This window comes from Methylomarinovum caldicuralii (genome assembly GCF_033126985.1).
Lineage (GTDB): Bacteria > Pseudomonadota > Gammaproteobacteria > Methylococcales > Methylothermaceae > Methylohalobius > Methylohalobius caldicuralii.
In genome coordinates this window covers 2,621,633-2,677,266 of sequence record NZ_AP024714.1, presented here as the reverse complement: position 1 = coordinate 2,677,266, position 55,634 = coordinate 2,621,633, and the positions used below count along the sequence as shown (strand labels likewise).

The 55,634-nt window shown below is 65.9% G+C and carries 56 protein-coding genes and 1 pseudogene (2 of these 57 running past the window's edge); 40 read left to right on the top strand and 17 right to left on the bottom strand.

Going from position 1 to position 55,634, the window contains the following annotated elements; all coding sequences use genetic code 11:
* The 17 genes from MCIT9_RS13525 to MCIT9_RS13445 form a co-directional block, all read left to right on the top strand.
* On the top strand, positions 1-430 hold the final stretch of the coding sequence (locus tag MCIT9_RS13525) for a ketopantoate reductase family protein (protein WP_317705395.1). 464 nt of this gene lie to the left of the window's left edge; 430 of the gene's 894 nt are visible here — the last part of the coding sequence; the start codon falls outside the window, past its left edge; it ends in the stop codon at positions 428-430.
* Complete coding sequence (yoaA, locus tag MCIT9_RS13520; protein ID WP_317705394.1) at positions 406-2,349, top strand: DNA repair helicase YoaA; 1,944 nt, start codon at positions 406-408, stop codon at positions 2,347-2,349. Before MCIT9_RS13525 ends, yoaA begins: the two co-directional genes overlap by 25 nt.
* On the top strand, positions 2,346-3,029 hold the full coding sequence (gene tsaB, locus MCIT9_RS13515) for a tRNA (adenosine(37)-N6)-threonylcarbamoyltransferase complex dimerization subunit type 1 TsaB (protein WP_317705393.1): 684 nt from the start codon (positions 2,346-2,348) through the stop codon (positions 3,027-3,029). Before yoaA ends, tsaB begins: the two co-directional genes overlap by 4 nt.
* A gap of 109 nt (positions 3,030-3,138) precedes the next feature.
* Positions 3,139-3,768 (top strand): L-threonylcarbamoyladenylate synthase, encoded by a 630-nt coding sequence (locus MCIT9_RS13510; protein WP_317706752.1) that lies wholly within the window; start codon positions 3,139-3,141, stop codon positions 3,766-3,768.
* Positions 3,769-3,786: 18 nt separating this feature from the next.
* Positions 3,787-4,437 (top strand): site-2 protease family protein, encoded by a 651-nt coding sequence (locus tag MCIT9_RS13505; protein ID WP_317705392.1) that lies wholly within the window; start codon positions 3,787-3,789, stop codon positions 4,435-4,437.
* Entirely contained in the window at positions 4,434-5,213 is a 780-nt protein-coding gene (locus MCIT9_RS13500; protein WP_317705391.1) for a segregation and condensation protein A, read from the top strand. Before MCIT9_RS13505 ends, MCIT9_RS13500 begins: the two co-directional genes overlap by 4 nt.
* On the top strand, positions 5,210-5,755 hold the full coding sequence (gene scpB, locus MCIT9_RS13495; RefSeq protein WP_317705390.1) for an SMC-Scp complex subunit ScpB: 546 nt from the start codon (positions 5,210-5,212) through the stop codon (positions 5,753-5,755). Before MCIT9_RS13500 ends, scpB begins: the two co-directional genes overlap by 4 nt.
* Positions 5,718-6,515: a 23S rRNA pseudouridine(2605) synthase RluB gene (gene rluB, locus MCIT9_RS13490; protein ID WP_317705389.1), complete on the top strand. Its 798-nt coding sequence runs from the start codon at positions 5,718-5,720 to the stop codon at positions 6,513-6,515. The genes scpB and rluB overlap by 38 nt, the downstream gene beginning before the upstream one ends.
* Entirely contained in the window at positions 6,512-6,991 is a 480-nt protein-coding gene (locus tag MCIT9_RS13485) for a hypothetical protein (RefSeq protein ID WP_317705388.1), read from the top strand. Before rluB ends, MCIT9_RS13485 begins: the two co-directional genes overlap by 4 nt.
* A 143-nt stretch (positions 6,992-7,134) precedes the next feature.
* Entirely contained in the window at positions 7,135-7,965 is an 831-nt protein-coding gene (truA, locus tag MCIT9_RS13480) for a tRNA pseudouridine(38-40) synthase TruA (RefSeq protein ID WP_317705387.1), read from the top strand.
* On the top strand, positions 7,946-8,575 hold the full coding sequence (locus MCIT9_RS13475) for a phosphoribosylanthranilate isomerase (RefSeq protein ID WP_317705386.1): 630 nt from the start codon (positions 7,946-7,948) through the stop codon (positions 8,573-8,575). The genes truA and MCIT9_RS13475 overlap by 20 nt, the downstream gene beginning before the upstream one ends.
* A complete protein-coding gene (trpB, locus tag MCIT9_RS13470; RefSeq protein WP_317705385.1) occupies positions 8,559-9,779 on the top strand; it encodes a tryptophan synthase subunit beta in 1,221 nt (406 codons plus the stop codon). The genes MCIT9_RS13475 and trpB overlap by 17 nt, the downstream gene beginning before the upstream one ends.
* Entirely contained in the window at positions 9,776-10,597 is an 822-nt protein-coding gene (gene trpA / locus MCIT9_RS13465) for a tryptophan synthase subunit alpha (RefSeq protein WP_317705384.1), read from the top strand. Before trpB ends, trpA begins: the two co-directional genes overlap by 4 nt.
* On the top strand, positions 10,594-11,547 hold the full coding sequence (accD, locus tag MCIT9_RS13460) for an acetyl-CoA carboxylase, carboxyltransferase subunit beta (RefSeq protein ID WP_422880184.1): 954 nt from the start codon (positions 10,594-10,596) through the stop codon (positions 11,545-11,547). The genes trpA and accD overlap by 4 nt, the downstream gene beginning before the upstream one ends.
* The gene (folC, locus tag MCIT9_RS13455) at positions 11,531-12,820 is read left to right on the top strand and encodes a bifunctional tetrahydrofolate synthase/dihydrofolate synthase (RefSeq protein WP_317705383.1); all 1,290 of its coding nucleotides are present in this window, start codon (positions 11,531-11,533) and stop codon (positions 12,818-12,820) included. Before accD ends, folC begins: the two co-directional genes overlap by 17 nt.
* A complete protein-coding gene (locus MCIT9_RS13450) occupies positions 12,804-13,232 on the top strand; it encodes an SPOR domain-containing protein (protein ID WP_317705382.1) in 429 nt (142 codons plus the stop codon). Before folC ends, MCIT9_RS13450 begins: the two co-directional genes overlap by 17 nt.
* A gap of 189 nt (positions 13,233-13,421) precedes the next feature.
* Positions 13,422-13,859, top strand: coding sequence for a YybH family protein (locus tag MCIT9_RS13445; protein ID WP_317705381.1), 438 nt, complete (start codon positions 13,422-13,424; stop codon positions 13,857-13,859).
* A gap of 83 nt (positions 13,860-13,942) precedes the next feature.
* On the opposite strand, the gene ispG is transcribed toward MCIT9_RS13445, so the two are convergent.
* Positions 13,943-15,187, bottom strand: a complete 1,245-nt coding sequence (gene ispG, locus MCIT9_RS13440) for a flavodoxin-dependent (E)-4-hydroxy-3-methylbut-2-enyl-diphosphate synthase (RefSeq protein WP_317705380.1) — start codon at positions 15,185-15,187, stop codon at positions 13,943-13,945.
* A gap of 93 nt (positions 15,188-15,280) precedes the next feature.
* Here ispG and MCIT9_RS13435 point away from each other — a divergent pair, with 93 nt between their 5' ends.
* From MCIT9_RS13435 to MCIT9_RS13405, 7 genes are all read left to right on the top strand, one after another.
* Complete coding sequence (locus MCIT9_RS13435) at positions 15,281-16,006, top strand: metallophosphoesterase (protein WP_317705379.1); 726 nt, start codon at positions 15,281-15,283, stop codon at positions 16,004-16,006.
* A gap of 72 nt (positions 16,007-16,078) precedes the next feature.
* The gene (gene pomA / locus MCIT9_RS13430) at positions 16,079-16,834 is read left to right on the top strand and encodes a flagellar motor protein PomA (protein WP_317705378.1); all 756 of its coding nucleotides are present in this window, start codon (positions 16,079-16,081) and stop codon (positions 16,832-16,834) included.
* Positions 16,835-16,836: 2 nt separating this feature from the next.
* Positions 16,837-17,682: a flagellar motor protein MotB gene (locus MCIT9_RS13425; protein ID WP_317705377.1), complete on the top strand. Its 846-nt coding sequence runs from the start codon at positions 16,837-16,839 to the stop codon at positions 17,680-17,682.
* Complete coding sequence (locus MCIT9_RS13420) at positions 17,682-18,266, top strand: PilZ domain-containing protein (RefSeq protein WP_317705376.1); 585 nt, start codon at positions 17,682-17,684, stop codon at positions 18,264-18,266. The genes MCIT9_RS13425 and MCIT9_RS13420 overlap by 1 nt, the downstream gene beginning before the upstream one ends.
* 37 nt (positions 18,267-18,303) lie before the next feature.
* Positions 18,304-19,284, top strand: a complete 981-nt coding sequence (gene birA, locus MCIT9_RS13415; RefSeq protein ID WP_317705375.1) for a bifunctional biotin--[acetyl-CoA-carboxylase] ligase/biotin operon repressor BirA — start codon at positions 18,304-18,306, stop codon at positions 19,282-19,284.
* On the top strand, positions 19,284-20,021 hold the full coding sequence (locus tag MCIT9_RS13410; protein WP_317705374.1) for a type III pantothenate kinase: 738 nt from the start codon (positions 19,284-19,286) through the stop codon (positions 20,019-20,021). The genes birA and MCIT9_RS13410 overlap by 1 nt, the downstream gene beginning before the upstream one ends.
* Positions 20,018-20,743 (top strand): hypothetical protein, encoded by a 726-nt coding sequence (locus MCIT9_RS13405; protein ID WP_317705373.1) that lies wholly within the window; start codon positions 20,018-20,020, stop codon positions 20,741-20,743. Before MCIT9_RS13410 ends, MCIT9_RS13405 begins: the two co-directional genes overlap by 4 nt.
* Here MCIT9_RS13405 and MCIT9_RS13400 read toward each other — a convergent pair.
* From MCIT9_RS13400 to ygfZ, 3 genes are all read right to left on the bottom strand, one after another.
* On the bottom strand, positions 20,638-21,690 hold the full coding sequence (locus MCIT9_RS13400; protein ID WP_317705372.1) for a COX15/CtaA family protein: 1,053 nt from the start codon (positions 21,688-21,690) through the stop codon (positions 20,638-20,640). The genes MCIT9_RS13405 and MCIT9_RS13400 overlap by 106 nt on opposite strands.
* A gap of 115 nt (positions 21,691-21,805) precedes the next feature.
* Entirely contained in the window at positions 21,806-22,636 is an 831-nt protein-coding gene (locus MCIT9_RS13395; RefSeq protein WP_317705371.1) for an HDOD domain-containing protein, read from the bottom strand.
* A 32-nt stretch (positions 22,637-22,668) separates the two neighbouring features.
* The gene (gene ygfZ / locus MCIT9_RS13390) at positions 22,669-23,541 is read right to left on the bottom strand and encodes a CAF17-like 4Fe-4S cluster assembly/insertion protein YgfZ (RefSeq protein WP_317705370.1); all 873 of its coding nucleotides are present in this window, start codon (positions 23,539-23,541) and stop codon (positions 22,669-22,671) included.
* Between the two features lie 182 nt (positions 23,542-23,723).
* Here ygfZ and MCIT9_RS13385 point away from each other — a divergent pair, with 182 nt between their 5' ends.
* The 3 genes from MCIT9_RS13385 (at position 23,724) to tnpC (ending at position 29,947) form a co-directional block, all read left to right on the top strand.
* Entirely contained in the window at positions 23,724-26,498 is a 2,775-nt protein-coding gene (locus tag MCIT9_RS13385; RefSeq protein ID WP_317705369.1) for a PEP/pyruvate-binding domain-containing protein, read from the top strand.
* A 532-nt stretch (positions 26,499-27,030) separates the two neighbouring features.
* On the top strand, positions 27,031-28,365 hold the full coding sequence (ltrA, locus tag MCIT9_RS13380; RefSeq protein ID WP_317704536.1) for a group II intron reverse transcriptase/maturase: 1,335 nt from the start codon (positions 27,031-27,033) through the stop codon (positions 28,363-28,365).
* Between the two features lie 121 nt (positions 28,366-28,486).
* Positions 28,487-29,947, top strand: a complete 1,461-nt coding sequence (gene tnpC, locus MCIT9_RS13375; RefSeq protein WP_317705368.1) for an IS66 family transposase — start codon at positions 28,487-28,489, stop codon at positions 29,945-29,947.
* A gap of 231 nt (positions 29,948-30,178) precedes the next feature.
* Here the strand turns inward: tnpC and MCIT9_RS13370 are convergent.
* The 3 genes and pseudogenes from MCIT9_RS13370 to MCIT9_RS13360 all read right to left on the bottom strand — a co-directional run.
* Positions 30,179-30,709: pseudogene (locus MCIT9_RS13370) on the bottom strand (ATP-binding cassette domain-containing protein); the annotation flags it as partial.
* Positions 30,706-31,125 (bottom strand): type II toxin-antitoxin system VapC family toxin, encoded by a 420-nt coding sequence (locus MCIT9_RS13365; protein ID WP_317705367.1) that lies wholly within the window; start codon positions 31,123-31,125, stop codon positions 30,706-30,708. The gene MCIT9_RS13365 and the pseudogene MCIT9_RS13370, both read right to left, overlap by 4 nt.
* Complete coding sequence (locus tag MCIT9_RS13360; RefSeq protein ID WP_286293760.1) at positions 31,122-31,355, bottom strand: hypothetical protein; 234 nt, start codon at positions 31,353-31,355, stop codon at positions 31,122-31,124. Before MCIT9_RS13360 ends, MCIT9_RS13365 begins: the two co-directional genes overlap by 4 nt.
* Before the next feature lie 130 nt (positions 31,356-31,485).
* Between MCIT9_RS13360 and MCIT9_RS13355 the strand changes: the two genes are divergently transcribed.
* Together MCIT9_RS13355 and MCIT9_RS13350 are read left to right on the top strand one after the other, a co-directional pair.
* Positions 31,486-32,865, top strand: a complete 1,380-nt coding sequence (locus tag MCIT9_RS13355; RefSeq protein ID WP_317705366.1) for a cation:proton antiporter domain-containing protein — start codon at positions 31,486-31,488, stop codon at positions 32,863-32,865.
* A gap of 29 nt (positions 32,866-32,894) precedes the next feature.
* On the top strand, positions 32,895-33,455 hold the full coding sequence (locus MCIT9_RS13350) for a Uma2 family endonuclease (RefSeq protein ID WP_317705365.1): 561 nt from the start codon (positions 32,895-32,897) through the stop codon (positions 33,453-33,455).
* On the opposite strand, the gene MCIT9_RS13345 is transcribed toward MCIT9_RS13350, so the two are convergent.
* The gene (locus tag MCIT9_RS13345; RefSeq protein ID WP_317705364.1) at positions 33,452-34,504 is read right to left on the bottom strand and encodes a PA0069 family radical SAM protein; all 1,053 of its coding nucleotides are present in this window, start codon (positions 34,502-34,504) and stop codon (positions 33,452-33,454) included. The two genes, MCIT9_RS13350 and MCIT9_RS13345, sit on opposite strands and share 4 nt — an antisense overlap.
* A gap of 38 nt (positions 34,505-34,542) precedes the next feature.
* Between MCIT9_RS13345 and MCIT9_RS13340 the strand changes: the two genes are divergently transcribed.
* The 5 genes from MCIT9_RS13340 to MCIT9_RS13320 all read left to right on the top strand — a co-directional run bounded on the left by MCIT9_RS13340 (position 34,543) and on the right by MCIT9_RS13320 (position 38,201).
* Positions 34,543-35,316, top strand: a complete 774-nt coding sequence (locus MCIT9_RS13340; RefSeq protein ID WP_317705363.1) for an alkaline phytoceramidase — start codon at positions 34,543-34,545, stop codon at positions 35,314-35,316.
* Positions 35,317-35,471: 155 nt separating this feature from the next.
* Entirely contained in the window at positions 35,472-36,485 is a 1,014-nt protein-coding gene (gene nagZ / locus MCIT9_RS13335; RefSeq protein ID WP_317705362.1) for a beta-N-acetylhexosaminidase, read from the top strand.
* Positions 36,486-36,511: 26 nt separating this feature from the next.
* A complete protein-coding gene (locus tag MCIT9_RS13330; RefSeq protein ID WP_317705361.1) occupies positions 36,512-36,919 on the top strand; it encodes a hypothetical protein in 408 nt (135 codons plus the stop codon).
* A complete protein-coding gene (locus tag MCIT9_RS13325; RefSeq protein WP_317705360.1) occupies positions 36,916-37,470 on the top strand; it encodes a hypoxanthine-guanine phosphoribosyltransferase in 555 nt (184 codons plus the stop codon). The genes MCIT9_RS13330 and MCIT9_RS13325 overlap by 4 nt, the downstream gene beginning before the upstream one ends.
* Positions 37,467-38,201: an S-methyl-5'-thioinosine phosphorylase gene (locus MCIT9_RS13320; protein WP_317705359.1), complete on the top strand. Its 735-nt coding sequence runs from the start codon at positions 37,467-37,469 to the stop codon at positions 38,199-38,201. The genes MCIT9_RS13325 and MCIT9_RS13320 overlap by 4 nt, the downstream gene beginning before the upstream one ends.
* A gap of 88 nt (positions 38,202-38,289) precedes the next feature.
* Here MCIT9_RS13320 and MCIT9_RS13315 read toward each other — a convergent pair whose 3' ends face one another.
* The 5 genes from MCIT9_RS13315 to MCIT9_RS13295 form a co-directional block, all read right to left on the bottom strand.
* Entirely contained in the window at positions 38,290-39,585 is a 1,296-nt protein-coding gene (locus tag MCIT9_RS13315; RefSeq protein ID WP_317705358.1) for a hypothetical protein, read from the bottom strand.
* A 361-nt stretch (positions 39,586-39,946) separates the two neighbouring features.
* Entirely contained in the window at positions 39,947-40,459 is a 513-nt protein-coding gene (locus MCIT9_RS13310) for a CsiV family protein (protein ID WP_317705357.1), read from the bottom strand.
* 5 nt (positions 40,460-40,464) lie between these two features.
* Positions 40,465-40,878, bottom strand: a complete 414-nt coding sequence (locus MCIT9_RS13305; RefSeq protein ID WP_317705356.1) for a hypothetical protein — start codon at positions 40,876-40,878, stop codon at positions 40,465-40,467.
* A 61-nt stretch (positions 40,879-40,939) separates the two neighbouring features.
* On the bottom strand, positions 40,940-44,395 hold the full coding sequence (gene mfd, locus MCIT9_RS13300) for a transcription-repair coupling factor (RefSeq protein WP_317705355.1): 3,456 nt from the start codon (positions 44,393-44,395) through the stop codon (positions 40,940-40,942).
* A gap of 64 nt (positions 44,396-44,459) precedes the next feature.
* Positions 44,460-45,047 (bottom strand): rhodanese-like domain-containing protein, encoded by a 588-nt coding sequence (locus MCIT9_RS13295; RefSeq protein WP_317705354.1) that lies wholly within the window; start codon positions 45,045-45,047, stop codon positions 44,460-44,462.
* Between the two features lie 178 nt (positions 45,048-45,225).
* Between MCIT9_RS13295 and MCIT9_RS13290 the strand changes: the two genes are divergently transcribed.
* On the top strand, positions 45,226-45,573 hold the full coding sequence (locus MCIT9_RS13290; RefSeq protein WP_317705353.1) for an H-NS histone family protein: 348 nt from the start codon (positions 45,226-45,228) through the stop codon (positions 45,571-45,573).
* Between the two features lie 6 nt (positions 45,574-45,579).
* Here the strand turns inward: MCIT9_RS13290 and MCIT9_RS13285 are convergent, their stop codons facing one another.
* From MCIT9_RS13285 to MCIT9_RS13270, 4 genes are all read right to left on the bottom strand, one after another.
* Positions 45,580-46,467 (bottom strand): carbon-nitrogen hydrolase, encoded by an 888-nt coding sequence (locus tag MCIT9_RS13285; protein ID WP_317705352.1) that lies wholly within the window; start codon positions 46,465-46,467, stop codon positions 45,580-45,582.
* Positions 46,460-47,503: an agmatine deiminase family protein gene (locus MCIT9_RS13280; protein WP_317705351.1), complete on the bottom strand. Its 1,044-nt coding sequence runs from the start codon at positions 47,501-47,503 to the stop codon at positions 46,460-46,462. Before MCIT9_RS13280 ends, MCIT9_RS13285 begins: the two co-directional genes overlap by 8 nt.
* Positions 47,491-49,158, bottom strand: coding sequence for a DNA repair protein RecN (recN, locus tag MCIT9_RS13275; protein ID WP_317705350.1), 1,668 nt, complete (start codon positions 49,156-49,158; stop codon positions 47,491-47,493). The genes MCIT9_RS13280 and recN overlap by 13 nt, the downstream gene beginning before the upstream one ends.
* A 160-nt stretch (positions 49,159-49,318) precedes the next feature.
* Positions 49,319-50,191, bottom strand: a complete 873-nt coding sequence (locus MCIT9_RS13270; protein ID WP_317705349.1) for an NAD(+) kinase — start codon at positions 50,189-50,191, stop codon at positions 49,319-49,321.
* Between the two features lie 104 nt (positions 50,192-50,295).
* Between MCIT9_RS13270 and hrcA the strand changes: the two genes are divergently transcribed.
* From hrcA to dapB, 5 genes are all read left to right on the top strand, one after another.
* A complete protein-coding gene (hrcA, locus tag MCIT9_RS13265) occupies positions 50,296-51,339 on the top strand; it encodes a heat-inducible transcriptional repressor HrcA (RefSeq protein ID WP_317705348.1) in 1,044 nt (347 codons plus the stop codon).
* A gap of 38 nt (positions 51,340-51,377) precedes the next feature.
* Positions 51,378-51,959: a nucleotide exchange factor GrpE gene (gene grpE / locus MCIT9_RS13260; RefSeq protein WP_317705347.1), complete on the top strand. Its 582-nt coding sequence runs from the start codon at positions 51,378-51,380 to the stop codon at positions 51,957-51,959.
* 72 nt (positions 51,960-52,031) lie between these two features.
* Entirely contained in the window at positions 52,032-53,978 is a 1,947-nt protein-coding gene (dnaK, locus tag MCIT9_RS13255; protein ID WP_317705346.1) for a molecular chaperone DnaK, read from the top strand.
* A gap of 127 nt (positions 53,979-54,105) precedes the next feature.
* Positions 54,106-55,266, top strand: coding sequence for a molecular chaperone DnaJ (gene dnaJ, locus MCIT9_RS13250; protein ID WP_317706751.1), 1,161 nt, complete (start codon positions 54,106-54,108; stop codon positions 55,264-55,266).
* Positions 55,263-55,634, top strand: partial view of a 4-hydroxy-tetrahydrodipicolinate reductase gene (gene dapB / locus MCIT9_RS13245; RefSeq protein WP_317705345.1) — the 5' portion only. The gene runs 435 nt beyond the window's last position; 372 of the gene's 807 nt are visible here — the first part of the coding sequence; its start codon is at positions 55,263-55,265; its stop codon lies beyond the right edge, outside the window. Before dnaJ ends, dapB begins: the two co-directional genes overlap by 4 nt.

The window sequence follows — 55,634 nt, the reverse complement described above, 5'->3', positions numbered from 1 at the left end:
TCTGCTTCGGCGCGAAGATGAGCTGATCTTTGAGCTGGCGCGCAAGAGCCTGTACATCCTGACCCTCAACATCGCCGCTCTGGCAGTGGATACGACCGTCGGGGAATTGTGGCATCGGCACCAGGATCTGGTAGGCCGGGTGGCGGCGGAGGTGCTGACGGTGCTGGAGCGCCGCTTCGGCCGGCCGCTGCCGCGCGAGGCGCTGATCGAGGCGATGGCCGAGGGAATCGCCGACTGCCCGGACCGCCGCGCCCGCGGCCGTCGGGCCGGGGAGCGCCTGGCGCGGGTGCTGGCGGAGGCGCGGCAGGCGGGGATCGAGGTTCCGGTTCTGGCATCCGTTGCGGAGACGGCGCAGTCCCCTGAGCGGAGCGGTTGTGGTACAGTGATGCCCTTTGCCCCGCAGCCATGTCCCGATCCAGGCAAGCCTTAGAAACCGCCGCGTCCGCCCTGGGCGCATGGTTCGCCCAGGGCGGGCTGCTGTCGCGGATCATCGACGGCTACACCCCCCGCGCCGCCCAGGTGGAAATGGCCGAGGCGGTGGCCGAAACCCTCGACAAGGGGGGTGTTCTGGTGGCCGAGGCCGGCACCGGCACCGGTAAGACCTTCGCCTATCTGCTGCCGGCGCTGCTGTCGGGCAGGCAGGTCGTCGTGGCCACCGGCAGCCGCAATCTCCAGGACCAGTTGTTCGGCCGCGACCTGCCGGTGCTGCAGCGTTCCCTCGGGCGGCCGCTGCGGGTGGTCCAGCTCAAGGGGCGGGGCAACTATCTGTGCCATTACCGCCTGCAACAGGCCCTGGAAGGCCGGCTCCTGCACGACGAGGCCGAGCGCGAGGCGCTGCTGAGCGTGCGCCGCTGGCTGGACACCACGGCGGTGGGTGACATCGCCGAGCTGGCCGAGCTGCCGGAGGACTGGTGGGGCTGGCAGCGCCTGACCTCCACCGAAGACAGCTGCCTGGGGCAGGACTGTCCTTTCATCGCCGACTGTTTCCTGCTCAAAGCCCGGCGCCGGGCGCTGGAGGCCGATCTGGTGGTGGTCAACCATCATCTCCTGTGCGCCGACTGGGCCCTGCGCCAGGAAGGCTACGGCGCGCTGCTGCCGGAGGCCGATGCGGTGATCGTGGACGAGGCCCATCAGTTCGCCGCCACCGCGGCCCACTTCCTGGGCGAAACCCTGAGCGCCCGCCAGCTGCAGGAACTGCTGCGCGACACGGTCACCGAGCTGCGACAGGCCAAAACGGCCGCCCCGGCCCTGCGCCAGGCCCAGACGGAACTGCAGCAGGCGTTACAGCGGACGCTGGCGCTCCTGGGGACCGCGCCGTCCAGGGGCGCTGCCGAAGACTTGCCCGGGCAGTCGCACACGGCGCTGGCCGGCCTGGCCGGGACATTGGCCGGTCTGGTCGAGACCCTGGCGCCCCTGGCCGGCGCCAGCCAGGGGCTGGGGCATTGCTATCAGCGCGCCGAGCGTCAGCTGGCGCGGCTGCAAAGCTGGCTCGAAGGCGAACGCGAGGGCTGGGTGCGCTGGTTCGAGACCGGTTCCCGGCGCTTCGCCCTCCATGCCACGCCGCTGGCGGTGGGGGCGTCCTTCGCCGCCTACCGGGCGCGGTTCGAGGCGGCCTGGATTTTCACGTCCGCCACCCTGAGCGTGGCCGGCGGGTTCGACCATTTTCTCGGCCAGCTGGGACTGAGTTCAGGCGAGGTACGCTGCCGTATCTGGCCCAGTCCCTTCGACTACCCCCGCCAGGCGCTGCTTTATCTGCCGCCGGGCCTGCCGCCGCCGGCGGCGCCGGACTACACCCGGCGCATGATCGCCGCCGTCCGTCCCGTCCTGGAGGCCAGCGGCGGGCGGGCTTTCCTGCTGTTCACCAGCCACCGGGCCCTGAATGAGGCCGCCAAGCTGCTCGAGGACCTGCCGTTTCCCTTGCTGGTGCAGGGGCGCGCTCCCAAGGCGGTGCTGCTGGCGCGGTTCCGCGAGCTGGGCAACGCGGTGCTGCTGGGGACCGCCAGTTTCTGGGAAGGGGTGGACGTGCGCGGTTCGGCGCTCTCGTGCGTCATCATCGACAAGCTGCCCTTCACGTCGCCGGGCGACCCGGTCTGCCAGGCCCGGCTTGCCAGTCTGCGCGCCCGCGGGTACGATCCCTTCCCCGCCTGGCAGCTGCCGGCGGCGGTGATCGCCCTCAAGCAGGGCGCCGGGCGCCTGATTCGCGGCGCCGAGGACCGGGGGGTGCTGGTGCTGTGCGATCCCCGTCTGACCATGCGGGGTTATGGCAAGGTCTTCCTCGACAGCCTGCCGCCGATGCCGCGAACCCGGGAGTTGCAGGCCGTGCGACGTTTCTTTGGTGAACCGACGTGAAGATTCTGGCCCTTGAGACCGCCACCGAAGCCTGTTCCGCCGCCCTGTATCGCGACGGCCGGGTCTGTGAACGCTTCGAGGTGGCCCCGCGCCGCCACGCCGACCGGATTCTGCCGATGATGAGCGAGCTGCTGGAGGAAGCCGGTCTGACGCTGCGGGACCTCGATGCCCTGGCGTTCGGGCGCGGGCCGGGCGCATTCACGGGGCTGCGGATCGCCGCCGGGGTGGCCCAGGGGACGGCCCTGGGTGCCGGGTTGGCGGTGGTGCCGGTCTCGACCGTGGCGGCGCTGGCGGCCGAAGCGCTGGCGCAGACGCCGGTGGAATACGCCGTGGCGGCTCTGGACGCCCGCATGGGGGAAGTGTACTGGGGCGTGTACCGACGCGGCGAGGCCGGGCCGGTGCTCGTCGGCCGCGAACAGGTCGTCGATCCCCAGCGAGCGCCGCTGCCGGACGATCTGAGCGAGGCGGTGGCCGTCGGTCCCGGCTGGTCGGCCTACGGTGCGGTGCTGCGCCGCCGGTTCGGCGACCGGCTGCGCACCATCTGGCCCCGGCGCCTGCCGCGGGCGGCCTGGATCGCCCGGCTGGCGGCCATGGCCGACCCCGACACCCAATGGCTGCCACCGGAGCGGGCGCTGCCGGTATATCTGCGCGATCAGGTGGCCAATCGCGCCAAGGCGTAATTCGCGGTGTCCAGCCCGGGCCGTAAATGGTAGGCTATAGCGCCGAATCGCACGCCTGTCCCGGCCTTGCGTGCGGCCGGGATGGCGAGACAGGTTTTTTATGACGGATATGGCCCAGTACTTCGAGATCCATCCTGACAACCCCCAGCCCCGCCTGATCCGGCGGGCGGTGGAAATCCTGCAACGGGGCGGCGTCATCGTCTGGCCCACCGATTCCTCTTATGCGCTTGCCTGCCGCATCGACGACAAGAAGGCCCTCGAGCGCATCCGCCGGATCCGCCAGCTGGGCGAGAAACACCAGTTTTCCCTGGTCTGCCGCGATCTGGCCCAGGTCGGCCAGTTCGTCCGTCTCAGCAACGAGGCCCACCGCCTCATCAAGGCGCTCACCCCCGGCCCGTACACCTTCATCCTCAAAGCCACCCACGAGGTGCCGCGCCGCCTGCAGCATCCCAGCCGCAAGACCATCGGCATCCGTATTCCCGATCACCCGGTGGCCCAGGCGCTGCTGGCGGCGCTGGACGAGCCCTTGTTCAGCACCACCCTGATCCTCCCCGGTGAGGAGACGGCGTTGGCGGACCCTTACGAAATCCGCCAGCGCCTGGAAAAGCAGGTGGACCTGATTCTCGACGCCGGCATCGTGCCCTACGAGCCGACCACGGTGATCGACCTGACCGGAGGGGTTCCCGAGATCCGCCGCGAAGGCAAAGGTTATGAGCGGCTCGAAGCCCTGCTGCGTTAACGGATGATGACCTGATCTATGGAAGAACTGACCCTGGCCCAGAAGCTCGCCGTCTGGGTGCTGCCCATTCTGTTCGCCATCACCCTGCACGAAGTGGCCCACGGCTGGGTGGCCTGGCTGCTGGGGGACGACACCGCCAAACGCCTGGGGCGGCTGTCCCTCAACCCGCTCCATCACGTGGACATCGTCGGCACCGTGGTGGTGCCGCTGGCGATGCTGCTGCTGGGTGGCTTCATCTTCGGCTGGGCCAAACCGGTGCCGGTGGACTTCGGCCGCCTGCGCCATCCCAAGCGCGACATGGCCCTGGTGGCCCTGGCCGGTCCCGGCGCCAACCTGCTCATGGCGCTTGGATGGACACTGCTGGCGCGGTTTGGGGTGTTTTTGGAAATGGCCTACGTGTCGGTGCCGCTCATCTACATGGGCGCGGCGGGGATTTTCTTCAACCTGGTGTTGATGGTCCTGAACCTGCTTCCAGTCCCGCCGCTGGACGGCGGCCGGGTGCTGGTCGGCATCCTGCCGCACCGCTGGGCGGCGTGGGTGGCCCAGCTCGAGCCTTACGGCATGCCGATCCTGCTGCTGCTGCTCATCACCGGGGCGCTGGGGAAAATCCTGGGGCCGGTCATCTTCACGCTCCAGGGGTTCTTCTTCTCTCTCGCCGGGCTGTCGTGAGCGAGGCGACGATCCTGGCCCGGGTCCGAGGCGCGCCGGTGGTGGAGCTGCCGGAGAATCTCTACATCCCCCCGGACGCGCTGCGGGTCATCCTCGAGGAAACCTTCGAAGGGCCGCTGGACCTGCTGCTGTATCTGATCCGGCGGCAGAATCTGGATATCATGGCGGTTTCCATCACCCGGGTGACCGAGCAGTATCTGCAATACATCGGCCTGATGGAGCGCCTCAAAATAGAGCTGGCGGCCGAATACCTGCTCATGGCCGCCTGGCTGGCGGAGATCAAATCGCGCCTGCTGCTGCCGAAGCCGGAAACCGAAGGCGAGGACGAGGAAGACCCCCGCGCCGAACTGGTGCGGCGCCTGCAGGAATACGAGCGCATCAAGCAGGCAGCGCAGGAGCTGGACGCTCTGCCGCGTCTGGGCCGGGACCTGTTTCCCGCGGTGCTGGCCGCCGATCTGCCGCCCCGCCCGCCGGCCCTGCCGCAGCTCACCCTGGAGCAACTGGCAGAAGCCTTCCGCCAGGTGCTCGACCGGGCCGAAAAACGGCAAAGCCACACCGTCCCCCCCGAAACCCTGTCGGTGCGCGAACGCATGAGCCAGGTGCTGGCCCGGTTGCGCAAGGATGCGGCGGTGGCGCTGGAAAGCCTGTTCGATCTGCGTGAGGGCCGCGCCGGTCTGGTGGTGACTTTCCTGGCCTTGCTGGAGCTGTGCAAGGAGGGATTGGTGGAAGTGCTCCAGAGCGAACCTCTGGCGCCGATCCGGGTCCAAGCCCGATGACGCTGAAGCAGATCGTCGAGGCGCTGCTGCTGGCCTCGCCTGAGCCCCTGGACGACAAGCAGTTGCAGGCCTTACTGGCCGACGAGGGCGCCACCCGGGTGGACCTTGCCGAGGTGCTGGGTCGGCTGCAGGCCGAATGCCAAGACCGTCCCCTGGAACTGGTGCGGGTGGCCAGCGGCTGGCGCTATCAGGTGCGGCGCGACTACGCCCCCTGGGTGCAGCGCCTGTTTCCCCAGAAGGCGGGCCGCTATTCCCGCGCCATGCTGGAAACCCTGGCCATCATCGCCTACCGCCAGCCGGTGAGCCGCGGCGACATCGAGGCCATCCGCGGGGTGGCGGTCAGCAGCCAGATCATCCGCACTCTGGAGGCGCGGGAGTGGATCCGCATCGTCGGCCACAAGGAGGTCCCGGGACGCCCGGCTCTGTATGCCACCACCCGACGCTTCCTCGACGATTTCAATCTGCAGCGCCTCGAACAACTGCCCCCTTTACCTGTGGAAGACGATGACGAAACCGAGACCGAACCGCCCGCCGGCACCTGACCGCGACGCCGTCGCCCGCCACGACGGCGAGCGGCTGCAGAAAGTGCTGGCCCATGCCGGCCTCGGCAGCCGGCGCCAGATCGAGCAGTGGATCCGCGACGGCGAGGTGCAGATCAACAACCGCCCCGCCCGCCTCGGCGATCGTTGGCGCGTGGGCGACAAGGTCAAGGTGCGCGGCAGGCCGCTCAACCTCGACCGCCGCCTGGGGGCGCGGACCCGGGTGTTGCTCTACCACAAACCGGTGGGGGAGGTGGTCACCCGCCGCGATCCCGAAGGCCGGCCCACGGTGTTCGAACGCCTGCCGAAGCTGCCCAAGGGCCGCTGGGTGACGGTGGGACGCCTCGACATCAACACCGAGGGACTGTTGCTGTTGACCAATGACGGAGAGCTGGCCAACCGCCTGATGCATCCGTCCCGGGAACTGGAGCGGGAATACGCGGTGCGGGTTTACGGCCGGGTGAGCGACGAGATGCTGGAAAAGCTCCAACGCGGTGTCGAACTGGAAGACGGCCCGGCCCGTTTCGAAACCCTCGAGGCGGCGGGCGGCGAGGGGGCCAACACTTGGTATAAGGTGACCCTGAAGGAAGGCCGCAACCGCATCGTCCGCCGCCTGTGGGAAGCGGTGGGGGCGACGGTGAGCCGGTTGATCCGGGTGCGTTACGGCCCGGTGGCCCTGCCGCCGGGACTCAAGGCCGGCCGCTTCGTGGAACTGACGCCGAAGGAAGTCGCGCGCCTGGAGGCCGAGCTTGAACAGGCATGAACCACATGGAAAAGCTGGTGCGCCAGTTCTATGCCTGGCGTGGCTACATCGTCCGCGGCAACGTTCGCGTCGGTGCCCTGACCCATGGCGGCTGGGCCGGGGAGCTGGACATCGTCGCCCACCATCCCCACAGCGGTCATCTGATCCATCTGGAGCCGTCCATCGACGCCCACACCTGGGAGGAACGTGAACGCCGCTTCCGCCGCAAGTTCGAGGCCGGCCGCCGCTATGTCCACGCCGAAGTCTTCCCCTGGCTCGATCCGGCCACGCCCCTGGAACAGGTGGCGATCCTGGTTTCCGCCACCCGCCGGGAGCTGGGGGGCGGCCGGGTGATAGCCATCGACGAGTTCATGGAAACGGTGAGGGAGGCGGTGATCCGGCGCGGGCCGATGTGCCGCAGCGCCATTCCGGAGGAATACGACTTGCTCAGGACCCTGCAGTTGGCGTTGTGCGGCTATCGGCGGGTGTTGGTGTGAGTGAGGCGGTGGGTGCGGGTGTCCGTCTTCAGGGCGTACCCGGCCCGGATGGCCGGGTTCCGAGCGTACAGGGAAGTATTCACAGCGTCCCAGAAGACGGACACCCGCACCCGCCTAATGTGGAACGGGGATAAGCAGGCAGAATGCGGATTGCGCTGAAACTGGAATACGACGGCAGCCGTTATGCGGGCTGGCAGTATCAGTCCCACAGCCCTTCGGTGCAGGAGGCGGTGGAACGGGCGCTCGCCTTCGTCGCCGCCGCGCCGGTGCGGGTGGTGGCCGCCGGTCGCACCGACGCCGGGGTGCACGCCTGGGAGCAGATCGTCCATTTCGACACCGAAGCCGTGCGCCCCGAACGGGCCTGGGTGCAGGGAACCAACACCCGCCTGGCGGACGACATCCGCGTTCTGTGGGCCAAACCGGTACCCGGCGACTTCCACGCCCAGCGCCAGGCCCTGGCGCGCTGGTACCGCTACTGCATCTGCAACCGCCCGGTGGCCCCGGCCCTGGGGGGGACCCAGCTCACCTGGTGCCACCGGCCATTGGACGAGGCAAGGATGCAGCAGGCGGCCGAACGGCTGCTGGGGGAGCACGACTTTTCCTCCTTCCGCGGCCCCTACTGCCAGTCCAAAAGCCCGTACCGGCGGGTCTATCTGCTGGAGGTAAGGCGCTGCGGCGACGAGGTGGTCATCGACATCGTCGCCAATGCCTTCCTTCACAACATGGTGCGCAACATCGCCGGGGTGCTGATGGCGGTCGGCAGCGGCAAACGTCCGGTGGACTGGGTGTCCGAGGTGCTGGTGGCCCGCGACCGCCGCGCCGGCGGCGTCACCGCTCCGCCGCACGGTTTGTATTTCGCCGGAATCTGGTACCCTGACAGGTTCGGCCTGCCGCGCCAGCCGATCTTCGCGCGGCTGCCGCAAAATATCCAACGGGTGGAAAAGGAGCGGGAATTTGACCAGGACTCGGGTTAAAATTTGCGGGTTTACGCGCCCCGACGATGCCGTCGCGGCGGCCCGGCTGGGGGTGGACGCCGTCGGCCTGGTGTTCCATCCTCAAAGTCCGCGCCACGTGAGCGTCGAGCGGGCCCGGGAGATCGCCTCGGCGTTGCCGGCCTTCGTCACCGCGGTGGGGCTGTTCGTCGATGCCCAGCCGAAAGTGATCGAACAGGTGTTGGCGCAGGTGCCGCTGGGGCTGTTGCAGTTCCACGGCCACGAGCCGCCCGAGGCGTGCCGCCGTTATGGGCGGCCCTACATCAAGGCCATCCGCATGGCGGCGGACGTGGACCTGGAGCGGGAGGCGGCGCGCTATCACGACAGTTGCGGCCTGCTGGTGGATACCTGGCACCCGGTCGCTGCCGGCGGCACCGGCGAGCGTTTCGACTGGGCGCGGATTCCGGGCGACCTGCCGCTGCCGGTGATTCTGGCCGGGGGGCTCGCGCCGGACAATGTGGCGGCGGCGATCAGGCAGGTCCGACCCTGGGCGGTGGACGTCAGCTCCGGGGTGGAAAGCGCGAAGGGAATTAAAGATCCGGCCAGGATGGCGGCATTCATACGAGAGGTCAGACATGGCGACAGCACCTGAACATTTGCACACCTACCAACTGCCTGACGGGCGCGGCCATTTCGGCCCCTACGGCGGCATCTTCGTGGCCGAAACCCTGATGTATCCGTTGGAGGAACTGAAGGCGGCCTATGAGAAGTATCTGAAAGACCCGGATTTTCTCGCCGAGCTCGACCGTGACCTGAGCGACTATGTGGGCCGGCCTTCGCCGCTCTACCACGCCGAGCGCTGGAGCCGGGAACTGGGCGGGGCGCAGATTTACCTCAAGCGCGAGGATCTCAACCACACCGGCGCCCACAAGGTCAACAACACCATCGGCCAGGCGCTTTTGGCCAAGCGCATGGGCAAACGGCGGGTGATCGCCGAGACCGGCGCGGGCCAGCACGGCGTGGCCACCGCCACCGTCGCCGCCCGCTTGGGTTTGGAATGCGTGGTCTACATGGGTGAGGTGGACGTGGAGCGGCAGAAACTCAACGTCTACCGGATGTCGCTTCTGGGGGCGGAGGTGCGGCCGGTGTCCTCCGGCTCCAAGACCTTGAAGGACGCCCTCAACGAGGCCCTGCGCGACTGGGTCACCAACGTGGACGATACCTTTTACATCATCGGCACCGTCGCCGGCCCCCATCCGTATCCGGCCATGGTGCGCGACTTCCAGGCGGTCATCGGCCGCGAGGCCAGGCGCCAGATCGTCGAGAAGTCCGGCCGTCTGCCCGACGCCCTGGTGGCCTGCGTCGGCGGCGGCTCCAACGCCATCGGCCTGTTCTATCCCTTCATCGAGGACGAACAGGTGGCCCTGTACGGGGTCGAGGCCGCCGGGCTGGGCATCGACACCGGCAAGCATTCCGCGCCCCTGTGCGCCGGCCGTCCCGGGGTGCTGCACGGCAACCGCACCTACCTGATGGAGGACGACGACGGCCAGATCATCGAGACCCACTCCATCTCCGCCGGTCTCGACTATCCCGGCGTCGGCCCGGAACACGCCTGGCTCAAGGACAGCGGGCGGGCCACCTACGTCAGCGTCACCGACGACGAGGCCCTGGAGGCGTTCCACAGCCTCACCCGCATCGAGGGCATCATGCCGGCGCTGGAATCCAGCCACGCCCTGGCCTATGCCATGAAGCTGGCGCCGCAGATGGACCGGGACCAGATCATGATCGTCAACGTCTCCGGCCGCGGGGACAAGGACATCCACACCGTCGCCGCCCGGGAGGGGCTGAAGCTGTGAGCCGCATTCAAGCAAAGTTCGACCAGTTGCGTCAGGAAGGCCGCAAGGCCCTGATTCCCTTCATCACCGCCGGCGATCCCGAGCCGGGCTTCACCGTGCCGCTGCTGCACCGGATGGTCGAAGCCGGCGCCGACATCCTGGAGCTGGGAGTGCCATTCTCCGATCCCATGGCCGACGGCCCGGTGATCCAGCGCGCCTCCGAGCGCGCCCTGAGGCACAAGACCTCGCTGCGCCAAGTGCTCGGCATGGTGGCCGAGTTCCGCCGCAAGGACGCCGAAACCCCCATCGTCCTGATGGGCTATCTCAATCCCATCGAGTGCCTGGGCTACCGCGCCTTTGTGGACAGGGCCAAAGCGGCCGGGGTGGACGGGGTGCTGACCGTGGATCTGCCGGTGGAGGAAGCCCGCGACGAGATGCTGCCACTGCTGTACCAGGCCGGCATCGATCCCATCTTCCTGCTCGCCCCCACCAGTCCGCCCCAGCGCATCGAACAGGCCGACGCGGCCGGGCGCGGCTATCTCTACTACGTCTCCCTCAAGGGGGTGACCGGCGCCGGCCATCTGGACCTGGAAGACGTGGCCCGCAAGGTGGCGGCGATCAAGGCCCTGGCACAATTGCCGGTGGGCGTCGGTTTCGGGGTCAAGGACGCCGGGACCGCCGCGCAGATGGCGCGCCTGGCCGACGCGGTGGTGGTGGGCAGCGCCCTGGTGCGCCGGGTCGAGGAGAACCTTGGCGATCCGGCCCGCATCGAGGCGGAGATCACCGCGCTGCTGGCGGCGATGCGGCAGGCGATGGATCGGGAGGTGGCCGCGGCATGAGCTGGTTTCAGAAACTGGTCCCGGCCCGCATCCGCACCGAGGGCAACCGCAAGAGCGCGGTGCCGGAAGGCTTGTGGAGCAAGTGCCCGGCCTGCAGCGCGATCCTCTACAAGGCCGAGCTGGAGCGCAACCTGGAGGTGTGCCCCAAGTGCAACCACCACATGCGCATCGGCGGCCGCAAGCGGCTGGATGCGTTCCTCGACCCGGAGGGGCGCGAGGAGATCGGCGCCGAACTGAGATCCGCCGACCCGCTCAAATTCAAGGACACCAAGAAGTACAAGGACCGCCTCGCCCAGGCCCAGAAGGCCACCGGCGAGAGCGACGCCCTGATCGTCATGCGCGGCCTGCTCAAGGGCCAGGCGCTGGTGGCGGCGGCCTTCGACTTCCATTTCATGGGGGGGTCCATGGGGTCGGTAGTGGGTGAGCGCTTCGTCCGCGGCGTGAACCGTGCACTGGAGGAGAAGATCCCCCTGGTGGTCTTCAGCGCCAGCGGCGGGGCCCGGATGCAGGAATCTCTGCTGTCCCTGTTCCAGATGGCCAAGACCTCGGCGGCCCTGGCGCGGCTGGGGGCGGCCGGGCTGCCGTTCGTCTCGGTGATGACCGACCCCACCATGGGCGGGGTGTCGGCCAGCCTGGCGATGCTGGGGGATCTGAACCTCGCCGAGCCCGGGGCCCTGATCGGCTTTGCCGGCCCCCGGGTGATCGAGCAGACCGTGCGCGAGAAACTGCCGGAAGGCTTCCAGCGCAGCGAATTTCTGCTGGAACACGGGGCTCTGGACATGATCGTCGATCGCCGCGACCTGCGCGACGTAATCGCCAGCCTGCTGGCGCTGCTGGCCCATGCCGCTCAGCCTGCGGATGTCCGGAATCCTGTCGATGCCAGCGATGAAATCGGTCTGGATTCGGCCGTCGTCCCCCAGGCAGGCACCTCGGGTGACGGGGAAGACTGACACCCGCCGCACCCTGGCGGACTGGCTCGCCTGGCAGCAGTCCCTGCACCCCCGGCCCATTGATCTGGGCCTGGCGCGGGTGCGGCAGGTGTTCGCGCGCCTGCAGCCCGGCTATCGGCCGCCGTTGACCCTCACCGTCGGCGGCACCAACGGCAAGGGTTCGTGCATCGCGCTGCTCGACGCCGTTCTGCGGGCCCAGGGACTGCGGGTCGGCGCCTATACCTCGCCGCACCTGCTGCGTTACAACGAGCGTATCCGCATCGACGGCCGCGAGGCCGGGGACGGGGACATCTGCGAAGCCTTCGCCCGCATCGAGGCGGTGCGAGACGGAGTCAGCCTCAGTTTCTTCGAGTTCGCCACCCTGGCGGCGCTGGATCTGTTCGCCCGCGCCGGGGTGGACGTCCAGCTGCTCGAAGTGGGGCTGGGGGGGCGGCTGGATGCAGTCAATCTGATCGACGCCGATGCGGTGCTCGTCACCAGCATCGACATCGACCACAAGGAATGGCTGGGGGAGGACCGCGACAGCATCGGCCGGGAAAAGGCTGGTATTCTCAGGGCGGGGCGTCCGGCGGTGGTGGGGGACCGCGATCCGCCCCGCAGCCTGGTGCTGCGGGCCCGGGAACTGGGGGCGCGGCTGCATTGTCTGGGACGGGATTTCGATCACCGCAGGCAAACGGATGGCTGGTGTTGGCAGGGCTGGGACGGCGAACTGGACGGTCTGCCGCTGCCGGCTTTGCCGGGGAGGCAGCAGCTGGACAACGCCGCGGCGGTGATCGCGGTGCTCCGCTGCCTGGCCCCCCGCCTGGCCGTCTCCACGGCAGCGCTGCACCAGGGTCTGGCCACGGTCCGGTTGCCGGGGCGGTATCAGCTGCTTCCGGGTACGCCCGAGCGGCTGCTGGACGTGGCCCACAACCCCCAGGCTGCGGCCCTGCTGGCCGAGCACCTGCGCCGGAACTGGCCCGGAAGGCGCGTGTTGGCCCTGTTCACCGCCATGGCGGACAAGGACATCGAAGGCATGCTGACCCGGATGGGCGAGGTGGTGGACGTCTGGGCCCTGGCGCCGCTGGCCGGAAATCCCCGGGCGGCCTCATCCGAGCGCCTGCTGACCGCCTTCGAGCGGGCGGGGCTGCCCCGGCCGTTGCACGGTTTCTCCACGGTCGCAGCCGCCCTGGACGCTCTGGAAAGCATGGCCGGGGCGGAGGATCTGATCGTGGTGTTCGGTTCGTTTTTCCTGGTTGCCGAATTGCTGGCCGGCGATGGATCTGCAGCTTAAACGCCGTCTGGTCGGTGGCGCCGTGCTGGTATTTCTGGCGGTCATCTTTCTGCCGATGCTGTTCGAGGACGGGCTGCGTTCACCCTCACCGTTCGACCGCACCATGCCGGAGCCCCCGGCGCCGGGCGAGGCGCCGGCGCGGATCGTGGTGCCGGACCGCCCCCATCTTCCCCTGTCGTCCGGCTGGGCGGTGCAGGTCGGCAGCTTCAGCAGCGCCGCCAATGCCGATGCCCTGGTCGCCCGTCTGCGCCAGGCGGGGTTTCCTGCCTATGTCGCCCGGCTCGATCGTGCCGGGGAATCCCTGTACCGGGTTCGCGTCGGTCCGGTCTTGCGTAGGGAAGAAGCCGAAACCCTTGCCCGCCGCCTGAGAGAACGCTTCGGCCTCAAAGGCTTCGTCGTTTCCCACCCCTGATTCGTTTTTTCCACGGCTGTGGTCACAGTCCTGTCATGGGATTGGGCTATGGTGAACCGTGACGGTTGGTCATGTCCTTGCCGCAGATAATCTGCGCTAATTGTTTATTTTAGGTAAACAAATCGTATAAAGTTGAAAATATGTTGATAGATACTATAATAATCATGGATTCTAACTTTAGAACTAGGTATGGAGGTAATCACGATGAAGAAATGGTTGCTCGCAGCCGCTTTGACTTTGGGAGCAGGTGCCGCCTGGGCGGACGATGTGCCGCGTTCCGTGGACCAGACCGTCGCCCGCTGGAACCAGGCGCTGAATCAGGGCAGGGTGGATGAGCTGATGCACCTGTACGCCAAGGACGCGATGGTGTTGCTGCCTGATGGCAAGGTGATCAAGGATCCTAGGGAGATCCGCCGCTTCTGGGAGAAGGTGCTGGCGGCCCGGCACGGCCGCTTTGAAGTGGATGTGAACGACGTGCTGTCCGCCAAGGGCGACACCGTGGTGTCCACCCTGCGCTGGACCAATGTGGACGGGGAATTGAAATACGCCTACGACGGCGTTATCTACAACGTCTTCAAGAAGCAGGCCGACGGCACCTGGAAAGCCCAGGCGCAACGCTGGAACTGATGCTGAACTGAAATCCTGAATCCTTTCAGGAACCGCGGAAGAAAGGCCCCGGCAACGCCGGGATACCTTTCCAGGCGGTTTTTTTATGCCCGCTGTTTTTCGGCGGCCGGGCCGTAGTGGGTTTCCACGTAGCGCTCCACCAGGGCCTGGAATTCCTCGGCGATGCGGTCCCCCTTGAGGGTCACGGTCTTCTGGCCGTCCTCGTACACCGGCGCCACCGGGTTTTCGCCGGTGCCGGGCAGGCTGATGCCGATGTTGGCGTTCTTGCTTTCCCCCGGGCCGTTGACCACGCAGCCCATTACCGCCACGTGCATGTCCTCGACCCCGGGATAGCGGTCGCGCCACTCGGGCATCTTGCGCCGCAGGTAATCCTGGATCTGCTGCGCCAGGCGCTGGAAATAGTCGCTGGTGGTGCGGCCGCAGCCGGGGCAGGCTATGACCAGGGGGGTGAAGGCGCGTAGCCCCATGGTCTGGAGGATCTCCTGGGCGACGATGACCTCCTTGGTGCGCGAGGCGCCGGGCTCGGGGGTCAGGGAGATGCGGATGGTGTCGCCGATGCCCTGTTGCAGCAGCACCGCCAGGGCGGCGGTGGAGGCGACGATGCCCTTGGTGCCGATGCCTGCCTCGGTGAGGCCCAGATGCAGGGCGTAGTTGCAGCGTTGGGCCAGATCCTGATAGACGGCGATCAGTTCCTGCACCCCGCTCATCTTGCAGGAGATGACGATCTTCTCCGCCGGCAGACCCAGTTCCTCGGCCTTGGCGGCGCTTTCCAGGGCGGAAGTGACCACCGCATCGCGCATCACCTCGTCCAGATCGCGGGGATTGGCGGCGCGGGCGTTCTCATCCAGCAGACGGGCGAGCACCGCCTGATCCAGGCTGCCCCAGTTGACGCCGATGCGCACCGGCTTGTCGAACCGGAGGGCGAATTCAATCATCTGGGCGAACTGGGGATCGCGCTTGGACCCACGACCCACGTTGCCGGGATTGATGCGGAACTTGGCCAGGGACTCGCCGCAGGCCGGATGCTTGGCCAGCAGCCGGTGGCCGTTGAAATGGAAGTCGCCCACCAGGGGGACGTCGCAGCCGCGCCGGTCCAGTTCCTCGCGGATTTTGGGCACCGCAGCGGCGGCTTCTTCGGTATTGACGGTGAGGCGAACGATTTCGGAACCGGCCTGGGCCAGTTCCAGTACCTGCCTGACGGTGCCGTCCACATCCTCGGTGGCGGTGTTGGTCATGGACTGGACCACCACCGGGGCGCCGCCGCCGATCTGCACCTTGCCGACCTTGACGCCGATGGAGGACCTTCTGGGAATGGGGGGTGTGCTCATGGCTTCGAAGTGCGTTTCTGCTGCTAGTCTTGAATTAAGGGAATGCCGCCGAGCGGCACGGGATCGCAACATTATAAGGGAAAGCGGGGTTCGGTGAGGATTCATTATTTTTCCGACATCCACCTGGAATTCGGACCGCTGCAGTTGCCGGAAGTGGCCGCGGACGTGGTGGTCGCCGCCGGAGACATCGGCGTCGGCTTGCAGGGGATGAGCTGGCTGGCGCAGCTCGACAAACCGGTCATCTATGTGGCCGGCAACCACGAATTCTACAAGCATGACCATGTCGAGCTGCTGCCGCGGCTGGAGCAGGCGGCCCTGGGGACGCCGGTGCAGTTTCTGGAGAACAAGGTGCACGTGCTGGACGGGGTGCGTTTCCTCGGCTGCACCCTGTGGACCGATCTGGGCGCCGGGGACGAGGATGTCAGCCGCCTGGAGGACAGCGTCAACGATTTCCACCGGATCCGTTTCGACGGCCGTCCTTACCGCTTCGAACACTACCTCGCCCTGCACCGCCGCTCGCGGACCTGGCTGGCGCAGGCGCTGCAGCGGCCCTTTTCGGGCAAGACCGTGGTGGTGACGCACCACGCCCCCACCTTCTGGAGCTGGGACAACCGCCCCTCGGCCCTCAACCGTTTCGCCTACTGCAACGACCTGCGCGAGCTGATGTACGAGTACGACATCGCCGCCTGGTTCCACGGCCATACCCATGTGGTCTGGGATTATCGCTGCGGCGACACCCGCATCCTCTGCAATCCGCGCGGGTATCACGGTCGCAGGCCGGTCGAGGAATTCCGTCCGGACCGGGTGGTCGAGATTTGACCGCCTTTCCTTCCCGCATTTGCGTGCTACTTTTCTAGGTAGTGCTGCAAAAAAATGTGAGGAGGTTCACCCTTGGACATCGCAACCCTGGTCGGTCTGCTTGGCGGTCTCGGCATCATCGGGGCATCCATCGCCATGGGCGGCGACTTCATGTTGTTCGTCAACGTGCCGTCCATCCTGATCGTGTTCGGGGGCACCTTCATGGTGACCCTGATGCGCATCACCCTGGGGGATTTCTTCCGCTCCTTCGGGGTGGCGGCCAAGGCCTTCTTCAACAAGCCCGACGATCCGGCCAAGCTGATCGAGGAGGCGGTGCGCCTGGCGGACGTGGCGCGCAAGAACGGTCTGCTGGCGCTGGAGAACGAAACCGTGGAGAATCCCTTTCTACAGAAGGGCATCACCATGTGCGTGGACGGTCACGATCCGGCCCTGATCCGCAAGATGCTGACCGAGGAGATCAACCAGGCCATCACCCGTCACGAGGTGGGACAGGACATGTGGAAGTCCATCGGCGACATGGCCCCGGCCATGGGGATGATCGGCACCCTGATCGGCCTGGTGCAGATGCTCGCCAACATGTCCGACCCGGCCAGCATCGGTCCGGCGATGGCGGTGGCCCTGCTGACGACCCTGTACGGGGCGGTGATCGCCAACGCCTTCGCCATCCCCCTGGCGGACAAGCTGGCGCTGATCAGCGGCTACGAGAAGATCTCCAAGTCGCTGATCATCGAAACCATCAATGGCATTCAGGAGGGGATGAATCCCAAGGTGCTGGAAACCCTCCTCAATGCCTACGTGCCGGAAAAGAAACGAAGCGCAGGTGACTGATCATGGCTGAGGAAGAATGTCCCAAATGCCCCAGTGGGGCCCCGGCGTGGGTGATGACCTTCGCCGACCTGATGTCGCTGCTGATGTGTTTCTTCGTGCTGCTGTTGTCCTTCGCCACCATGGACGTGATCCGCTTCCGGCAGATGGCGGCGTCCCTGAAGAACGCCTTCGGGGTGCAGACGGAGATCGTCGCCTACGAAACCGTCAAGGGCACCAGCGTCATCGCCCAGCATTTCAGCCCGGCCACGGTGGAGCCCACGCCCCTGGACGAAATCCGCCAGTCCACCACCGAGGATCTCCCCAATCTCGACATTCCCGAATCCACGGAGGAGACGAAAGGCGAGGGGGAGATGGACAAGGAAGCCATGGAAAAGCTGCTGGCGGAGGAAAAGCGCAAGGAACTGGAAGCCGAGGCGGCCCGGATCCGCGAATCGCTGCTGGATGAGATCAAAGCCGGCAAGATCAGCGTGGAGATGAAGGAGGACAGGAGCATCATCCGCATCCATGAGAAGGGCTCCTTCCCCTCCGGCAGCGCGGTGCTCAACAGCGGTTTCGGTCCGGCGATGAAGAAGATCATCGACGTGGTCAAGCACAGCCGGGGCAAGGTGGTCGTCGCCGGCCACACCGACAACGTCCCCATCCGCACCGAGTGGTACCGTTCCAACTGGGAACTGTCGGCGGCGCGGGCGGTGACCGTGGCCCACGAACTGCTCAAGGGAGGCGTGGATTCCAAACGCCTGATGGTGGTCGGTTACGCCGACACCCAGCCGCTGGTGCCCAACACCAGTGCCGCCAACCGGGCGCGCAATCGGCGGGTCGAAATCATTCTGGAACAGGAGAAACACTGATGGAGACAAGCGAGCAACTGCCGGAACGCCGGCGTTTCTTCCGGGTCGAGGACGAGATTGTCCTGGTCTACCGCCCCATCGCTCCGGATGACATGCCGCCAGCGGAGGCGTTCCAAAATCAGCTGGTCGATCATTTTTCCCTGAACTCGACGTTGGCGTACCTGACCCAGGAATCCCAGGCGCAGCTGCGCCGCATCGAGCGCGAGAATCCGGCCGTGGCCGACTATCTCAAAACCCTGGATCGCAAGATCGAGGTGCTGGCCCAGGCCGTGATGATCAGCCACAACCATCTCGCCGACCAGCCGACCCACACGGTTAATCTGAGCGCCGCTGGTATCGCCTTCACCGCCGACCAACCGCTGGCGGAAGGCGACCTGCTGGAACTGAAGATGGTGCTGCCGCCCTCGCTGGTGGGAATCGTGACCTTCGGCCGGGTGGTCTACTGCACCCGCCAGCCGGAGGGATGGCGGGTCGGGGTGGACTTTCTCAGCATGCGCGAACAGGACCGGGAGGTACTGATCCGCCACGTGGTCAAGCGTCAGCTCACCCTGATCCGGGCCCGGAAGCATTCCTCGGAAGGCTGAATCTTACCGTCCTTTCGGCAAATATCGGGACAGGTGAATGCTGACGCCGGCGGCGCAAGCGCTGTTACACGAACTGGCCGACGGACGCTTTCATTCCGGAACCGCGCTGGCTGCCCGCTTAGGGATCAGCCGGGCGGCGGTGTGGAAGCGGATCCGCCAATTGCAGGCGGCGGGCGTGCCCGTCACTTCGGTGCCCGGGCGGGGATACCGTCTGTATCCGCCGCTGGAACTGCTGGATCCAGCGGCGATCGCAAGGGAACTCCAGACCCTCGGGGCGGAGGTCACGCCGGAGTTGACGATTCACGCTTGCGTGCCTTCCACCAATGCGTGGCTGCTGGCCCGGGCGGGCGGACTGCCCAAGGGCAGCGTCTGTCTGGCCGAAGCCCAGACCGCCGGGCGCGGCCGGCTGGGACGGCGCTGGGTGTCACCGTTCGGTTGCCATCTCTACCTGTCGCTGTTGTGGCGTTTCGAGGATGCGGCTGCCGCCGCAGGCTTGAGTCTTGCCGTCGGTGTGGCGGTACGCCAGGGACTGCTGCGGCTCGGCGTCGAGGGAATCGAGCTCAAGTGGCCCAACGACCTGCTCTGGCAGGGAAGCAAGCTCGCCGGCATCCTGATCGAGGCGGTCAGCGAGCAGCAGGGGCCCTGCAGCCTGGTGATCGGCGTGGGGGTGAACGGCACCATGCCGGCCGCGGCCGCCCGTCAGATCGATCAGCCCTGGGTGGACCTCCATACCCTGCTGGGGCATGCGCCGCCCCGCAACCGTCTGGCCGCCTGCGTGATCGCCGAGCTGCTGGCGCTGCTGCACGCTTACGAGGAGGCGGGGCCGGCGCTATGGCTGGAGCGCTGGCGGGCGCACAACTGCGTTCTCGGGCGTTCAGTGAGCGTACAGCAGGGGGCGCGGGTCTATACCGCCACCGCCGTGGACGTGGCGCCTGACGGCGCCCTGGTGCTGGTGGATGCCGCCGGGCGCCAGCACAAGGTCAACGCCGGCGATGTGAAACTGCGACTGGGCGCGTGATGGAATTGTTGGTGGACAGCGGCAACAGCCGTCTCAAATGGGCCGTGCTGGAACGCGGCGTGATCGGTCCGCTCCGGTCCGCGCCGGGAGGCCGGGATCTGACGCCGGCACAGCTGGACCGCCTCTGGGGGGAGCTGCCGGTTCCCGACAGGGTGTGGATCGCCAACGTCGCCGGTGAGTCCGTGGCCGCCTGTCTGGAACGCTGGCTGCAAAGCCGCTGGGGAAGGACAGGAAATTTCGTCTGCTCCCGGCGGGAGGACTGCGGGGTCCGCAGCGGTTATCGCGATCCCCAAAAGCTGGGGGTGGACCGCTGGCTGGCGTTGATCGCCGCCCGCCATCATCATCCCCTGCCAGCCTGTATCGTCGATTGCGGCACCGCCCTGACCCTGGACGTGCTCGACAGCAACGGTCGCCACCACGGCGGCCTGATCTGCCCCGGGGCAGCGTTGATGCGCCGCAGTCTGGGGCAGGGAACCGCGCAGGTGGAAGCAGAGGTGCACGAAACCGATGCGCTGCTGGGCGATCACACCGCCGCCGCCGTCACCCTCGGGGTGGAGGCGGCGCTGGCCGGTCTGGTGGAGCGAAGCCTGGCGCGGCTGGCGCCGCGCTGGCCTGACCTGCACCTGGTGCTGACCGGCGGGGATGCCGTCCGCCTGGCGCGTAATCTTTCCCGCCCCGCGCAACTGGCGCCGGATCTGGTGCTGCGGGGGCTGGCACTGGTCAGCCAGCAGGCATGAGCCGGCGGCTGACTTACATCCTTCTGGTCGCCAACCTGCTGTTCTTCCTGTGGGCGACATACGGCCGGAATACCGCGCCGCGGCAGCAGGCCGTCTCCGGCGTGCCCCTGGAACGCATCACCCTGGTGGACGAAGTACCCCGGGCACCCAGGCAGGCCGCCGAGACAGAACCGGAGACCGAGGTGCCCGCCGCAGCGCCGGTGACTCAGGGCGTCAAGCCCAAACCCCGTCCCCCCGTGCGGAGATCCCCATGCTATCGCCTCGGCCCGCTGGATGAGCGCGCGGCGGCCGTGCGCTTGCTGACCCAGTTTCTCCAGCTGGGGCTTGCCGCCCGGGTGGTCGAGGAGGAAGCCGAGGAGGTGACCGGTTACTGGCTGATGTATCCGCCGGCCGCCGATCTGGCGACGGCGCGCCGCAATCTGGCCCGGCTGCGGCAATTGGGGTGGAAGGACCTGTGGTTGTTCGAACGCGGCCGCTGGCGCGGGGCCATCTCCCTGGGGCTGTACACCCGGCGCAGCCGGGCCGAGGCACTGGCGGCGCAGCTACGCGCCCAGGGCGTCGAGGTGGAAATCCTGCCGCGCCGGGCCCGGGTGCGGCGTTTCTGGTTCGAATCGGCTCAGGATCCTTTCCCCGGCTGGCGGGCAGTGGCGGCCGCCGCTTGGGGTTGGTCGGTGAGATCCTGTGCCCGTTCGGCAGGGAATGCGGGCAGGCTGCAGCAGTAATGCAGCGTCATCAGCAGGGTGAACTGAATCCCGAAGATCAGATTGGCGATCAGCAGATGGAGCGGTTGCAGCAGCGGCGGTATCCCCAGCCGCTCCATGCCGATGCCGGTTCCCACCGCGAGGAAGACCGACAGCCCCAGCGCCAGGGTGAGGCGGAACAGCAGGTGCTGCTGCGGCAGCAGGCGCAACAGCCGCCACGCCATGGCCAGGTTGGCGCACAGCAACGCCAAGGCGAAACCCCGGTGCCAGTAGAACACCCACGGCAGTTCCTGCGGCCAGTGCCGGCGCCCGGTGAACTGGTGGGCTTTGGCGATGGCGTCCACCGCCTCGCGGACCTGGGCGCCGAGGCCGATCTGGATCAGGGTCATGAGTAACAGCGCCCCCATCAGCCAGACGTGGCGGCGTTGCAGGGAGCGGAGATGGAAGGGTGTCAGCGCCTCCCGTTCGGCCCGGATCAGCGCGTAGATCAGCAACGCGACGATGACCAGCGCCATCAGCATATGGGCGGTAATCATGAGGGGATGGAGGTTGCTGCTCACCACTACCGCCCCCAGCCAGCCCTGGAACACGACCAGCAGCAACGCGGCCAGCGCCGCATAGAACACCGGCGGATCGCCGCGCCGGAAGGGCAGGGCGGCCCAGACCGTGAGGATGATAAGCAGGCCGGTGGTCACCCCGGTGAGACGGTTGAGGTATTCGGTCCAGGTCTTGACCGGATTGAAGCGGGTGTCGGCATACCCCCGCTGGGCGTAGATTTCGTGGTAATTGGCCGGTAGCTGGGATTCGTCGGTGGGCGGGATCCACTGCCCGAAGCAGGTGGGCCAGTCGGGACAGCCCATGCCGGCGCCCGAGGCCCGGACGATGGCGCCCACGAGGATCAGGAAATAGACCGCGGCGATGGTGAGGGTGCCGATGCGGCGGAAGCGGCGCAGGGTGTCCTCGTGCATGTCGGTTTCCGGTGGTGGCTCGTTGGAATGCCAATGATACACCAACCTTCGGAGCCACCGGCACCGCGCACCGCCCATCCGCCGGCGGCCGTCCCTGCGGCTCCCGCCACGGGTGTCAGGCGAAGATCTGACGGGTTGCGTCAATGCCCTCGATTTCGACGACCTCGATGTCCGGCGTCAGCCCCAGGCGGCTGAAGGCGCCGATGGCGGTGGTATCGACCGGTGGCTCCTTTCCCTGATCGGCCAGATGTTCCAGGTAGGCGACCTGGATGATGTCCACGTAATCCGCCTCCCCGTCGGCGGTCTGGCGGTCCCACTGACGGTATTCGCTGACGACCCGGCGTAGCGTCTCAGGGAAGTTCCAGTGGCTCAGGATCAAAGCGCCGATGGTGGGATGGAGTTCGTCGAGCAGTTGGTCGAGGGCGGCCTGGTCCTTGGCAGGTTCCCGGTTGCAGTTGGCCAGCACCAGGATGGGGAGTTTGCCGATCTGGTGAATGAGCCCGGCCAGGAGTGCTTGCTCTGCGTTCAGGTGGGGGGTGAGGGTCGCCAGGGCACGGCTGATGGCGGCGACCTCGACGCTGGTGCGCCAGATGTCCCGGAAGTAGCGCTCCAGCAGGGCGGAATCGGGCTGAAAGAGTTGCTTCATCGCCAGAGCGGTGATGAGGGTTCGCACGGTGTCGTATCCCAGGCGCGTGATCGCTATCTGCAGGTTGGTGATCTCAGTGCGGGCGCGGTAGAGGGGGCTGTTGGCCACCTGCAGCAGCCGGGCGCTGAGGGCGGCGTCCTCGGCGATCAGGTCCGCCAGCCGGGAAGCGGTCGTATTGCCGTCTTCCACCGCAGCGCGCACTTTGAGGGCGACCTCAGGCAGCGTCGGCAGGGTAATGCTGTCCTTTTCGATTTCTTCCTTCAGACGATCGAGAAATTGCTGGGCGTTGACGACTTGCATGATGATCGGAATTCCCGTGTTGGTTGATGGGCTCAAGGAGCAGTATAGGCAAGATCGTGCTGCTGCAGCGGGCGCTGCGGCATGGATGCCAGCCGGAGCGCGGAATCATGAACCGCATCACAGCGGACCACCGCGAGCAGTTCCGCCCCTTTTGCAGCCTGGGCGGAATTGACCACCTGCCCGACGCCTTCCTCCCCGGCGAGCAGCGCCGTGCCGGGGGGCGGCGGTTCGGCGCCGGCGGCGAAGAAGCGGTACAGCCGCCGTTTGACCTGGCCGCGGTAGTGGGCCCGGGCGACGATTTCCTGGCCGGTGTAACAGCCCTTGTCGAAACTGACGCCGCCGAGCAGGTCGAGGTTGAGCATCTGGGGCAGGAAGCGGCCGCTGGTGGCTGCGGTCACCCAGGGCAGACCGCTGCGGATGTCATACAGGCGCCAGCGTGCCGGCGGCGCCTCACGGGCTTCTGACAGCCGCAGTCCCGCTTCCAGATCGGCTTGCTGTCCCAGCAGCAGCCAGCGGGGCTGGGCGTCGGGCATCCGAATCCAGGCGATCCGGCCGATCCAGGCGCTTTCGTCCACCGCCCGGGGGAGCGTTTGCGGCAGCCGGGGAAGCTCGCCCCGGACTCCGAGACAGGCCCATTCCGTCACCGTTAGGGTGACGTCGGCACGCAGCACGTAACGGCGCAGGTGTTGCGCGATTTCCTCCGCCAGATCGGCGGCCAGAACCAGCAGGAACGCCGCATCGCGTCTCAGAATCCTGAAGTTCGCCAGCACCCGTCCCTGGGGAGTGCAGACGGCGCCCAGGCCGCTTCGGTTCTCATCGATACGGCGCACGTCACAGGTGACCTGGCCCTGAAGGAAGACGGCCGCATCGCGGCCGCCAACCTCCACCACGGCCAGATCGGTCACGGGCGTTATTTCCGGGATATTTGAAGGTATGGTCATGGTTCTTTCCATTTTTGAGAGCCGGTTCACAGAAATTGACTATGATTTATGGTGGGCGTCACGAAACTGTCATATTTCGTGACGGTACAGCGTGCCGTGGAGAAACGGATTCTGCCATGGCGCGTTGCCAATGAGGAGGGGAAACAATGACAACAACAACGGGCCATCGCCGCCCGACGCCTTTCGTTTGGGTGTCGTTCCTGCTGATCACCACGCCGGCCTGGGGAATTCCCTCGCCGGATCTGCTCATCAATTTTTCCGCCAGCGCCGCCCAGCTATTGGGACTGCTGTCGGTCATGGTGGGTGGCTTCGCCTACCGGGCCGGCGCCCATCCGGCCTGCCGCACCGAACGGCGGCGCCAGTGGCGCTGGGTGTTCCGGGGTGCGCTCCTGGGATTGGCGGTGTCGGTCGGATTCAACGTTTTTCAGTATACCCAGCAGCTCGACGAGGAAAACCGCCGCCTGCGCCTCAACCTGATCCGCCCCTCGGTGGAGGAGGGCAGGCAGGTGGGGGATGTGTCCCTCAAGACCCTGTCCTTCAGCGAGCAGCTGCAGCACCCGCTGGGGATCGGCACCGATGAACTGGCCCGCTGGCTGGAAACTGGCCAGCCGCTCAATCTCATCGATATCCGCGAACCGGAGGAAGTGGAAAAGGGCAGGATCCCGGGCAGCTGGCACATCCGCTATCCCGATCTGCGCCGCCAGCCCGAACGTCTGCTCAAACCGGGGGCCCGGACCGTGCTGTTGTGCTTCTCCGGCAACCGCAGCTCGGAGCTGTGCGAATACTTCCACGAACGCGGTTACGACTGCCGGTTCCTGATCGGCGGTTACGAGAAATGGATCGCCGAGAACCGGCCGCTGGAAATGGCCGAGGGGCGCTCGCCCGACACCCTGAGTGATCTGCCCGATTACCCCAACAAGGATGTCCTGCTCGAAACCGCGCAGGTGGTCGAGCGGGTGCGAAAGGACAACGCCCTGTTCGTGGACGTGCGCTATCCGGGGGATTTCGACCGCGGTCATCTGCCCGGTGCGGTCAACCTGCCCATCCGCAAGCTGCCCAGCGCCGAACTGGAGTCGCGCCTGCGGGCCCTGCCCAAAGACCGCCCCGTCATCGCCCCCTGCTACGACAAGCGCAGCTGCTTCTACGCCCAGATTCTGGGATTGCGTCTGAGCCGCCTCGGCTATGACTTCCTTGGCCGTTACACTCTGCCGCACGAATTCTACCTGCCACGGGCTGACAAGGCCCACGTGGCCCAATGGAAGGCGAGCCGGGAGGGCCGTTCCCTGCTGGACTGGGCCGCCGCGCCGCTGGAGGGGGCCATGCTGCGGCTGGAGGCGCTCAGCGGTCACCTCCTGATCGCCATCGCCATCCTGGTGGCGGCGCTGCGTCTCGGCTTCTGGCCCTGGAGCCTCAAGGCCGAACGGGATCAGCTGGTCCAGCGTCGGCTGGCCGGTGAGGTGCAGGCGATCAAGGACCGTTTTCCGGACGACGAGCCCCGGGCGGGACGCGAGATCATGCGCCTGTACCGCCGCCACGGCCTGACCCCGGGCCGCAATCTGATCGCCTCACTGTTGCAGATCGGCCTGTTTCTGGTGCTGTTCCGGGTCGTCGATCAGGCCGCCAAAGCCCGGCCGCAGGCCTTCGCCTGGCTGGACGATCTGGGGCGGCCCGATCCGCTCCACCTGCTGCCGGCTGCGGTGGGGCTGGCCCTGCTCGTGTACCTGGAATGGACCGGGGGCCCTAGGGCCCGGCCCAAGCGCCTGCTGGCCTGGGGGTTTGCCGTTGGCATCGCCGCCCTGGCCTGGCGTCTGAGCGCGGCGGTCAACCTTTACCTGCTCATGGGAGTGGCGATGATCGCGCTCCAGAGCGCGGTCGCCCGCTGGCATTTCCGGCGCGAGCGGCGGGAGCGCTTCCCCGAGCCGGTCGCCGACGATCCCGGTATCGTGCCGCTGGCCACCGCCCATCGTTATCGCGGCAGCGGCAACAAGGCCATCCGCCTGGGGCAGATGATGGCGGCGGGACTGCCGGTGCCGGACGGCTTCGTCCTCACCAACCGGGTACTGTGTGGCGATCTGGACGAATCCGCCTGGCGGCGCATCCGCCGTCTGTGGCGGCGCCTGAAATGCGGGCGGGTGGCGGTGCGCAGCTCCGGAGTCAACGAGGATGGCGCCGAACAGAGTTACGCCGGGGTGTTCGAATCCAAGCTGGGGGTGAGCTGGGAAACCCTGCCCCAGGCCCTGGAGGAAGTGCAGGCATCGTTCCGTTCCGTCCGTGCCAGCGCCTACGGCGGCAACGGAGACGAGCCTGCCGGGGTGGTGGTGCAGAAGATGGTGCCGGCCCGCTATGCTGGCGTGCTGTTCACCGAACATCCGGCCACCAGCGGCTGTCAGCTGGTGGAGATGGTGGCGGGGTTGGGCGAGTCCCTGGTCAGTGGTACCGCCACGCCGACCGCTTACCGTTTCGGCCGCCTCAGCGGCCGGCTGCTGGAAAAGGAGGTCCCGCCCATCGACCTGGCGCCGCTGCTGGCACTGGGCCGGCAGGTGGAGGTGCTGTTCGGTCGCCCCCAAGACATCGAATGGGCCTATGCCGACGACCGCTTCTATCTGCTCCAAGCCCGGGACATCACGGTGTCGGCGGCCGATGCCGATCCCGACGAGGCCGAGCGCCGCCGCCTGCTGACCCTGTTGCGCCCTTACCCGGCCACCGAGCCGGTGCTGGAGCAAAACGAGCTGTCGGAGCTGCTGCCGCGGCCGACACCGCTGAGCTTCTCGCTGATGGAACGGCTGTGGGCGCCGGGCGGCAGCACCGACCTGGCCTGCCGCCTGCTGGGCATGCCCTACGATGTGGCCGAGGATTCGCCGCCGCTGCTGGTGACCGTTCATTGCGCCAGGCCAAGCCTGGAGAAGGAGGAAGTTATGTAGAAGGAAAGACATCGCTGAAACCTTCAGAGCGACCTGACAGGTGCAAGTCCTGTCCGGCCAAGGCTGGCCACCAGCCGGAACCGAGTGTTGCGTGGTCGAGGAGCGATCCCGACTGCGAAGCGTACACAGGGGGCCTGTAGGCCGCGTGATGGAGCCTCGAAAGTACGGAATGCGGAGCCGACGTTGTTGAACGGACGGAAGGCAACAGGGGTGGTGCTGTACTGGCCTGGCATCATCCCTCCGCCGGGGTCGAAGAGCGGGGCATGCAGGGCAAGGGTCGCCCAGGAACCTGGGAGGGCTCGATCACTCCTTGCGGGAAGAGCGGTGCGGGCGCCGTGTGAGAAAAGGCCCAGGCCCATCGGAGCGGTGTCCGGCCGATGGGAGCGAACGGGACACGAAGCAGGGTACCGGCGCGCGAAGGCGACGAAGCGCGCTGGGAAGGTGATCGAGCAATCGGAGCCTGCCGATAGTACCTGGGAAGTCGGGGAACCTGCCCCAAGGGACCCGATGGAGGGAAGCGGCAGGTCGGACGATGGGGCTTTCGGAGGGACAGATGGCCGGGACATCGAGCCAGGAGAACATCTCAACACGACAACGGAAGCTAGCGGAACTGGCCCGGATCGAACCGAAGCTGGAACTGACCACGATTGCCCACCACATCGACGTGGTGTGGCTGGAAGAAGCCTGGCGGCGCACCCGCAAGGACGGGGCCGCCGGGGTGGACGGCGTGACTGCATCCCAATACGCAGCCGACTTAGAGGAGAACCTGACGCGCCTGCTGGAACGGTTCAAGACCGGCCGGTATCGGGCGCCTGCGGTACGGCGCGTCCACCTGCCCAAGCCGGGAACGGGAAAGACCCGCCCGATCGGCATTCCCACGCTGGAAGACAAGGTGCTGCAACGGGCGGTGCTGATGGCGCTGGAACCCATCTTCGAGCAGGACTTTCTCGACTGCGCCTACGGGTTCCGGCCCGGACGCAGTGCCCACCAGGCCCTGGAGAGGCTATGGGGCGGGCTGATGGCCATGGGCGGTGGCTGGGTCATCGACCTGGACATCCAAAACTTCTTCGACGACGTGGACCGGGACCGGCTGCGGAACTTTCTGGGGCAGAGGGTGCGCGACGGCGTGATCTGCCGCGTGATCGGTAAATGGCTGAATGCCGGTGTCATGGAAGGCGGACAGCTTCACTACCCCGAACAAGGGACACCGCAAGGTGGGGTGATCTCCCCACTGCTGGCCAACCTCTACCTGCATCACGTGCTCGACCTGTGGTTCGAGCAGACGGTCAAACCGCGACTGCAAGGCAGCGCCTTCGAAGTCCGGTTCGCCGACGATGCGGTCCTGGTGTTCAAACGGGAAGAAGACGCCCGGCGGGTATTGGCCGTTCTGGGCAAGCGCCTGGCCAAATACGGCCTGCGCCTGCACCCGGACAAAACCCGCCTGCTCGACTTCAGAAAACCCGGACGGAAAGGCCAGAGCTTCCAATACCTGGGATTCACCCACTACTGGGGACGCTCAAGGAAAGGGCGTTGGGTCGTCAAACGCAAGACCGCCCAAGCCCGGCTCAGCCGCTCCCTGCAGGCGATCAACCACTGGTGCCGGATGCACCGCCACTGGCCGGTTGCAGACCAACAAGCGGCCCTGAGCCGCAAACTCAAGGGGCATTATGCCTACTATGGGATCGTCGGCAACAGCCAATCGCTGGCCCGCTTCCTGTACGAGGTCAGACGGCGCTGGTACAAATGGTTGTCCCGCCGCAACCGGGAACGGATGAACTGGGACCATTTTGGGCGGCTGTACAAACGATACCCACTCCCCCCACCGCGCGTGGTTCACGGAATTGCCCGTTGCGTAGCGACGCCATAGTCCGAGGAGCCGGATGCCTTAATCGGGCACGTCCGGATCTGTGGGAACCGCGGGTGAGCAATCGCCCGCGGTCACCCGGCCGGTCTTGCCAAGTGCCTGAAGATTCAGGAGAATGCGGGCCATGGAAAGACTTGATCTGGACCTGAGCCGCCCACCTCCCTTGCCCGGGACGGTGGAGGAATGCCACCGGGTGATCGAAGCGCTTTGGCGGGCGCTGGGAGAATTTCAGCAGATCCAGGCGCGAGTGGAAGAACTGGAGGAACAGTTGGCCTTGGGGTCCGACAATTCCTCCCAACCACCTTCCCAGGACAGCACGAAGAAGCGCGCCGAGCGCAAGGGCAAGCGACCGACGGGACGCAAGAAAGGGGCGCAGGTGGGACATCCCAGGCACGAGCGGGCTCTGGTTCCGGCAGAAGCAGTGGACGAGGTCCGGCATTACTTTCCCCATGGCCGCTGCGAGTGCGGTGGGTCGGTGGCGGTGCGGGGATTCCGTCCCCATCAGGTGTTCGACCTGCCCGAGATTCGTTACCGGGTGGTCGAACACCGGGTGTATGAAGGCCGCTGTGGGTGGTGTGGTCAGAAGCACCAGGGGCGGCTACCGGATGAGGTTCCCCGCGGCCAGATGGGACCTGGGCTGGTGGCGTGGATTGGCTTGATGACGGGGCGCTATCACCTGTCGCTGCGGGAAGTCGAAGCGCTGCTGGAAGAACAATGGGGTCTGAGATTCAGCCTGGGGGCGATCAGCCAGAGCCAGATCCCGCTGCAGGCGTGGCTGGGTCCGGTCTACAACCAGATTGGCGAGGCGGTCAGAAAAGCGCTGATCGCCCATGCCGACGAGACCCGCCACTACCGGGGCCGCAGCATCTATTGGCTGTGGGCGCTGACGACCGATCAGATGGCGTATTTCCTGACCCATTATTCCCGCGGCAAGGGTGCGGCCGGTGAGCTGTTGGGGGATTTCCAGGGAATCCTGGTGACCGACCGCCACGGGGCCTACAACGACCATCCCCAGGACTCACACCAATACTGCTGGGCGCATCTCATCCGCAACCTGGAACGGATCGCCGGGCGCAAGGGACAGGCCGGCGAAGATGGCGAACGCCTGCTCCGGGCCGCCCGCCTGACGGTTCACTGCGGCAAGCTCTGGCAACAGAGCCATTACCCATCCGACCGCTACCGAAGGCGATTGGAACGCCTCAAAGCCCTCTTCCGGCGCGAACTGGAACAGGCCGCCCAAAGACATGGCGACAACAAAACCGGTCGCAGCTGCCGCAAGTTGTTGGACGATTTTCCCAGGTTCTGGACCTTCCCGGACCATCCCGGGGTACCGATGACCAACAACACGGCAGAGCGTGCCCTACGCCCCTATGTCATCTGGCGCAAGACCAGTTTCTTCAGCCAGTCGCATCGCGGTGACTGCTTCCGACCCATGATCCTGTCGCTGGTCGAAACCTGCAAGCGCCTCAAGATCGGCGTCTATCAGACCCTGCGGACCATCTGCGCCCAGGGCATGGCAGAGGGCGAGGTCACCTTCCGCCTGCCCCTGCCGGAACCTCAACCACTTCCAGTGGCAAGCCCGTGAACGGTAACTGCGGCGTTCCTCTTCGGCCAGGGCGGCGGCCTTCTTTTCCAGATAGGTGCGGTAGTCGCCGGGCCAGGAGGTCAGTTGGCCGCGGTCGAGATCGACGATGCGGGTGGCCAGTTTCTGCAGAAAGGTGCGGTCGTGGGTGACGAACAGCAGGCTGCCGGGGAATTGCAGCAGCTCGTTTTCCAACCAGGCGATGGTGTCCAGGTCGAGATGGTTGGTGGGCTCGTCCAAAAGCAGCAGATCCGGCCCGCTCACCAGGGCGCGGGCCAGCCCTAAGCGCCGCTGCCAGCCCCCGGAGAGGGTTGCGGCCGGGGTGTCCGGGTTGAGCCCCAGGCGGGTTAGGGCCTGATCGATCTTCTGCTGCAACTGCCAGCCCTCCCGGGCCTCCAGTTGGTGCTGGAGGCGTTCCAGGGCCTTCAGGTCCGGTGGCTCCTGCTGGGCCAGGTTGTGGTAGCGCTGCAGCAGGTCGCCGATTTCCCCCAGCCCCTGGGCGACCACGTCGTAAGCGGTCAGATCGGCATCGAGCCGGGGCGTCTGTTCCAGCAGGGCGACCTTGAGGCCGGGCCGGCGCCAGACCTCGCCGTCGTCCGCCTCGATCTGGCCGGCGCACAGCTTCAGTAGGGTGGATTTGCCCTCGCCGTTGCGGCCGATGAGACCGATGCGTTCGCCGGTTTCGATGGCCAGTTCGGCCCGGTCGAGCAGGGGGTGGGCGCCGTAGGCGAGGGAGACGTTCTTGAGGGTCAGCAGGGTGCTCATACGGTGAAATCGGATAACAGGGTGATTCGGCCCAGGCTGCCTGCCTTGCGCCAGTAGTGGGCGTCGGCGGTGACCAGGGTGGCGCCGGTTTCCAGGGCGGTGGCGTGGTAGAGGGTGTCGAACAGGTGGTGGCGCAGCTCGACCGCCAGGCGTGTTGCCACACGGTACAGACTGGGGGTGTCGAGGGTGGGCCAGTCGAGAAGGTGAAGGGTTTCCACGTCACCCTGGGCGGTTTGCGGGCTGATGCGGCACAATACCGCCGCTACTTCGACCAGCCAGTGGCCGGGAAGGATCAGATCAAGCTCGCCACGACCGACGGCCATGACCAATTCGGTCGCTTTCTCGGTGTAGGCCTCGCGCTCAGGATCGGCGAGCAGCCACTTGATCAGCACGCTGGCATCGAGAACAACCTTCAAGGCCGCCCCTCTTCGCGCGCCTGGCGGATTTCCTCATCGGTGGCGGTGGGGCGGTCCTTGCGGGTACGGGTGAGTTCCTCGATGATCGCCTGCCGCCGCAGCTGGCGCTCCTTCTCCTCCACCGCCTGTTTCATCAGGCGGGCGATGATGGCGCTTTTGTTCTCGCCCGCGAAGGCTTTGTTGAAGGCTTCCTTGATTTCGTCGGGGACGGAGAAATTGACCGTGGCCATGATCCACTCCACATGATTGTTGAAGTTTTCAACAATGCTAGCACATTGAGAGGCATAAGCTGCGGGAAAGTTCACAAGCGCGCCACAACCTGGGCCATACTGAAGGTGTTTTTGGTATAGGGGACTGCCGATGATCGAAACCGTGCTGGCGCTGGCGGCGATGCTCTACCTGGCCCTGCAGATCGAGGACAAGGTGGCGATTCCCGTGCCTTTGTCGCTGATCGCCCTGGCCTTTCTGCTCAATCACCTGTTTCCGGAGATCACCCGCTTCACCCCGGATCCCCAGTGGTTCGCCGCCCTGGTGCTGACCCTGCTGCCCATCCTGCTGATTTCCGACGCATTGGAACTGAGCGTCGCCGAGCTGAGGGCGCACGCCTGGAGCCTGTTCTATCTGGCGGTGGTGGCCGTGGTCCTGTCGGTGGTGGCCGGTCTGTGGCTGCGGGATTTCCTGTTCGGTGAGTACCATCTGGGCGTCGCGGCCACGGTGCTGCTGTTCGCCATGGTGCTGGCGACCGATCCGGTGTCGGTGGTGAGCATCTTTTCCCGTTTCGAGATTCCCCACCGGCTGAAGATTCTGGCCGAGGGCGAGAGCCTGTTCAACGACGCCACCGCCCTGATCGTGTTCGTCTACATCGGCCTGCATCTGCTCCAGGGCGGCGAGTTGACCTTGGGCTACGTGACCGAGATCAGTCTGGTGGTCGGGCTGGGGTCGGTGGTGCTGGGCCTGGTGTTCGGCCTGATCGGTCTCGGGTTGCTCAAAACCACGGAAAACCGCATCGCCGAAATGATGGTCCTGCTCATGACCGGCTATGCCGCCTTCGATCTGGCAGAGCATTTCTACGCCCTGCTGAACCTGCTCGGCGGCCACAGTCATTTGCATCTGTCGGGCATTTTGGCTTGCATCGTCGCCACCGTGACCGTCCATCACTGGATGGGCCGGGAGGTGCGCGAGGAGGATCGGCAGATCGAAGCCCAGCAGGCGCTGATCGAACGGCCCGGCGCCAGCCGCGGCCTGGTCGACACCACCCTGAACGCCCTGCGGATCACTCTGGAGGAAAGGACCCGCCACCTGCGCAACAAGGAGGACATCCAGTTGCTGGGCCTGGTGGGCAATACCATCCTGTTTGTCGCCATGGCCGAACTGATCGAGCTGGAGCTGCTGGCCCGCTACTGGCATGAAATCCTGGTCATGTTCGTGGCCACCACCGTGATCCGCGCCCTGATGATGGCCAAGTTCGCCTGGCTGACCCGCCAGACCCGGCGCATGACCGACGTCAACCTGCGCTGGTGGGGGGTGCTCACCTTCGCCGGCATCAAGGGTGGGCTGTCCATCGTCATGTTGTCGATGATTCCCCGCGAGTTTCCGTTTCTGGATCTGTTCAAGGCGGTGGTCATCGGCGTGGTGCTGCTGTCCACCTTCCTGTATTCCCTGATCCTGCTGGCGCTGATCGCCCGGAATGCGGCGCTGTTCCGGCAGGAGCTGGCGGCGGAAAGGCGTGATAGCATGTGACTTAGGAGATTCGACATCCGGAGGCATTCATGACCCAACAAGCCCGCATTCCCTATATTACCGTGGAAGACTATCTAGAAGGCGAACCGCGCAGCGACGTCCGCCACGAGTACGTCGCCGGCCAGGTGTTCGCCATGGTCGGCAGCACCCTCGGTCACAATCGGGTGGCAGGCAATATCTATACCCGCCTGCGGCGCCATTTGCATGGAACACCCTGTTCCGTCTATATGAGCGATGTCAAGGTCCGCATCAAGGCCGCCGATGCCTTCTACTACCCGGACGTGGTGGTCAGCTGCGAGGCAGCCGACCCCTCGGCCCTGTATCTGACCGAACCGGTGCTGGTGGTGGAGGTGCTGTCCCCCTCCACGGAAACCACCGACCGGCGCGAAAAGCGCCTCAACTACCAGAAGCTGCCAACTCTGAAGGAATACGTTCTGGTGGCGCCGGAGACGGTCCAGGTGGAGGTGTACCGCCGCGGCCAGGGCGGCTGGGAGGAGGTGGAGATCTACGGCCCGGAGGATACGGCGGTGCGGCTGATTTCCCTCGATCTGGCCATTCCCGTGGCGGAGATCTACGCCGGGGTGCGCTAAAAAAGCGTCAGCTGCTCCATCCCGGGGCGGAAGCGGCTACAATCCAGGGGCGGAAGCGGCCGGTCCAGCCCCAGGCGGCGGGCGGCGATCCGAAAACGCTGGGCGATCAGATCGGCGAAGATCCCCTCACCCCGCATGCGGTGGCCGAAGCGTGGGTCGTTGGCCCGGCCGCCGCGGCTGTCGCGGATGCGGTTGAGGACGTGGTCGGCCATGTCCGGGAAATGGGCCCGCAGCCAGTCCTCGACCAGTTCCGCTACTTCCAGAGGCAGGCGCACCAGCATGTAATGGGCGCCCAGCGCCCCGGCAGCGGCGGCCGCCTGGAGGATGGTTTCCAGCTCCGGATCGGTGAGCACCGGAATCACCGGCGCCACCATCACCGTCACCGGCACCCCGGCCTGCCGCAGCCGGGCGACGGCCTGGAGACGCCGGTGCGGGGCGCTGGCCCGGGGCTCCAGCCGGCGGGCGATCTCCGCTTTCAGGGTGGTGATCGAGAGGTTGACGTGAACCAGCCGGCGTTCGGCCATCGCGGTCAGGAGGTCCAGGTCCCGCTCCACCAGGGCCGATTTGGTGGTGATGGTGCAGGGGTGGTTGAACTCGTCCAGTACCTCCAGCACTTGGCGGGTGATGCGGAAGCGGCGCTCGATGGGCTGATAGGGGTCGGTGTTGGCGCCCAGGGCGATGGGGGCGGGGCGGTAACCGGGGGCCTGGAGTTCGCGCCGCAGCAGCCGGGCGGCATCGGGTTTGGCGGTGAGCCGGGTTTCGAAATCCAGCCCCGGCGACAGGCCCAGGTAGGCGTGGGTGGGGCGGGCGTAACAGTAGATGCAGCCATGCTCGCAGCCCCGGTAGGCGTTGAGGGAACGGTCGAAGGGGACGTCCGGCGAGTCGTTGCGGGCGATGACGGTGCGCGGACGTTCCAGGCTGACCTCGGTGCGGGGCGGGGAATCGTCGTCTTCGCGCTCCCAGCCGTCGTCCACCGGCTCGTACTGCCAGGCGTTGTAACGGCCATCGGGGTTGCCGACTGCCCCGCGGCCCTTGTAGGGTGGTTTCATAGGGGGACAGGTTACGGCGCCGGGCCGGGAGGATCAACATGACACGCTGGGATGTCGGGATGTTGGCCGGACTCACCGTGCTGGCCTTGGGTATCGCCGTCTGGATCGGCCCCGTGTCCCAGGATCCCGCCTACCATCATTTTGCCGATACCCGCCCCTGCGGTCCGGTGCCCAACTGTCTCGACGTCCTGAGCAATCTGGCCTTTCTGCTGGCCGGGGCGGCGGGTTTGAAACATCTGGAGCGCTGGCCAGCCGATCTGCGTCCCGCCCTGGGGACGTTCTGGTGGGGCGTGCTGCTGGTGGCGCCGGGTTCGGCCTGGTATCACTGGGCCCCGGACGACGCCCGTCTGGTGTGGGACCGACTGCCCATGAGCCTTGCCTTCATGGGGCTGTTCGCCGCCGTTCTCGTCGACCGCCTCCGGATTGGGGGCCGGGTGCTTCCGCTGCTGGCGGCGCTGGGACCGGCGAGCGTCGGCATCTGGGTGCTGAGCGGCGATCTGCGTCCGTATGGCCTGGTCCAGTTTCTGCCCATGGCCATGATGCCCGTCATCGTGTGCCGGTACCTCCACGGCGCGATCCCGCGGACCGCCCTGCTCTGGGCCCTGGGGTGGTACGGGCTGGCCAAGCTGGCCGAGTGGCTCGATGGCGAAATCCTGGAGTGGACGGGTTTGGTCAGCGGCCACAGTCTCAAGCACCTGCTCGCGGCGCTGGCCACCGTCAAGTTGTGGCGGCCGGCGAACGGTGCCGCCGGCCGGGTTCAGGGCAGAAACAGGTGGTCTGCTTCGAAAGACGCCGTCGATACATCTCTGTAGGCTCCATGCCGGGCTCCCTGCCGGCGAGGCTTCGGACGCAGACCACCTGCCTCTTCCATCATTCCGTTGCGTGTTTAAATGACGTGATCCTGCAGCTGTTGAATGCCAGCCGGTTTCCGGGGAAAATCCTTCCTTTTGACACTGCGGAAATCATCATGACCGAGAGCGTCGCCGGCCCCTTCATGCTCGATCTGGAAGGACCTGAGCTGACCGCCGAGGAACGGGAATGGCTGGGGCATCCCGGGGTCGGCGGCATCATCCTGTTCGCCCGCAACTACGTCGAGCCCGCCCAGGTGCGGGACCTGATCGTCCAGATCCGGCAGGCCGTGGGCCGGCCGTTGCTGATTGCCGTCGATCAGGAAGGCGGGCGGGTGCAGCGTTTCCAGCGCGGTTTCACCCGCCTGCCGCCGGCGGCCCGTTACGGTGAAGTGTATGCGGACGATCCGGCCCGGGGGTTGGCGTTGGCAGAACAGGCTGGCTTTCTGATGGCGGCCGAGCTGCGGGCGGTGGGCGTGGATCTGAGCTTTGCTCCGGTGCTCGATGTGGACAGTGGCGTCAGCGAGGTCATCGGCGACCGCGCCTTCGCCACCGAGCCTGCAGCGGTGGCGGCGCTGGCAGACGCCTTCGCCTGCGGCATGCGCCGGGCCGGCATGGCGGCGGTGGGCAAGCACTTCCCCGGTCACGGCGGGGTGGCGGCCGACTCCCACCAGGAACTGCCGGTGGATCGCCGCTCCCTGGCCCAATTGGAGATGCGGGATCTGCTGCCCTTCCAGCGCCTGATCGAAGCGGGTCTGGAGGCGGTCATGTGCGCCCACGTGGTCTATCCGCAGATAGATCCCCTGCCGGCCGGGTTTTCCCGTTTCTGGCTCCAGACCGTGCTGCGGCAGCGGCTGGGGTTTGGGGGCGCCGTTTTCAGCGACGACCTGGCGATGGCGGGCGCGGCCGGCATGGGCGACCTCCAGGCCCGCGCCGAGGTGGCCCTGGCGGGCGGCTGTGATATGCTGCTGGCGTGCAATTGCCCGCAGGAAAGCGTCGCCCTGCTCGACCGGGTGGCCTGGCGGCCGGAACCGGCCAGGCACCGGCGGCTGGCAGCGCTGCGGGCGCGTCCGGTGACGCCGGACCCGGCCCGGGTCGAGGCAGCCCGCCGCCAGTTGACGGCCCAGGCATAACGAATCACAAACCACGCGAGACTGCAATGAATCTGACCCACCTGACCACCGTTCAAAAAGCCCTCTGGAGCATCCTGATCGCCCAGATCGTGCTGATCGTCTTCTTCGGCGCCTTCAAGTTCGAAAAGATCACCCTGTTTCTGTACACCGGGGCCTGGATCGGCATCGGCGTGGCCTGGTACGTTCTGCGCGATAGGGCGGCCTGGACCCGGATCAAGGTCATCGCCTCGGTTTTCGGGGTTCAGATTCTCGCCTTCGTGTTTCTGGATCTGGCGCGCATGAACGACCTGCTGCTGGAGGAGATCGGCTTCCTCTCCATCGGGGTCTGGACCGGCATCCTGCTGGGGACTCTGCTGGAAACCATTGACCGCCTGGAAAAGCGCCTTTTGGCCTTTGAGCGGCGCGAGAAAGCCGCGGAGGAGGCCGGGGAATGACCGTTCCGTCCCTGATCGAGGCGGTGCGCCGGCGGGCCGAGCGCCTCCATTCGGCCGCGGAAGTGGATGCGGCCATCACCCGTATGGCGGCCGCCATCACCGCCGACTGGGCCGATGCCAACCCGGTGGTGCTGTGCATCCTCAACGGTGCCATCGTGGTGACCGGCCGCCTCCTCCCCCGCCTCGACTTCCCCCTGGAACTGGACAGCGTCCACGCCACCCGTTACGGGCGTGAAACCCGCGGCGGCGACCTCCACTGGCTCCACACCCCCCGCACGGACCTGTGTGGCCGCAACGTGTTGCTGGTGGACGACGTCCTCGACGAAGGCGTCACCCTGGCGGCGATCCGCGACTATTGCCTGGAGCAGGGCGCCAGGGCGGTGCGGATCGCCGTGCTGGTGGACAAGAAACTGCCCAACCCCAAGCCGTGCCGGGCCGACTACGTGGGGCTGGTGTGCGATAACCGCTATATCTTCGGCTGCGGGATGGATTACCAGGGTTATTGGCGCAATCTGCCCGATATCTATGCCGTGAAGGAGAGACAGTCATGAAACTGGCGATCATCGGCGGCTCCGGCCTGGGCCGCATCGACGGGCTGCAGGAAAGCCGCCGCGAAACCGTGACGACGCCCTACGGAGAACCCTCGGCGCCTTTGCAGCACGGGATTCTCGGCAATCTGGAAATCATGTTTCTGCCGCGTCACGGCGAGGGCCACACCCTGCCGCCCCACCGCATCAACTACCGCGCCAACATCGCCGCGCTCAAACAGGCCGGCGTCACCCACGTCGTCGCCGTGGCCGCTGTCGGCGGCATCACCCAGGCGATGATCCCCCAGGCCCTGGTGGTGCCGGACCAGATCATCGATTACACCTACGGTCGCGAGCACACTTTCTTCGATGGTCGGGACGGCAACGTCACCCACGTGGATTTCACCTATCCCTACAGCGACGCCCTGCGCTACGATCTGGTCGCCGCCGCCCGCTGTGCCGATATCGACGTCATCGACGGCGGTTGTTACGGCTGCACCCAGGGCCCGCGCCTGGAGACCGCCGCCGAGATCGCCCGCATGGAACGGGACGGCTGCGACCTGGTGGGAATGACCGGCATGCCCGAAGCCGCCCTGGCGCGTGAGGCCGGATTGGAATACGCCTGTCTCGCCGTGGTGGTCAACCGGGCCGCCGGCAAGGCCGAGGGCGTGGTCTCGATGGCAGAGATCGACGCCAATCTGGTGGCGGGGATGGAGAAGGTGCGGAAGGTGCTGGGGGTGCTGGCGGCGCTTTGACCTGGCAGTGGTTATCAGGATGGTTGTGTGTGCCGTAGCGATACGGCACACACTTTATCCTTGAAGAAAGGCGGCGCCCACTCAACGACTACTGAAGAGTCAGCATCCCTCCTACGTTGCTAGTGATGAAGAACAGGCCGAAATCCAACGAGCCGTCGGCGGCATTGAAAACCGCGTAGCGGGAGCGGGACACAGAGATGCTGCCAGATACAAAGCCGCCCAAATCCAAGCCTGGTAGTGTAAAACTGCCTGAATCCAAACGGCTCAGCATGTCTGCGGGTACAACACCCTCACCATCGTCCACGAAACGGCAGGTGACCGTCTTGATCGTTGAGCTTCCAGTAGTGATATCGGAGTTGACAGTGGACAGGATGGCTTCCACAGTGCCTCGACTGTTTTGTCCGTTCCACTCCAATACGAGGTCATCGCTGGCGTTATGGATGACAGGGCCGGAAACAAGATCGGGCGAGGCCACCGTGAGCGGCGCAGGAGCGCGCAATGTGGTTTCGAAAGGCCCGACGTCCGTTCCCCCCGGGCCGGTGAAGCGGTAGACCGCCTGATCCTGATAAAAGCCACCCGGCAAATCAGTTGCATAGGTCAAAAATTCTTCGGCTGTGCCCGGCAGTGTTCGCGAAACCAAGGGTACGGACACTATATTTCCGTCTTCTCGTGTCAGGTTTAATTGATCCCCGGCGTGGAGGAAGGTGGGGAAAAATCCAGGCAGGGGACTGCTGGTCGGATCGGTATTGATTTCTTCGAAACGGCATTCGTCCAGGGGAACACCGGCACCTTCCTTCCAGTTGTTCGCTATCTGCTTCAGCTGTTCTTCGCTCAAGCCGCCGCTTTCATTGATTTCCATGAAAAAGCCAACAGCAGACTGCGACCTTGAGTCACTATTGGCCGAATCCGTCATGGACAGCACCCCAAAGCGGAAAGAATCGCCAGAGGATGCGGCAGGAGGCAGTATGCCGATCCATGCTATGCTGAGCGATACCAGATTCAGGGTTCCCGGTTCGGTAAGTGCTGCGGCTACACGCCAGCCTCCCTCGGTCAAATGGGGGAAGTTCTGCAAATCGAAGATTGGCTGCGGGCCATATTTGAGGCCGGCAGGGACGGTAAAATTCGGGATCCAGGGCTGCAGGGAAGTATTCCAGTTCGGGAATTCATAAATCGTTCCGTCCGGGGCGATCAGCCCGAGATGCACGTCTACGGTCTTCGGGATATCCGCCCCCTCACCGGTTACATAGACGGGAAACGGTTCGTTGCTGCCAAGGACGTAAAAGTTTCTGTCGATCGTAACGCCTATCTCAGGCTGAGCCCATGCCATTCCAGCAGGCAGAAAAAGCATCAATAAATAAATTCGAAATCTGCAAAATGCTTTCATGGCGCTTACCTCACTTTTTTCGTCATATGAGAGAGACGTTACACTACTGCGGTGGACGACCCAGGTCAATCAGACGATCGGCTGGGGCGATACGGCAATAGGCTTCGGTGCGCCGGGCATCGAACGGGTGGTTTTTGACCTGTTGCCAAGAGGGTTTTGGGAGGGAAGAAAGCGTCCCCCGCCAGAGCGCAGGGAGGGGTGTCGCTTCCTCAGGTCATCAAGCGGAAGCGGTTTCCCCGCTGCAGAGCAGGAATGCGGGTGTCATGCGACAATGCCGATCCGGTGTGCGATGAATCGTGACTTGCGTATGGCGTTCTCCTCCAGGCCATTCCTTGGAAGCGGTTTACAAGGGCCGATGACATCAGGGCGACACCCGGACCAGCACTCCGAAAGCCGGGTGGTCCAGATAGTGGGTTTCGTTGAACTTGACCCGCCGTTTCTCCCGTAACGTATGCACGGTGCCGTCCGGCGCCCGGTATTCCATGTCCACGATCACGTGCAGGTACTCACCCCGTTGCAGCCGCACCACGCCGTTGACGTTGGCGCCGTTGGTGACGTGATAGGGGGCGTTGATGCGGTTGGGCCAGGCCGGTTGGCGCCAGGCCAGATGCAGCAGCGGGGTGTAGCGGGCGGAGCGCCGCAGGCGGTCGTAGGCCGAGCGCAGCTCCGATTGGCCAGGCGGGAGCGGGTTGGGCTCGCACAGGTCGCTGGGCCAGGGGATGGGTGGCTGGTCGCTGAGGTCTTCGTCGGTGTCGATGGGCTGGGAGAACACTACCACCGCCACCTGATAGTGATTGGGCGCGGCGGCGGCGGTGAGGCCCACAAGCAGGAGAAGGCCGGCGAGGAGCCGGCCCGTAAGGAAGATTCGGCCCATGGGCGTCAGGGAAGCTTGATGCCACCTCCGGGCATGCCGCCACCCGCGCCGGGGAAGCTGCCGCCCGGCATGTCGCCACCCGGCGCCCCGCCCTTGGGGATGACCAGGGAGCTGGCCTGTTCCTGCTGCAGGCGGCGCAGTTCCTCCATGGTTTCCCGGATGCCCTTTTCGGCCGCCTCACCGTATTTCTCCACCGCGTCTTTGAGGGTGTCCGCCTCGATTTCGAAGCTCAGCGGCAGACTGCCCACCGGGGTCATGATGGTGGCCTGGCCGAGGAACATCTCCTTGCGGTTGGGATCGGCCATGCCCTCGGCGGTGACCGGAATCAGGCGCTTGATGGTGCCGGTCTTGAGATCGGTGTAGGTTTCCTCCCGGTAGAGGTTGTCGGGGTCCATGTGGGCTTGGGATTCGTCTGTCATGTCCTTGTCCTGAAAAAGTTGTGCAGATTCCACCTATCTTACCAGTTTCACGGCCCCGGATTCACGCGCTTTTCGGCGCCAGTCCCGCCAGGAGTTCGGCGACGAAGGCCAGGCGCCGGGCCGGTTCCTCCAGGTTTTCCTCAAAGCGCAGGGTCTGGGGGCCGTCGAGGCGGTAGGTTTGCGGCCGGGACTGCACCAGACCCAGCAGCGCCTCCACGTCGATGCTGGGTTCGGTGGTGAACTGGAGGCGGCCGCCTTTGGCGTTGGCGTCGATCTTGGTAATCCCTAAGCGATCGGCCTGTTGCTTGAGCTCGGCGACGGCGAACAGATTCTTAGCCGCCTGCGGCAGCAGGCCGAAACGGTCGATCATTTCCACCTGCAGTGCTTCCAGGGCTTCGCGGGTTTCAGCGTTGGCGATGCGTTTGTACAGCACCAGGCGGGTGTGGACGTCGGGAACGTAGTCGTCGGGGATCAGGGCCGGGAGTTTCAGGTCCACCTCGACGCTGTCGGCTTCTTCCTCAAAGCTCAGTTCCCGGCCTTCCCTGAGGGCCTTGACCGCCTTTTCCAGCATTTCGGTGTAGAGATTGAAGCCGATCTCCTGGATCTGGCCGCTCTGCTCGTCGCCGAGCAGCTCGCCGGCGCCGCGGATCTCCAGGTCGTGGGAGGAGATCAGGAAGCCGGCGCCCAGCTCCCCGGAGGCCTGGATCGCCTCCAGGCGCTTGACGGCGTCTTTGGTCATCAGCTTCTTGGGCGGCACCAGCAGGTAGGCGTAGGCGCGGTGGTGGGAGCGGCCCACCCGCCCGCGCAGCTGGTGCAGCTGGGCCAGGCCGAACAGGTCGGCGCGGTGGATGATGATGGTGTTGGCCGAGGGCACGTCGATGCCGCTCTCGATGATGGTGGTGCACAGCAGCACGTTGAAGCGCTGGTGGTAGAAGTCAAGCATGATCCGTTCCAACTCGCGTTCGGGCATCTGGCCGTGGGCGATGCGGATGCGGGCCTCGGGCACCAGGCGGCCGATCTCCTCGGCGATGCGCGCCATGGATTCGATCTTGTTGTGGACGAAATAGACCTGGCCGCCACGGCGGATCTCGCGCAGGATCGCCTCCTGCACCAGGCCGTCCACCCATTCGCTGACGAAAGTCTGGATGGGATGCCGCCCTTCCGGCGGGCTGGCGATGATGGAAATGTCCCTGAGGCCCGACAGGGACATGTTGAGAGTGCGGGGAATGGGGGTGGCGGTTAGGGTGAGCAGGTCCACTTCGCTGCGCAGCTTTTTGAAGTGCTCCTTCTGGCGCACCCCGAAGCGCTGCTCCTCGTCAATGATGACCAGCCCCAGGTTTTTGTATTTGACGCTTTTCTGCAGCAGCTTGTGGGTGCCGATGAGGATGTCCACCTTGCCGTCGGTCACGTCACGAAGGATCTGCTTCTGCTGCGTGGGGGTGACGAAGCGCGACAGCGCCTCCACCCGCACCGGCCAGTCGGCGAAGCGGTCGCGGAAGTTCTGATAGTGCTGCTGGGCCAGCAGGGTGGTGGGCACCAGCACCGCCACCTGTTTGCCGTTCTGGACTGCGACGAAGGCGGCGCGCATGGCCACCTCAGTCTTGCCGAAGCCGACGTCGCCGCACACCACCCGGTCCATGGGCTGGGGGGATCTAAGGTCGGCGAGCACCGCCTCGATGGCGGCGCTCTGGTCCGGGGTTTCCTCGAAGGGGAAGGCGGCGGCGAAGGCGCGGTAACCGGCCTCGTCCAGCTGATGGGCGAACCCCTGGCGGGCGGCCCGCCGGGCGTGGATCTCCAGCAGTTCGGCGGCCACGTCGCGGACCCGCGCCTGGGCCTTTTTGCGGGCCTTTTTCCATTGTTCGCCGCCCAGCTTGTGCAGGGGGGCGTTTTCCACGTCGGCGCCGCTGTATCGGCTGATGAGGTGGAGGTTGGCCACCGGCACGTAGAGCTTGTCGCCGCCGGCGTATTCCAGGGTCAAAAATTCGGTTTCCACCCCGCCTGCCTCCAGCCGCTGCAGTCCCAGGTAGCGGCCGACGCCGTGGTCGCGGTGGACCACCGGCGCGCCGACGGTCAGCTCGCTCAGATCGGCGATCAGGTTCTCGATGTCGCGGGCCGTATCCCGCCGCCGCTGGCGGGCGCGCTCTCCGTAGAGCCTGGCTTCGGGAATGACCGCCAGCACCGGGTCCTCGCTCCACAACCCGCGTTCCAGGGGGGCGAGGGTCAGGGCCAGGGGCGGGGTGCGGGCCAGGAAGTTGGCCCAGTCCTCCACGCTTTCCGGGCGCAGGCCGGATCGTCCCAGGGTGTCGAGCAGGGCCTCGCGGCGGCCGGGGCTTTCGGCGGTGAACAGCACCGGACCGCCGTGTTCGGCCAGGAATGCCTGGAGGCGGGCGGCCGGTTCCTTCTTCTGCGGCTCCAGGGCCACGTCCGGCAGCGGGGCGGTGGCGAAATCCACCTTGTCCGCGGCCTCGGATTCGGGGAACAGGTCGATGCGGGGATAGGCCTGGAAGCGGCGCCACAGGTCCTCCGGCGGCAGGTAGAGGGTCTCCGGGGGCAGGGGCGGGCGGTCGAGGTCGCCGCGGCGCAGCTGATAGCGCTGCTCCACCTCGGTGAAGAAGTTAGCCGCCTTGGCCGGCGAAGTGGCCAGCACCAGGGTGGTGTCCTCCGGCAGATAGTCGAACAGGGTCGCCGTGGTTTCCAGAAACAGGGGCAGATAGGCCTCGATGCCGGCGGGGAAGAAACCGCTGCTGACGTCCTGGTATAGCGGATTGCCGGCGGGCAGGTCCGGAAAGGCGTTGCGGAAGGCACGGCGGAAGCGCTTGACCGCCTCGCTGTCGGTGGGAAATTCCCGCGCCGGGAACAGTTCGAAGCGCTCGGTTCTGGCGATGGTGCGCTGGGTTTCCGGGTCGAAGGTGCGGATGGACTCGATTTCGTCATCGAACAGTTCGATCCGCAGCGGCCTGTCGCTGCCCATGGGGAACAGGTCGAGGATGGCGCCGCGGACGGCGAATTCCCCGTGCTGCTGTACCTGGGGGATGCACTGGTAGCCGGCCTGCTCCAGCCGTTCCCGCAGGGCGGCCAGATCGAGACGGTCGCCGGTTTCGAGGGAGAGGCCGCGGCCGAGGATGTGGCGTTGGGGGGCGAGGCGCTGCATCAGGGTGGCGATGGGGGTGACGAGCACCCCGTGCCGGGTTCCGGGCAGCCGCACCAGGGTGCGCAGGCGTTCGGAGACGATCTCCGGCAGCGGGGAGAAGACGTCGTAGGGCAGGGTTTCCCAGTCCGGGAAATGCAGCACCGGCGCCCGCTTGCCGAGGAAGAAGGCCAGCTCCTGTTCCAGGCGCTGGGCGCTGTGGCTGTCCGGGGTGACCACCAGGAACAGGGACGGATGGGCGGCGATCGCCCGGGCCAGCGCCAGCGCCGGGGCGGCGTCGTGAAGCCCGCGCCAGTGGAGCGCGCGTCCGGGCGCGGTGGGCAGGGGTGGATGTTGCCAGGAATGGAGGTTGCGGGTTTCTGCCGTCATGCGGTCTCGAGAGGGTGAAATTTCAGGATTGGACGTCGGGGAGTGCGATTATATCCACATCCCGTCATTGCGGTTGGACGGTGGTCAGCCCGAAGGACAGCCAGGACTGCATGCCGCCCCGGTACCACTTGATGCGCTCGGGGGGATAGCCGGCGGCGAGAAGGATCTGGATGGCCTCGTAGGCGTCGGGATCCCAGGGGCCGTTGCTGAACAGGACCAGGGTCTTGGCCGCGGCGTAATCCCAGTCTTTCCCCTGGTGGCGGGCGCCGAAATGACGTTCCAACAGATGGGGCAGCTGCTGCTGGAACTGGGTCAGGGGCAGATTGAGGGCGAGGGGCAGCGTGCCGCGCTCGCGCCAGAGAGGCAGGCGGACATCGAGGATGACGACGTTATCGCCGGCGGCGCGTTTTTGCAGCCAGGAGATGGTTTCCAGCTCCCCTAGGGTTTCGACATGGGCGCCGGCGCGTATCGGCTGAATGCAATACGGCGGGCACGGCCGTGAGGTTTTGTCGAAGGGGGGCGGGATGGTATGTGCCGGATCCCGGATCCTTTCGATGATGAAGGTTTCGGTCGCCGTTTTTATTTCGATGCGCTCGATGTTTTTGGTAAGCCCGACGCGAACTGCCTCGTTTTCCGCGGGCGTGGCCGCCACAGAAACACTGGAAAGCCCCAAACCGGTGATTCCCAGGAAAATCATGGGCCACTTAGTTTTGAAAAAGGCAGGACTTCGGAGGGATTGCATGATGATGTTCATTTCTTGAAACTAAGCTATAATTAGCGGCGATGAAATGTTCAAATCGTTCTTGAGGAATCGACTCATGGAAATGCCAGTGGAAAACATCACGGAGAAACTCAAAGCGCTGTCTGCCGAGGAACTGCAGAAAATGATCGAAGAGGCGGAGAAAACCCTCGAGCAGAAACAAAGGGAACAGCGCGAGGAAGTAAAGCGCAAAATTCGGGAAATGGCGGCCGCCGTGGGTCTGGAGGTTTCCTTCCGGGTGAAGGGAAAAGCCGAGGAAGCGCCGCGGGCTTCCCTGCGGAGAGGGAAGGTGGCCCCCAAATACCGCCATCCGGAAAATCCGGAATTGACCTGGAGCGGCCGGGGCCAGATGCCGCGCTGGTTGCGGGAGCTGGTGGAAGCCGGCCACGACAGGGAGGAATTCCGCATCCGCGACTGACCGCGCTCAGTCATCCAGCCAACGCCGGGTCAGGCCCTCGTAGGCGTCGATACGCCGGTCGCGCAGATAGGGCCAGATCCGGCGTATCTTTTCGGTGCGGGCAAAATCCACCTGGGTTACAACGAGGGTTTCTTCGGTTTCGGCTTGGGCCAGATATTCCCCCTGGGGGCCGCATATGAAACTATGACCCCAGAAATCGATACCGGGCGTCTGGCCACTGGGATCCGGCTCCAGTCCGATGCGGTTGCAGCTGACCACCGGCAGGCCGTTGGCCACCGCATGGCTGCGCTGAATCAACCGCCAGGCTTCCAGGTGCCGGCGTTTTTCTTCTTCGTCATCGCGCGGATCCCAGCCGATGGCGGTGGGATAGATCAGAATGTCGGCACCGGCCAGCGCCATCAGCCGTGCCGCCTCCGGATACCATTGATCCCAGCATACCAGTACGCCCAGTTTCCCCACTGAAGTCGGAATCGGTTTGAATCCGATGTCGCCCGGGGTGAAATAGAATTTTTCGTAAAAGCCCGGGTCGTCGGGAATATGCATTTTGCGGTATTTTCCGGCGATATTGCCGTCGCGCTCGAAGACCACGGCGGTATTGTGATAAAGCCCGGGCGCCCGTCTTTCGAACAGGGAGGCGACGATGACGATCTGCAATTCCGCCGCCAAGCGCCCCACGGTTTCGGTACTGGGGCCGGGGATGGTTTCCGCCAGATCGAACAACGCCGGGTTTTCGGTCTGGCAGAAATAGGGGCCGTTGTGCAATTCCGGCCAGATCACCAGGTCAGCCCTTTCGGCGGCGGCTTTGCGGGTGGCGTCGCTGAGGCGGCGCAGATTTTCCTCGTGCCCGCCGAGACAGGACTGCTGAACGGCGGCGATGCGGATCGTTTCAGGCATGCTCGACTCCCGGGGCAAGCGGTTGCGGATAGTTCATGGTCATGCAGTGGAGACTGCCGTACTGGTGGATGAGGGCGCGGGCGGGGATGGGGATGATCTCCCGCTGCGGAAACAGCGCCTTCAGGCGGGAGACGGCTTCCGGGTCGGCCGGATCGTCGTACTGCGGCACCAGCACCGCGCCGTTGATGATGAGGAAATTGGCGTAAGAAGCCGGCAGGCGGCGGTTTTCCTGGTTGTGAATCGGCCGCGGCAGCGGCAGGGGAAGCAGCTCGTAGGGACGGCCAAAAGGGGTGTGGAAGGTCCGCAGCTGGGCGGCCATGGCCTGCAGGGGTTCGTAGTGGGGATCGGCCGGATCGTCGCAGCCCTGATAGACGATGGTGTCGTGGTCGCAGAAACGCGCCAGGGTGTCGATGTGGCCGTCGGTGTCGTCGCCCTCCAGATGGCCGTGGTCGAGCCACAGAAACCGCCGCAGCCCCAGATGGGCGCGAAGGATGGCCTCGGCTTTTTCCGGATCGGGGTTGCGGTTGGGATTCTGGATCGAGCTGCGGGTCGCCAGCAGGGTGCCGCGGCCGTCGGTTTCCACGCTGCCGCCCTCCAGCACCCAGTCGATGCGGCGGTAGGGGGCGGCGTCGAACACTCCCTGGCGGTGGAGCCGCACCCCGAGGGCGTCGTCGAGGCGGCTGGGATATTTGCCGCCCCAGCCGTTGAAGCGGAAGTCCGCCAGCTCCGGTTTCCCGTGGCGGAACACCGCCAGGGGGGCGGTGTCGCGCACCCAGACGTCCTGGTAGGGCGCCTGGACGAAATGGACCCGCGCCCCCACCGGTTCATCGCCCAGGCGCTCGCGGATGTGGCGCCGGTGGAAGCCGTCCTCGCAGACGATGACCACGTCCTGGTGGCGGCTGATGGCGACCACGGTGCGGCGGTAGCTGTCCTCCACCTGCTCCAGCCAGGGGGCGAAGTCCCCCTCCGGCGATGGCCAGGCGAGCAGGACGAAGCCTTGGGGTTCCCATTCGGCGGGCAGCCTCAGTGGTTCCACTGCAGCATCTCCTCGGCATGGGCCAGGGTTTGGGGGGTGATCTCCAGACCGCCGAGCATGCGGGCGATCTCCTCGCGGCGCTGTTTCCCGCGCAACAGGGTGACTTCGGTTTCGCTCCGGCCGCTACGCACCTGTTTGCGCACCTGCAGGTGGTGATGGGCCTGGGCCGCAACCTGGGGCAAGTGGGTGACGCAGAGGATCTGGCGGTCGCCGCCCAGCTCGCGCAGGCGGCGGCCGACGATCTGGGCCACCCCGCCGCCGATGCCGGTGTCCACCTCGTCGAACACCAGGGTCGGCACGGGGCGGGTCTCGCTGCAGGCCACCTGGATCGCCAGGCTCAGGCGTGATAGCTCCCCGCCGGAGGCGACCTTGGCCAGGGGGCGCGGCGGCAATCCCGGATTGGTGGTGACCAGAAACGCGATCCGGTCCAGCCCTTCGGGACGGGGTTCGGCCTCCGGTTCGCTGCTCACGGTGATGGAAAATTCCCCGTGGGGCATGCCCAGTTCCTGCATCAGCCCGGTGATCCGTTCGCTCAACGCCTGCGCATGACGCTGGCGCCGGGCGCTTAGCTGCACGGCCTGGCGGCGATAGTCCTGCTCGAGGACATGCAGTTGCGCCTCCAGCTCTGCGACCTGTTGCTCCTGGTGGGTGAGCGCGTGCAGTTCGGCGCGCATCGCCTTCAGGTGTCCCGGTAGTTCCTCGGGTTTGATTTGGTGTTTGCGGGCCAGGTCGTGGAGCTGACCGAGGCGGGCGTCGAGTTCGGTCAGCCGCTCCGGGTCGGCCTCCAGTCCGTCGCGCTGCTGGCGCAGGCTGTGGCCGGCCTCGTCGAGCTGGATCTGGGCACTGCGCAGCAGTTCCAGCGCTTCGCTCAGCTCCGGCGCCCACTGGCACAGGGTTTCTATTTCCCGCACCGCATGGTCCAACCGTTCCCCCACGGCGCCTTCGGCCTCGTAGAGTTCATAGACCTGCGCCTGCAGGGTGGTGAGGATACGGTCGAGGTTGGCCAGGCGGGTGTGTTCGGCCACCAGGGCCTCGTAATCCAGGTTTTCCACCTGGGCTGCTTCCAGCTCCTCGATCTGGAAGCGCAGGAAATCCTCCCGCAGGGCCTGGTCACCGCTGCGCTGGCGCAGGGCCTGGAGGCGGTCGTGGCAGGTTTTCCAGCGCCGGTAGCGTTCGGCAACTTCAGCCGCCAGCGCCTCGCTGCCGCCGTGACGGTCGAGGAGCCGGCGCTGGGCGCTCGGTTGGCACAGGCGCAGATGCGCGTGCTGGCCGTGGATTTCCACCAGGGTGTGCCCCAGCGCCTGGAGGGTCTGGAGGGTGACGGGGCGGTCGTTGACGTAGGCGCGGCTGCGGCCCTTCACCGCCAGGGTGCGGCGGATCAGGCAGGTGTCGCCGGCGGCCAGATCGTTGTCCTCGAGCCAGCGGGCCGCTTCCGGCGCCTGGGTCAGGTCGAATTCCAGAATCACCTCGGCGCGTTCGGTGCCGCTGCGGACCCGGTCGGCATCGGCCTTCTCTCCCAGGGCCAGTCCCAGGGCGGTCAGGAGGATGGACTTGCCGGCGCCGGTTTCGCCGGTGAGGGCGGTGAAACCGGGCGCCAGCGCCAGGTCCAGTTGCCGGACCACGGCGAGGTCACGGATGCTCAGGGCGGTCAGCATCGGTGTGTATCCAGGATGTCAGTGGCAGGTGGGTGGGGAGCCGGTGGCGGAGCGTACTCGGCCTGGATGGCCGAGTATCGAGTACCCAGGGATGGGTTCACCGCGTCTCCGCCACCGGCTCTCCGCCCGCCTGTGGGTGCGTCTGAACGAAATCGCATCTTCAACAGTTGCTCCAGTGGAGTTTGACCCGCAAAATCTCGAAAAAGTCGTAGTCCAGCGGGTGGAGCAGGCGGAAGGGTTTTGCCGCCTTGCGGACGACGATGTGGTCGTCGATCAGCACCTCGGGGATGGAGACGGTGTCGCAGGTCACCTCCGCGCGCATGTCCTTGGCGGCGCCGAAGGCGATCTTCACCTCGCTGTCGCCGGCGATGACAATGGGGCGGTTGGTGAGGGTGTGGGGGTTGATCGGCACCAGTTCGATGGCGTCCAGGGTCGGATGCAGAATCGGGCCGCCGCCGGAGAGGGCGTAGGCGGTGGAGCCGGTGGGGGTGGAGACGATCAGGCCGTCGGCGCGCTGGGCGTTGAGGAAGCGGCCGTTGATGTGGGTGAGGATCTCGATCATGTGCGGCGTGATCCAGCGGTGGACCACGACCTCGTTGACCGCCAGTTCCTCGTGGATCACCCGGCCGTCGCGCAGAATCTGCGCTTTGAGCATCAGGCGTTCCTCGGTGAGGCAGCGGCCGCGGAGGATCTCCTCCAGCCGGACGCCGACCTCGTCCGGGGAGATGTCCACCAGAAAACCGATCCGTCCCAGGTTGACGCCGATCACCGGGGTGTCGTGAGCCGCCACCGCGCGCACGGTGTTCAGCAGGGTGCCGTCGCCGCCGACGGCGATGACCACGTCGCAGCGCCGGCCCAGCGCTTCCAGCGGCAGGACTTCGCCGCTGCCGAGCATCTCCCCGCTGACCGGATCGAGCAGCACGGTGAACCCGCGCCGCCGCAGATCGTCATACAGACGGCGCACGGTCTCGCCGACCCGCTCCACGTTGGGTTTGGCGCTGATGCCGATGGTCCGAAACCGATAATCGCTCACTACTATGGAACCGCCATGAGGCAAACCAATTATATTAGGTCTTTCTTGACAGGGTATCCAGAGGTTGCTACTTTGTCAGCACTCGAAGAGGAGGAGTGCTAACCATGACCCAGTCCCTGGAATTGACCGACCGCGCCCAGCACCTGTTGAAGGTGCTGATCGAGCGCTACATCGAGGAAGGTCAGCCGGTGGGCTCGCGGGCCTTGGCCCGGGAGGCCGGACTCAACCTGAGTCCGGCGACGGTCCGCAACGTCATGGCCGATCTCGAGGAAATGGGATTGGTGACCTCGCCGCACACTTCCGCCGGCCGGGTGCCGACCGTGAAGGGCTATCGGCTGTTCGTCGATGCCCTGCTGACCGTGCAGCCGCCGGAGCAGGAACTGATCCAGCGGCTGTGGGACGATTTCGAGGTCCTGGAAGACCCCCAGGAACTTTTGGAAACTGCCTCCCAGCTGCTGGCCCGCATCACCCGCATGGCCGGTCTGGTGACCCTGCCCCAGCGGCGGCGGCTGACCTTCCAGCACATCGAGTTTTTGCCCCTGTCCGGCGGCCGGATCTTGGTGGTGCTGGTGACGGACGACCAGGAGATCCACAACCGCATTATCCGTCCCCGGGTTTCCCTGACGCCGTCCCAGCTGCAGGATGCGGCCAATTATCTCAATTCCCTGCTGCGGGGTCGGCGCCTGAGCGAAGTGCGCGAAACCCTGGTGACGGAGATGCGGGCCGCCGGCGAGCAACTGCGCCAGCTGATCGAGATGACGCAAACGCTGTTCAGCGGCGAAGCGATGGAAGAGGACTTCATGCTCGCCGGTCAGACCAACCTGATGGAGTTCAACGAACTGGCCGAACGCGAGCTCCTGCGTTCCCTGTTCGAAGTGTTCGAGGAGAAACGCAACCTGATTCATCTGCTTGACCAATGCATCCAGGCCGAGGGGGTGCAGATCTTAATCGGTGAGGAATCCGGCTACCGGCCGCTGGCGTCGTGCAGTCTGGTGGCGCGTCACTACGACGTCGGCGAGCGGGCCCTCGGGGTCATCGGCGTCATCGGGCCGACGCGGATGCACTATGAGCGGGTGATCCCCCTGGTGGACATGACCGCCAAACTGCTCGGTTCGGCCTTGAATCAGAAATTATCGGCCCCATCTTAAGTTCCGGTTCAAATTTTTGGCAATATTGTGGAGTGACTATGAGCGAGGAGAAGAAAGCGTCCCCCGAGGCGGTGGCCGAGCCGGAAACCCCGGCGGAAAGCGGCGACAAGACCGCCGATGTCGAAGCCCTGAAGCAGCAGCTCGCCGCGGCCGAGCGCAAGGCCGAGGAAAACTGGGAAAAGCTGCTCAGGGCGCAGGCTGAGCTGGACAATCTACGCAAGCGCATGGAGCGCGAGCTCGACAACGCACGCAAATACGCCATCGAGAAGTTCGCCAAGGAGCTGCTGGCGGTAGTGGACAGCCTGGAGCTGGGCCTGCAGGCGGCGGTGGAAACCGATGACGTGGAGAAGATCCGCGAAGGCATCGAGCTGACCCTCAAGCAGCTGCTGACGGTCTTCGACCGCTTCAACATCCGGGCCATCGATCCCACCGGCGAGAAGTTCAACCCCGATTTCCACCAGGCGATGGCCACCGAAGCGGTCAAGGGCGTGGAGCCCGACACCGTGGTCAAGGTGTTCCAGAAAGGCTATACCCTCAACGACCGCCTGATCCGTCCGGCGCTGGTGGTGGTGGCCAAGCCGCCCGCCGAGGAGCAGCCGCGCATCGACGAGCAGGCTTGAAATCGACAGGGTCGGCCCCATTTAGTGGAGTAGCCGAAGAAAACAGGTAATCAGACGAAGGAGAACGAAGCAATGGCAAAGATTCTAGGTATCGACCTGGGTACCACCAACTCGTGCATGGCGGTCCTCGAGGGCGGCAAGCCCCGGGTGATCGAGAACGCCGAGGGTACCCGCACCACTCCCTCAATCGTCGCCTTCACCAAGGAAGGCGAGGAGCTAGTCGGCCATCCGGCCAAGCGTCAGGCCATCACCAACCCGGAGAACACCCTGTTTGCGGTCAAGCGTCTGATCGGACGCAAGTTCGACGATCCGGTGGTGAAAAGGGATATCGACATGGTGCCCTACAAGATCGTCCCCGGTCCCAACGGGGATGCGTGGGTCGACGTGCCGGCGGTGGGCAAGAAGATGGCCCCGCCGGAGATCTCCGCCCGCGTGCTGCGCAAGCTGAAGCAGGACGCCGAGGCCTACCTGGGCGAGGAGATCAAGGAAGCGGTCATCACCGTGCCGGCCTATTTCAACGATTCCCAGCGCCAGGCCACCAAGGACGCCGGCCGCATCGCCGGGCTGGAGGTCAAGCGCATCATCAATGAGCCGACCGCCGCCGCCCTGGCCTTCGGCCTGGACAAGGAAAAGGGTGACCGCAAGATCGCCGTGTACGACCTCGGCGGGGGCACTTTCGACATCTCCATCATCGAGATGGCTGACGTGGAAGGCGAGCGCCAGTTCGAGGTACTGGCCACCAACGGCGACACCTTCCTGGGCGGGGAGGATTTCGACAAGCGCATCATCGACTACCTGGTGGATGAATTCAAGAAGGACGCCGGCATCGACCTGCGCAACGACCCCCTCGCGCTCCAGCGTCTCAAGGAAGCGGCGGAAAAGGCCAAGATCGAGCTGTCCTCGACCCAGCAGACGGAAATCAACCTGCCCTACATCACCGCCGACGCCACCGGGCCCAAGCACCTGAACGTGAAGCTGACCCGGGCCAAGCTGGAGGCGCTGACCGAGGATCTGATCGAAAGGACCCGCCAGCCCTGCGAGCAGGCGCTCAAGGACGCCGGTCTGTCGGCTTCCGACATCAACGACGTGATCCTGGTGGGCGGCCAGACCCGGATGCCGAAGGTGCAGGAATGCGTCAAGCAGATCTTCGGCAAGGAGCCGCGCAAGGACGTCAACCCGGACGAAGCGGTGGCTTTGGGTGCTGCGATCCAGGCCGGGGTGCTGTCCGGTGAAGTGAAGGACGTGCTGCTGCTCGACGTGATCCCGCTGTCTCTGGGGATCGAAACCCTCGGCGGGGTAATGACCAAGTTGATCGAGAAGAACACCACCATTCCGACTAAGGCGACCCAGATCTTCTCGACCGCCGAGGACAACCAGACCGCGGTGACGGTGCACGTGCTCCAGGGTGAGCGCGAAATGGCCAAGGACAACAAGTCCCTGGGCAAGTTCGACCTCACCGACATTCCGCCGGCGCCGCGCGGAGTGCCGCAGATCGAGGTGACCTTCGACGTGGACGCCAACGGCATCCTCCACGTATCGGCCAAGGACAAGGCCACCGGCAAGGAGCAGTCCATCGTCATCCGCGCCTCCAGCGGTCTGACCGAAGAGGAAATCCAGCGGATGATCCGCGACGCCGAGGAGCATGCGGAGGAAGACCGCAGGTTCAAGGAGCTGGTCACCGCGCGTAACGAGGCCGACGCCCTCATCCATGCCACCAGAAAGAGCCTGGAGGAACTGGGCGACAAGGTGGCCGCCGGCGACAAGGCGCAGATCGAGGCGGTCATCAAGGAACTGGAAGAGCTGGTCAAGGGCGACGACAAGGACGCCATCGAAGCCAAGACCCGCCAGCTGGCGGAGCTGTCCGGCAAGATCGCCCAGCAGGCCTACGGTGCCGGTGGCGCCGGCGGGGCTGAGGGTGGTGCCGGTCCCGAGACGGGGGCTGGCCCGCAGCAACAGGCCGGTGGCGAGGACGTGGTCGACGCCGAGTTCGAGGAAGTCAAGGACGACGACAAGAAATAAACCGCCGCGCGAACTTGCGCTAAGCTTTAAGGCGGACGCAACGCCGCCGGCCCGTTTTGGGTCGGCGGCTTGTTGCGTTTAAGTGGAAACCAAAAGGGCTTCTGGTGAACGAGCCAGGAGAGGAAACATCATGGCAGAAGATTATTACGTCATTCTCGGAGTGTCCCGCAACGCCAGCGAGGCGGAGATCAAACGCGCCTTCCGCAAGCTGGCGATGAAGTACCATCCGGACCGCAACCGCGACAATCCGGAAGCCGAGGAAAAGTTCAAGCAGATCAAGGAAGCTTACGACGTCCTCAGCGATCCGCAGAAGCGGGCCGCCTACGACCAGTTCGGCCATGCCGGCGTCCACGGCGGGGCCGGCGGCGCAGGTACAGGGGGCTTCAATGCCGAGACGTTCAGCGACATCTTCGGCGAGGTGTTCGAGGATCTGTTCGGCATGGGCGGCCGGGGCCGTGGGAGCCGCAACCGGCCGCGGCGCGGCACCGACCTGCGTTATAACCTGGAGATCACCCTGGAAGAGGCGGTGGCCGGCACCGAGGTGGAAATCCGGGTGCCGACTCTGGTGACGTGCGACGAGTGTGGCGGCAGCGGTGCCCGTCCCGGCAGCACGCCGGTCCCCTGTTCCCTGTGCCACGGGCATGGGGTGGTGCGGATGCAGCAGGGCTTTTTCTCGGTGCAGCAGACCTGCCCCCAGTGCCAGGGCACGGGGCAGGAAATCCGCAGCCCCTGTCCGGCCTGCCGGGGCCGGGGCCGGGTGCAGAAGACCAAGACCCTGATGGTTACGATTCCGCCCGGGGTCGATACCGGCGACCGCATCCGCCTGGCAGGAGAAGGGGAGGCCGGCGAAAACGGCGGCCCGCCGGGGGATCTGTACGTGCAGATCCACGTCAAGCCCCATCCGATCTTCACCCGCGAGGGCAGCGATCTCCACTGCGAGGTGCCGATCAGCTTCACCACCGCTGCCCTGGGGGGTGAGCTGGAGGTGCCGACCCTCGACGGCAAGGTGATGCTCAAGATCCCGGCGGAAACCCAGACCGGCACCCTGTTCCGCCTGCGCGGCAAGGGCGTCAAGCCGGTGCGCGGTGGTCCCCAGGGGGATCTGATCTGTGGGGTGCGGGTCGAGACGCCGGTGAACCTCAACCGGGAGCAGGTCGAACTGCTGAAGCAGTTGGACGCTTCCCTCAAGGGCGGCGGCAGCCGTCACAGCCCTCAGGAGCACGGCTGGTTCGACGGCGTCAAGCAGTTCTTCGAGAAACTGACCGGAAAAGAAAAGGAGCACGAATGACGATTCGAGTCGCCATCCCCGGCGCCGGCGGGCGCATGGGAAAGACCTTGGTGCAGGCCGTGGCCGCGGCCGACGACATGACCCTGGCGGTCGCCACCGCCCGGCCCGATTCGCCCGACATCGGCAAAGACGCCGGGGAGCTGGCGGGCATCGGTCGCCAGGGGGTGCCCCTGAAAGCCGCCATCGGTCCGGAGGACGAATTCGACGTTCTCATCGACTTCACCCTGCCACAGGCCTGTCCCCAGTTCGTGGAACTGTGCCGCCGTCGCGGCAAGCGCCTGGTCATCGGCACCACCGGGCTCGGTGAGGCGGACAAAGAACGCATCGCGGCGGCGGCGGAAACCATCCCCATCGTCCTGGCTCCCAAC

Bases quoted from the DNA above. Each gene is read 5' to 3' on its own strand.
- truA (WP_317705387.1), top strand. From the start codon at position 7,135: ATGCGGATTGCGCTGAAACTGGAATACGACGGCAGCCGTTATGCGGGC.
- hrcA (WP_317705348.1), top strand. From the start codon at position 50,296: ATGACCCAGTCCCTGGAATTGACCGACCGCGCCCAGCACCTGTTGAAG.
- MCIT9_RS13400 (WP_317705372.1), bottom strand. From the start codon at position 21,690: ATGCACGAGGACACCCTGCGCCGCTTCCGCCGCATCGGCACCCTCACC.
- MCIT9_RS13305 (WP_317705356.1), bottom strand. From the start codon at position 40,878: ATGACAGACGAATCCCAAGCCCACATGGACCCCGACAACCTCTACCGG.
- MCIT9_RS13450 (WP_317705382.1), top strand. From the start codon at position 12,804: ATGGATCTGCAGCTTAAACGCCGTCTGGTCGGTGGCGCCGTGCTGGTA.
- MCIT9_RS13285 (WP_317705352.1), bottom strand. From the start codon at position 46,467: ATGCCTGAAACGATCCGCATCGCCGCCGTTCAGCAGTCCTGTCTCGGC.
- birA (WP_317705375.1), top strand. From the start codon at position 18,304: ATGCTGACGCCGGCGGCGCAAGCGCTGTTACACGAACTGGCCGACGGA.
- grpE (WP_317705347.1), top strand. From the start codon at position 51,378: ATGAGCGAGGAGAAGAAAGCGTCCCCCGAGGCGGTGGCCGAGCCGGAA.
- scpB (WP_317705390.1), top strand. From the start codon at position 5,210: ATGACGCTGAAGCAGATCGTCGAGGCGCTGCTGCTGGCCTCGCCTGAG.
- MCIT9_RS13360 (WP_286293760.1), bottom strand. From the start codon at position 31,355: ATGGCCACGGTCAATTTCTCCGTCCCCGACGAAATCAAGGAAGCCTTC.
- MCIT9_RS13405 (WP_317705373.1), top strand. From the start codon at position 20,018: ATGAGCCGGCGGCTGACTTACATCCTTCTGGTCGCCAACCTGCTGTTC.
- MCIT9_RS13330 (WP_317705361.1), top strand. From the start codon at position 36,512: ATGAATCTGACCCACCTGACCACCGTTCAAAAAGCCCTCTGGAGCATC.
- tnpC (WP_317705368.1), top strand. From the start codon at position 28,487: ATGGAAAGACTTGATCTGGACCTGAGCCGCCCACCTCCCTTGCCCGGG.
- ispG (WP_317705380.1), bottom strand. From the start codon at position 15,187: ATGAGCACACCCCCCATTCCCAGAAGGTCCTCCATCGGCGTCAAGGTC.
- MCIT9_RS13485 (WP_317705388.1), top strand. From the start codon at position 6,512: ATGAACCACATGGAAAAGCTGGTGCGCCAGTTCTATGCCTGGCGTGGC.
- rluB (WP_317705389.1), top strand. From the start codon at position 5,718: ATGACGAAACCGAGACCGAACCGCCCGCCGGCACCTGACCGCGACGCC.
- mfd (WP_317705355.1), bottom strand. From the start codon at position 44,395: ATGACGGCAGAAACCCGCAACCTCCATTCCTGGCAACATCCACCCCTG.
- dnaK (WP_317705346.1), top strand. From the start codon at position 52,032: ATGGCAAAGATTCTAGGTATCGACCTGGGTACCACCAACTCGTGCATG.
- MCIT9_RS13445 (WP_317705381.1), top strand. From the start codon at position 13,422: ATGGAGGTAATCACGATGAAGAAATGGTTGCTCGCAGCCGCTTTGACT.
- MCIT9_RS13385 (WP_317705369.1), top strand. From the start codon at position 23,724: ATGACAACAACAACGGGCCATCGCCGCCCGACGCCTTTCGTTTGGGTG.
- MCIT9_RS13505 (WP_317705392.1), top strand. From the start codon at position 3,787: ATGGAAGAACTGACCCTGGCCCAGAAGCTCGCCGTCTGGGTGCTGCCC.
- MCIT9_RS13395 (WP_317705371.1), bottom strand. From the start codon at position 22,636: ATGCAAGTCGTCAACGCCCAGCAATTTCTCGATCGTCTGAAGGAAGAA.
- MCIT9_RS13410 (WP_317705374.1), top strand. From the start codon at position 19,284: ATGGAATTGTTGGTGGACAGCGGCAACAGCCGTCTCAAATGGGCCGTG.
- MCIT9_RS13425 (WP_317705377.1), top strand. From the start codon at position 16,837: ATGGCTGAGGAAGAATGTCCCAAATGCCCCAGTGGGGCCCCGGCGTGG.
- MCIT9_RS13325 (WP_317705360.1), top strand. From the start codon at position 36,916: ATGACCGTTCCGTCCCTGATCGAGGCGGTGCGCCGGCGGGCCGAGCGC.
- accD (WP_422880184.1), top strand. From the start codon at position 10,594: ATGAGCTGGTTTCAGAAACTGGTCCCGGCCCGCATCCGCACCGAGGGC.
- yoaA (WP_317705394.1), top strand. From the start codon at position 406: ATGTCCCGATCCAGGCAAGCCTTAGAAACCGCCGCGTCCGCCCTGGGC.
- MCIT9_RS13315 (WP_317705358.1), bottom strand. From the start codon at position 39,585: ATGAAAGCATTTTGCAGATTTCGAATTTATTTATTGATGCTTTTTCTG.
- MCIT9_RS13310 (WP_317705357.1), bottom strand. From the start codon at position 40,459: ATGGGCCGAATCTTCCTTACGGGCCGGCTCCTCGCCGGCCTTCTCCTG.
- MCIT9_RS13355 (WP_317705366.1), top strand. From the start codon at position 31,486: ATGATCGAAACCGTGCTGGCGCTGGCGGCGATGCTCTACCTGGCCCTG.
- recN (WP_317705350.1), bottom strand. From the start codon at position 49,158: ATGCTGACCGCCCTGAGCATCCGTGACCTCGCCGTGGTCCGGCAACTG.
- trpB (WP_317705385.1), top strand. From the start codon at position 8,559: ATGGCGACAGCACCTGAACATTTGCACACCTACCAACTGCCTGACGGG.
- MCIT9_RS13420 (WP_317705376.1), top strand. From the start codon at position 17,682: ATGGAGACAAGCGAGCAACTGCCGGAACGCCGGCGTTTCTTCCGGGTC.
- MCIT9_RS13350 (WP_317705365.1), top strand. From the start codon at position 32,895: ATGACCCAACAAGCCCGCATTCCCTATATTACCGTGGAAGACTATCTA.
- MCIT9_RS13320 (WP_317705359.1), top strand. From the start codon at position 37,467: ATGAAACTGGCGATCATCGGCGGCTCCGGCCTGGGCCGCATCGACGGG.
- nagZ (WP_317705362.1), top strand. From the start codon at position 35,472: ATGACCGAGAGCGTCGCCGGCCCCTTCATGCTCGATCTGGAAGGACCT.
- MCIT9_RS13345 (WP_317705364.1), bottom strand. From the start codon at position 34,504: ATGAAACCACCCTACAAGGGCCGCGGGGCAGTCGGCAACCCCGATGGC.
- MCIT9_RS13340 (WP_317705363.1), top strand. From the start codon at position 34,543: ATGACACGCTGGGATGTCGGGATGTTGGCCGGACTCACCGTGCTGGCC.
- ltrA (WP_317704536.1), top strand. From the start codon at position 27,031: ATGGGGCTTTCGGAGGGACAGATGGCCGGGACATCGAGCCAGGAGAAC.
- MCIT9_RS13510 (WP_317706752.1), top strand. From the start codon at position 3,139: ATGGCCCAGTACTTCGAGATCCATCCTGACAACCCCCAGCCCCGCCTG.